Below are 52468 nucleotides of genomic sequence, written 5' to 3'. Positions count from 1 at the left end.
AATTGGAATTTTTGAAATTTTCTTCTTTGTTGACATATTATCTAATTTTTAGTCAACTTTTTTCAGGACAAGACAAAGTACAAAAAAATCCGACAAAAATTGTCGGATTTTATATTTCAAGAAATTTTATTTAGAAAAATTCAAAGGATATTTTACGTTGGCATATCCGTCTAAACTTGCTTTGAGAGAACCTACTAAAAGTTCTGCCCTAATTTCTACGGGAACGTGGTTTTCGTCATTGGTTACCCACATCGTAACGCCTTCTTGAGATTTAAAAATTCTCCCACTCATCACGTATGGCTTGATTTTGAGACAAGAAATATCTCCAAATTTGGTAGTTTTGTTTTCTACAGCCACCACTTTTAGCATAAATGGATAAGATTCATCATCAATCCAAACGTTCATTTTAATATTACTTCCTACTTTAAATTTAGATTTGTCCATACTTCTAAGGTTGTAAAAAGAAGAAAGCATATCTTGAATTCCTCTCATGGTTTTAAAATTTTTAGAAGTTTGGTCTAATTTATTGGTTAGGGTAAGAGATTGATTATCATGGTTAAATTCGGTTTCATAATGTCTTCTGTAACCACCTTCCGAAACGTTTCTTACATAATAACTCGGTAATCCAGTAGCGATATTAATGTAACTTTCGTACACATCATCCACTTTGAAGAAAGCTCTTACTGCACCAGTACTTCTCCCAACTCCTGTCACTCTGTAATGAGGTTTTCCTTTATAAGTAATTTGGTTGGTGGTCAATGTAGCGGTTCCTGCATTTAAGAAACCATAATGTAATCTATAAGAGAGTTTTTCACCACTTTTAATATTGTCAATTTGTGAAAAAACAGTGATTGAAATTAATAAAAATATAAAATTGAATATTTTTTTCATAATCGATTTTTAAATATTTATTTCTTCGCAAATTCTTTGCCAAAATTTTAAAGTGGCAATTTTACGCATAATCAGTATTGACAAATGTCATAAATGTTACATAGGCCAAACCACAAAATTTGCTATATTTGCAAAAAATGAAAAGTTTTTATTCGTAATTCAAATTTACAATAAAAAATATATAAATGGTAAATACAGATTTATTGATTATCGGAGCCGGACCAACCGGTCTTTTTGCTGTTTTTGAGGCAGGTTTACTTAAAATTAAATGTCACATCATAGATGCATTGCCACAACCAGGCGGGCAATTGGCAGAACTTTATCCTAAGAAACCAATTTTTGATATTCCTGGTTATCCATCAGTGTTAGCAGGTGAATTGGTAGATAATTTAATGGAACAAATTAAACAGTTTGAGCCTGGATTTACTTTGGCAGAAACTGCAACTACTCTTAATAAATTAGAAGATGGGACGTTCGAAGTGATTACCAATAAAGGTACAATTCACCGTGCAAAAGCTGTGGCAATTGCTGGTGGTTTAGGAACTTTCGAGCCGAGAAAACCTTTGATTGACAATATTGCAGACTACGAAGAAAAAGGAGTAGAATATTTTGTGAAAAATCCTGAACATTTCAGAGATAAAAATATTGTAATTGCTGGTGGTGGTGATTCTGCACTGGATTGGAGTATTTTCTTATCTAATGTGGCAAAATCTGTTACACTTATTCACCGTAGAAATGAGTTTAGAGGTGCTCTTGACTCCGTAGAAAAGGTACAAGAACTTAAAAATGCGGGCAAGATTAACTTAATTACACCTGCAGAAGTAATTGGTCTAAAAGGTGATGGTCATATAGAAGCTATTACAGTAGATAAAGAAGGTGAAGTTTACGATTTAGCAACCGATTATTTTATTCCACTATTTGGATTAACTCCTAAATTAGGTGATATTGCGAATTGGGGATTAGAAATTGAGAAAAATGCGATTGTGGTGAATAACGCTTTGGATTATCAAACCAATATTGAAGGCGTCTATGCAATTGGCGACGTGAATACTTATCCAGGAAAATTAAAATTAATTTTATGTGGTTTCCACGAAGCAACTTTGATGTGTCAAAGTGTCTACAATAGAATGAATCCTGGCAGAAAATATGTCTTGAAATATACGACTGTAAGTGGAGTAGATGGTTTTGACGGAACCAGAAAAGAAGCCGAAAAAGCAGTAGTGAAGAAGATAGATTAAGAGCCAAGTGAAAAGATTCAAGTAAAAAACTTGAATTTTGAATTTTAAATTTTGAATTAATGGCATTAGACGTAAACATAAAAATTACAGATAGAAACGGAGTTACCCATGAAGTGGCAGCACCTACAGATATGGCGATGAACTTGATGGAAATCGTGAAACTCTATGAATTAGCAGAAGAAGGAACGATTGGTGTTTGTGGAGGAATGGCAATGTGCGCATCTTGTCAATGTTATGTAAAAAGTGACACTCCGCTTCCTGAAAAATCTGATGAAGAAGAAGCAATGCTTTCTGAAGCATACAATGTAAAAGAAAATTCTAGATTAGGTTGTCAAATTCACATCACCGAAGATTTAGAAGGTCTGGAAGTAGAGTTGGCTCCTTACGAGTAAATGTTCTTCTGAAAAAAATAAAAAAAGGCTGTTTCAATTTCCGAAACAGCCTTTTTCTTTATCAAGATTGAATTAATTCACTAAAAATAAAGCATTGCTAAATAACAGAATTCCGTTTTCCCAAAATGCTCTAAAAAGCGGATTGTCTATCATGTAAACCAGTTTACCAGAGCCTTTGCTTTCTACTGAATAACTTACCGTTTCGGGTAGTTTTTTTCCGAAATTGTGGCCAATATAACCATAGCTTTTATAGTTTTTAGGTACATAAACTATATTGTTGCTTCCTTTCAATAAAGAATAGATTTTGTCTCCCGTTTTTAAACTGTAATATTTTTTGCCTAATCCAAAAGATAAAGGATGGGTAATGTCTAAATTATTCTCAATGATTGCACCAGGAATGGAATTGGCCAATAGTCTTCTTTCTTCACTTCCAGAATCTAAGAAACGTTCTTTCAACTCCTTTTCCTTTTTTAATTTTTCCGCAGCTTGTTTTTCTTCATCTGAAGCATAAGGATTTAAGGCGAAACCTTCTTTTCCGTCAAAGATATTCAGTGCGCCATCAATTGCAATTACTTTTCCGCCATTGTTAATCCATTCTGTTAATCTCTTCATTTCAGCATCAGAAAAATTATATTTTCCGTCTGCCAACACCAAAGTATTAAATTCAAAAAGTTTTACATTTTTGAGTTTATTTTGCTCCACAATTGTTACGGGATAATTCAAGACTTCATCAAAATAATACCAAGCAGCACCAAATTCAGTAGAAGTAACGCCTTCACCAGAGAGTAAAAGCACTTTTGGAGCTTTCATCAACGCGAAGTTCTCTCCACCTAAATCTTTAGCATTTTTAGAAAAACCTGTAGAAATAGTAGTGAAATCATTTTTCTTTTTTACGATTTCTCCTACAAGGTTTTCAAAATCAGTAATTTTTGGGTTGTCTCCTTTAGTGATAACAATTCCTCCAGGTTCTATGGTGGTATCGCCAAAAATAGCCTGTTTCATGGCATATCTTACTTTAATGTCTTTTTTGTGAAGTTCGCCTACAATTTCTGCAGAAATTCTGTTATTCCAAGGTACATAAAATGCGTAAACGTTTTTCGGAATTTCTTTAGAAGTAGTTTCAATAGAATTTTTTGTTTTTATTTTTAAAGCATTTTTTACCGCATAACCTTGCACGCCGTAAGCTAAAGGAAGGCTCCAAGCGGTAATGTCATAAGAAAGACTGTCCGTCATTTTATTAGTCGGTTCAAATAAAATCTGTGTGAAAACCGCTTTCGGTTGATCTACTTTTACAATTAAATCATTGGGCTCTACAGAAAAACTTTCATCTTTTTTACTGAAATAATTATAACCGCTTGTGCTCATTTTTTCAGTTGCATAAGCATATTCTATTTTATTAATTTTGAGGAGTTCTGCTAATTGAACGTTTTTAGGATTGTGTTTAACCACATATGTAGCATATTTTCCTTTCATCTTCGTTCTAGGATTATTCATGAAATTTCTAAATCCTTTTATTAATGGTTCCATCTGCGAAGCTGAGGTTTCTACTACTGCTAAAACAGCAGTTTTATGGTGGGTTAATCTTTCTTTGATGGTAAGATTTACACCATTTTCCATCGTAACTTCTCTACCGGCACGAATTCCGCCTTGTTCTATGGTCATTCCTACGGCTCCATTGTACATAGGATAAGTGTCTCCATAGCTAGGATAAAAAAGATCAAATCTTTCACTGGTGTTATATAACCAATTTTTTTTGTCAAATTTTTCGGCAATATTTTTTCCTAATAATTTGTGAAAATCTTTTTGATAGGCTTCAATAAATTCATGTTGAGGTTCTGCTGCAGGCGGAAAAAAATAAGGAGAATCATATCCTTGCTCATGAATATCCGAATGTACATGTGGCATCCATTGGTTATAAATTGCCATTCTCTGCTTAGTTTCTGCTTGCGTTTGCCAAGCCCAATCTCTGTTCATATCAAAAACATAATGATTGTATCTTCCGCCAGGCCATTCTTCTGCATGTTCTCTGTCGAATTTATTAGGATTGGTATTTTTACCCGAAATTTCTCTTAGCCAGTTTCCGTATCTGGAAAATCCATCAGGGTTAAGACATGGGTCTAAGATAACAATCGTGTTTTTCAGCCATTCTTTAGTTGTTTTATTTTCTGGGTTCGCTAATTCGTAAGCTACAGAAAGAGCGCTTTCGGTTCCAGCCCATTCGTTGCCATGTACATTAAAACTTAGCCAAACAATGAGCTTGTCGCCGATTTTGGTTGAGGTTTTAGGAGCCATACCAATAGAAGCTAAATTCTGAAGTCTTATTTCTTCTAGGTTGGCTAAATTTTCAGGAGTTGAGATATAATAAAGATTAAGATTTCTATGTTCTGAAGTTTCACCGTATTTCTGGTGTTTTACATAAGGAGTTTGGGTGGTAAGATGATTGAAATAATCTTCTACTTGATGATAAAGGGTAATTTGTTTTCCATAAGTGGGTATAAATTCATTTGGACTTTTTACCTGTGCAAAACCAATTGCAAAAATATTAATCCATAAAAGAAATAAGAGTTTTTTCATGTCTGATTTAAATTTTATCAAAAATAACGATTATATCATTATTAGAAATAGGTTTTTAATAAAAAATCCAAAACTAAATGTTTTGGATTTTTTATTATTTTGTTTTAAAAGTGATATTAAAGAGAAGGTACTTCATACCAATTTGTTCCATCGCAAATGAATTCCGTTGCACCAATAGTTATTCCATAAGTGTTAGAGGCTTTTATGCCATCAGAAGCAGTGTAAAGTAGTCCAAAAGGCGTTTTGCTTTTTACATTAATTGTTGTATTACTATTATATTGAGTGTATGATATTTTTAATCTTGCGCCATTTCCTACAACAGCTGGAGATGGTAAAGTAATGTTTATATTAACAGTTTCAGAAGTAAAAGCGGAATAATTTAAAAGTAGTACGCCTCCAATACTAGAATTTTGTACAGTGTAATTAAATGTTGTAGAATTTACATCAACAACAGAAAAAGGGATATTGGGAGTTGACAATGTAGCCCAAGTTCCATCACCTCTTAGATAGGTGCTAGAATTAGCTGTTCCTGTTGCCGAAATTTTCGCTGTGGTTATAGAATTATCATCTACGGTTTTAGCATGTAAAGCATAAGGAACACTTAGAAGTTGAGAAGTGCCATTAATGGTATAAGAATTGCCACCAGTTGGGTCTATTTCAGTTTTTATGAAATACAAATCGTCTCCCCAATTAATATTTGTTAGAGAGCCACTTACAAGACTTCCGCTACCTATTTTAGCAGTAAAAAGTCCGTTGTTGTTAGTGGTTGAGTTTTGAGTTTCAGAGTATACTGTAGTTCCATTAATAGAATTTTTTATTATACTGAACTTTATGCCAACTGAATGATTAACCACTAATGCGTTAGAAGCATTTCTTACCACTGCTTGATAACTAATTAGATTAGGTGTCTGCGCAATTAATAAAGTTGCAAATAAAAAGGCAAATAGCGAAAATAGATTTTTTTTCATAGTATTATTTTTTAATTATTTTGAAAGTTTTAATGGTTTGTTTTCCTTTCTTTATATTCAATAAATAGACAGAAGGTAGGCGCTTCACCATATTAATAGAGGAGTCTTTTGAAGTGATTTCATTAGATTCTAATAGACGACCATTAGAGTCTAAAAGTTCAAAACTCAAATTTTTATAATCTTTATTTATACTTATTGTTAAAAAATCTGTAACCGGATTAGGAAATGCGTTGAAAATAAGATTAATGTCTGTTTCGTTAACTCCTAAATACGTGCTCACTTCATAAGCTTGTTGGGTGCCTTGAGAAATACTTCCGTTTCCCGAGCTTGTAGTAGTGTAAATCGTTTCTCCAATAGTAGAGCTTACCATTCCTGCTGAAGAACTAGTGTCAGAACCAGAAGAGACAATAGCCGATTGGGCTTTTATAAGAAAAAAATTGCTTAAGACCAAAGCTAAAATAATGTACTTTTTTTTCTTCATTTTAATAATTGTTATTAATTTAATTGTAATTGGTAAAATATATTTGACAAAGAATAAAATACTATTAGACTTATGCTAATGTATTTTTGTTTTTCAGAGAAATTTCAATTGAAAAATAGATTTTTATTTAATATTTTTCTATAAAGGATTGTTTCATGATTATTATTATTCAAATATATAAAAAAAATCCAAAACTAAATGTTTTGGATTTTTTTTAAAGTTAAAAGACAATTCTTAATTCTTCACAGGAATATTCTTTAAGATTTCTTGTAAATATTTCCAGAATTTTTGAGCAGATGGAATATTCGCTCTTTCGTCTGGAGAATGCGCTCCTCTAATTGTAGGCCCGAAACTTACCATTTCCATTTTTGGATAATTCGCGCCAATAATTCCGCATTCTAAACCAGCATGACAAGCAGCAACGTGAGGTTTTGCTCCGAAGTCCTTTTCATAAATTTCTGTCATAATTTTAATGATTTCTGCACCTGGTTTTGGTTTCCAACCTGGATATGAACCCGAAAAGTCAACTTGCATTCCTGCCAGTTCAAAAACAGATTTCAGTTGTTCGGCAACAGCCATTTTGGTAGATTCTACAGAAGAACGAGTAAGGTTTAAGATTTTTAAACCACCATTTTTCAGTTCTACTCTTGCGATATTATTAGATGCTTCTACTAAATCTGCAACGTCTGGAGACATTCTGTATACACCATTGTGAGCAGATTTTAAAGCTAAAATAATTTTTTTAGAATCTTCTACAGAAAGTCCGTTCTTTGTATTTTCATCGGTAGCGAAATTAATTTCTAAATCTTTTTCAACCGAAGCAAATTCTTCTAAAATATCAGATTTAAGGGTTTCTAATTTTTGTAAATATTCAGAAGCATTGTTTACAGCAACCAAAGCGTGAGCTTCTCTAGGAATAGCGTTTCTCAATCCTCCTCCGTCAATAGAAATCAATTGAATTTCGTTTGAAATGCCTGCATAAAGCAATCTTCCCAAGATTACATTAGAGTTGCCAAAACCTTTATGAATATCCATTCCAGAGTGGCCACCTTGTAAACCTTTGATTTCAATTTTCACGAAATTTGATGAAGTAGAAGTCAGAGTATAGTTGGCAGAAGCCGTTACATCGATTCCACCAGCACAACCTATATCTATTTCGTCATCTTCTTCTGTATCTAGATTTAATAAAATTTCGCCTGTTAATTGACCAGGTTTTAAACCAAGCGCACCTGTCATTCCTGTTTCTTCATCTATGGTAAAAAGCGCTTCTATCGCAGGATGAGCAATGTCTGAACTTTCTAAAATACTCATAATGGCTGCAACGCCAAGTCCATTGTCAGCACCTAAAGTGGTTCCTTTTGCTTTTACCCAATCTCCGTCTACATACATTTCGATTCCTTGCGTGTCAAAATCGAAATCTACATCATTGTTTTTCTGACAAACCATGTCTAGGTGAGATTGTAAAACCACGGTTTGACGGTTTTCCATTCCTGCGGTTGCTGGTTTTTTGATGATGACGTTTCCAACTTCGTCTACAGAAGTGGGTAAACCAAGATTTTCGCCAAAATTTTTAATAAAAGCGATAACTCTTTCTTCCTTTTTAGAAGGACGTGGAACGGCATTAAGCGCCGCAAAGTTTTTCCAAATATTTTGAGGTTCTAAATGGGTAATTGACATATAAAATGATTTCTTACAAAGATAATGAATCGTGAAAATGTAAACATAAAAAAACCTGCAAAATGCAGGCTTTTCTTTTATTTTTTAGCAAGTAAATCTACTTGTTCGTAAATTTTTTTCTTGTATTGTTCTAATTCTTCGCCGTATTTTTCTAAAAATAATCGAGCAGTCATTCCATAAACCGCTTTATTAATGGTGGTAAAGTCTTTTTCGTTTTGCTTCATCAGCGTTTGATAATCTTCTGAAGAAAGTTCTGCTTTCTTTGATTTAATGTATTTTCTGATGTCAAAATAATATTTGCTAATTTCTAAATCTGCTTCATTGTTTTTAAACGAAGCATCATTCATGGTAAAATAGCTTTGATAATTATCGCTATCTCTTTTTACATTGTTAGAAGAATTTTGTTGCGCAAAAGAAAGTACAGAAAAAAGTATTGCGGAAAGTAATATTAGCTTTTTCATAATTTTTTGGATTTTATCAAAGATAATAAATATTTTTTGATTTGATGTTAACCTTTTGCTCTTTCTAATAAAACCATCATCATTAGGCTTAAACCACTAAAGTTTCATCTTCATCTGCAATGTCATTAAGTTGGTCTAACTGAAATTTTCTACCAAAAAATGAAGGCATTTTCCTCAAACGGTAAATTTCTTTCCCGTTATTATCATGAACGATATAAGTAGGATTGAAAAAATAACCTGTAAAAATTCCCAAAATTGGAATTTCGGTAAAGAATCCGTCTATAATTTTTACCCAAGCATTTTCTTCCTGAACTTTATATTTTTGGTTGTCAAAGGCATCCATTACAAAATAAGTAGCCTTCCAAATAGAGCGCATTCCTTTTCTGGCTATTTTTCCTAAATTCTTTCCAGTGTGGTCTGTTATCGCATAACTTGCGTTAAAATCTATCCATTGATTGGCTCTTATTCTGAAATTTTCCTGCGTTCTGCTTTCGTTATTGTAAACAACTACATCTTCTTTGAGTTTGAATAATTTTTGACGAACATAAGCCAAAGAATTGCCGTTTTTGTCAGAAATATTGAAATCACTCGCCAATGTAGAAATTTTAAATTTTAAAAATAGCGGATACTGAAGATTTTGCATAGAAATTTATTTTTGATAAAGATAATTTTAAATTTTCAAATTTTCAGATTTTCAAATTAAAAAGTACATTTGTATAATGAATTTTCCCAGTAAAGTTTTAGAAAAAGCCGTAGAAGAAATTTCTAGTTTGCCTGGTATTGGTAAAAAATCTGCATTGAGACTTGCTTTGCATTTGCTTCGCGTTCCAGAATCTCAAGGAATGGCACTAGGTAAAGCCATCCAAAAATTGGTAACGGACATTAAATATTGTCAGGAGTGTCATAATTTTTCAGATGAAGATATTTGCGAAATTTGCAGTAATCATAAGAGAAATGATGAGGTTTTGTGCATCGTAGAAGATGTAAGAGATGTAATGGCGATAGAAAATACAGCTAAATTTAATGGTAAATATTTGGTTTTGGGTGGTAAAATTTCTCCGATGGAAGGAATTGGGCCGCATCAATTGAATATTTCTTCTATTGAAAGAAAACTGAATGAAGGAAAAGTAAAAGAATTAATTTTTGCGCTTTCTGCAACCATGGAAGGAGATACCACAGCGTATTATTTATACAAAAAATTCAAAGGATTTCCGGTGACTTTTTCTACCATTGCTCGTGGAATTTCGGTAGGTGATGAATTGGAATATGCAGATGAAATCTCTTTGGGAAGAAGTATTGTGAACCGTTTGCCTTACAACGAAAAAATGTAATTTTTATAAAAATTTCACTGCATGATTTCTGTAATTATTCCTCTTTACAACGCCGAAAATACCATTCTAGCTGCACTAGATTCGGTGAAAAATCAAGAAGGGGATTTTGATTTTGAAATTTTGGTAATCAATGACGGTTCTACCGATAAAAGCGCTGAAAAAGTTCAACAATTCATAGATGAAAATCCTCAGTTAAAAATTCAATTAATTCATCAGGAAAACAAAGGCGTTTCTTGGGCTAGAAATGTAGGTTTGAAATTGGCAAAAGGAGAGTGGATTGCATTTTTAGATTCGGATGATGTTTGGTTGTCTCATAAAACCAAAGTAATGATGAAGGTTATAGCAAAAAACCCTGAAATAGATTTTCTAGCTTCGTTCAGAAATAATGAATTTATAGGATTTCCTTATCGATATAACAATCAAAACCTTACAGAAATTACGTTAAGAAAATTTCTTATTAGGTATATTGGTCAAACTTCTACCGCAATTTTCAGAAGAAAAGTATTAGGAAATACAGGCTATTTTGATGAAAATCAAAGGTTTGCAGAAGATGCGAATTATTGGCTTAGAATTTCTGAAAAAAATAAAATGTTCGTTTTAGGAGAAACGTTGGTGATTACGGGTTCAGGAAAGAAATCTTTCGGTGAATCTGGACTTTCGGGAAATCTTCCAGCAATGGAAAAAGGTTTTCAAAAAAATCTTAAAGAAATGCTTCATCAAAAAAGAATTTCGACAATAGAATATTTCTTTTTTTATTTGTTTTTCAAGTTAAAATACATCATCAGAATTATAAGAGCGAGAATATAATGAAACTTTCCATTATCATATTAAATTACAACGTAACGCAATGGTTAAGGAGTTGTCTTTTATCTATTGAAAAACATGTGTATGATATTGATTATGAGGTAATTGTGATTGATAATCAATCACCTGATTCTTCATGGAAAGATTTAATAATGGAGTTTCCTACAGTTAATTTTATAGAGAATTCATCCAATGAAGGTTTTGCTAAAGCCAATAATAAAGCTGTAAAAACTGCAAAAGGCGAATATATTTTATTGCTCAATCCAGATACAGAACTGGAAGGTAATTACATGAAAGAAATTTTGGATTTTGCAGATGCTCAAGAGAATTTAGGATGTCTTGGTGTGAGATTTCACGATTTGCAGGGCACTTTTTTACCAGAATGCAAGCGTTCTGTTCCTGATGTGTTTAATTCTTTTGAAAAATTATTTTCACCATTTCAGTCGAATCAGTCTTCCAAGAAAAATTATTACCGAAACGATATTGCAGAAACAGAAATTGCCCCCGTTGAAGTGATTACAGGTGCTTTTTTATTGATGAAAAGAGAATTGTATTTGGAAATTGGCGGTTTAGATGAATCGTATTTTATGTACGGAGAAGATATAGATTTGTGTTACACCTTGCTGAAAAAAGGTTATAAGAATTGGTATTACGGCAAACATTCTATTTTGCACATCAAAGGCGAAAGCACGGTAAAAGATGAAAAATACCTTTCTAACTTTTACGGAGCCATGCAGATTTTTATTGAGAAATATTACAAGAAACAATCACCGTTGCAATATCAGTTTTTAAAATTTGGACTGAAAGTTCGACACTTTATTGCAAAACTTCAACTCAAATAAAAAAGCGATTCAGAATTTCTGAATCGCTTTTTAAATATCGTAAATAATAAATTATTTCGTAGCAGTTGGTTTTTGAACCGGAGCTTGTGGAGCTGATTGAGCAGGAGCTTTAGCTTCTTTTTTCTCTGGTGCATTTACGTCTTTAATTTGTACGCTTGGCTTTGCAGTAAGCACTACGCTTAAGAAAATCAATGAAACAATGATAATCGCTAATACCCAAGTTGCTTTTTCCATAAAATCATTCGTTCTCTGTACGCCGAATTGTGCAGAAGAACCGCCAAACGTAGCAGATAAACCTCCACCTTTTGGGTTTTGTGCCATTACAATAATAACTAATAAAACACAAGCTATGATGATTAACACCATGAAAAGACTAAATATAGTACTCATCTTATATTAAAATTTTTGAGTTGCAAATGTAGTGATTATTTTTATAAAATTTGTAAAATATTATAAATTAATTTGTTGGTAAAGGTGCGCCAACTGGAATATCACATCTGTGACCAGGCTGTCCGTGTGCAGGATTCATTCCATCTGCTACAGTTGTAGAACCAGCGTTGTTTTCTGGTGCAGCAATAGGAGCAGTGGTAGTGGTTTGAATATCAGTGGTTTTTACAGTTGTAGGTTCTGCTTTTTTAGAATTTAGTGGAGCGCCAACTGGGATGTCACATCTGTGATTCGGTTGTCCGTGTGGAGGATTCATTCCCGGTGCAGTTGGTTGTGGTTGATTGACTGAAACTGTATTACTTTGTGGAGCAACAGGCGCAGAGTTGTTCATTATGATAGGCGCAGAATTCTGTGCATTTGTCACATTTGATGAATCAGAAGCACTTTTTTGCTCATAAGAAGCTAATTCAGGAGAAAGGGTTTCAGGAGTTTCATTTTTTTTCTGACAAGAAACCAAAGCGAGCGTTAGAATGACTAAATATATTTTTTTCATATTTTTATTTAAATCAAGACGTTAATATTAATTGGATAACTTTTAGTGGTAAATCTAAGTAAAATTTAGATTTAAAATTTAGAAATTCTATTGGGAGTAGTGTTAATTGTTTAACTCCGAATTTTACAAAATCTATTTTATCTGTAGTTTTTTATTTTCGATAAAATTCAATAGTTTTTAGTAGTTTGTTTCCAGTAATATTTAATTCTGTAATGTCAATATCAAACAATTTGTTTTTTTTAGTTACAATATTCAAATATTCGCTGTATGTTTTTCCAGAACTCAACCTTTCCATATTAATATCCTTAACTTCATCCCAACTAATGAATTTGCTTTCAAGGTTTATTCCTCTTGAGTTAATCAATATCTTTGTTTCAGTGTCAGAAAGTTTTCGAAGATAATATATTAAGTTTAGTGTGCCAATTATAACCAGAAAAATTGAAATTTTAATATTATTTTTTCCAAAGTATGAATAGAATGCAATTCCGAATATTATGATGACAATAATAAAATCAAAACCAATTGAAAATTTTGAAATTCCAATTTTGACTTCTTTATTTTTATTTAAGTTTTCCACTTTGTTTTGGTAAAATTGCAGTAACACCCAAATATACGTAAGTTATTTATATTTACAAGTTATTCTTAAAATCCACATGTCTCGGATTTCTATTCCATGACCATTACTTTAATCAATTCCTCATTCTATTAAAATAATTTCCAACTCCCATCTTCCAAACTCCATCTTCCAACTCCCAACAAATTTTCATAAATTCGCAGCAGAAAAATTTGCAGTAAAATATGGATTATTTGAAAGGATTAAACGAACCTCAGTATGAAGCAGTTACCACTTTGCACGGACCATTGATGGTTTTGGCAGGAGCTGGTTCTGGTAAAACGAGAGTTCTTACGATGAGAATTGCACATTTAATTACCAACGGAATTGATCCTTTTAATATTTTGGCGCTTACATTTACCAACAAAGCCGCAAAAGAAATGAAACTCCGTATTGCAAAAGTAGTAGGAGAAGGAAATGCCAAATCTCTTTGGATGGGAACTTTCCACTCTGTTTTTGCTAGAATTTTGAGAAGTGAAGCGCATTTTCTTGGTTTTCCTTCTAATTTTACTATTTATGATACACAAGATTCTCTCAATGTTCTCAAAAAAGTCTTGAAAGACCTCAATATTGACCAAGAATTATACAAACCTAAAAAAGTTCAAGCTAGAATTTCTAGCTATAAGAACAATCTTATCACGGTTCGTGCCTATCAGAATAATCCAGAATTAATCGAAGCAGACGAACGTGCCAACATGAAATACATTGGCAAAATCTACGAGAAATATGTAGAGCAGTGTTTCAGAAACGGCGCGATGGATTTTGATGATTTACTCTTGAGAACCAACGAGTTATTGACCAGATTTCCAGAGGTTCTGGCGAAATATCAAGACCGTTTCAGATATATTCTGGTAGATGAGTATCAGGATACTAACCATTCTCAATATTTGATTGTAAAAGCACTTTCGTCAAAATTCGAAAATATTTGTGTGGTAGGAGATGATGCACAGTCCATTTACTCTTTCCGTGGTGCAAATATTTATAATATTTTGAACTTCAAGAAAGATTATCCAGACGCCAAAACCGTTTCTCTGGAGCAGAATTACCGTTCTACGCAGAATATCGTGAACGCTGCGAATGTGGTCATTGCCAGAAACAAAGAACAGTTCAAGAAAAATGTATTCAGTGATAATGAAGTGGGCGATAAAATAAAGGTTTTCAGAGCACTTTCAGATGCAGATGAAGCCAATTTTGTGGCGAATAATATTTGGGAACAGCACAACGCGTACCAAAGAAAATTTACAGATTTTGCGATTCTTTACAGAACTAATTCCCAGACCAGAGCTTTCGAAGATGCACTGAGACGTAAAAATATTCCGTACAGAGTTTATGGCGGTTTAAGTTTTTACCAAAGAAAAGAAATTAAAGATTTGGTGGCGTATTTAAGACTTTTGGTCAATGAAAATGACAGCGAAGCTTTGCTTAGAGTCATCAATTATCCCACTCGTGGAATTGGAGAAACCACTCAGAATAAATTGATAGTTTTTGCAGATTCACAGAATGTGAGTTTGGCAAACGTTTTAGATAATTTAGGAATTTATGCACCACATTTAGGTTTTAACAATGGCGTGATTTCTAAGTTGGCAGATTTTTGGAGCATGATTAAAGCCTTCCAAGTGATGCTAAAAACCGAAAATGTGTACACTGTTGCAATGGAAGTTGCCCAAAGAAGTGGTTTAATCAAGTTTTTGAAAGACGACCAAACTCCTGAAGGAATTTCTAGAGTAGAAAACGTGCAGGAACTCATGAACTCTATGCAAGGTTTCATAGAGGAGCAACAACAGTTAGAAGACGGAGACCCAAGTTTATCTAATTTCCTAGAAAATATCGCACTTTCTACCGACCAAGACAAGAAATCTGAAAACGAAGACCAAGTTTCTTTGATGACGATTCACTTGTCAAAAGGATTGGAGTTTCCAGTAGTTCATTTAGTAGGTTTAGAAGAAAATTTGTTCCCAAGTTTTATGAGTTCTTCCACGCGTGAAGAGTTGGAAGAAGAGCGAAGATTGTTCTACGTAGCTTTAACCAGAGCCGAAAAACAGGTGTTCTTTTCTTATGCCGTTTCCAGATTTCAATGGGGAAAAATTACAGATGCAGAACCTTCCAGATTTTTAAGCGAGGTTGACGAAGAATATATAGAATTCTTAAATCCAGCCGTAGAAAGCAGATTTGTAAATAAATCGGGATTAAGTTCAGATATTTTTGGTGATAATTCTTTTGAGCCGAGAACTTTCAAAAAAATTGAAAAGAAGAAACTTTCTTCTTCTGAACCTGAATCTTTGCCTTTACCTAAAAAATTAAAACCGGTTGCTTCAGCAAAAATCATCAATCCGAGCGGAAATTCTTCTCAAGATATTGAAGTAGGAGACAGAGTTCGTCATGATAGATTTGGAGTTGGTGAAGTAGTTTTCCTTGATGGAACCGACCCAGAAAATATTAAAGCTAAAGTGAAATTTGTAACTGAAGGAGAAAAAAATCTAATCCTGAAATTTGCAAAATTGACGAAACTATAAACGCAAAAACGTGCATATTTGCACGTTTTTTATTTTTAATCAGAATTTCTAATTGTTCTTTGCGAAAAATCTTTGAGTCTTTGCGTGAAATTTATAAACTTTATTTCACCAATTCTTCAAAAAGTCTGTCAAAAGTTTTGTCCAAATCTTTAGATTTCCCAGGATGAGGTCTCGAGGTTTGAATTACGGCACTTCTTACTGCAGTGAGCCAACGAAAACGTTCAGGAATATCTAGCAAAGCTATTGGTCCGCCTTCTTTTTCGCCTTTGGCAACTTTTTGGAAGTTTTCCAGATTTTTAAAAACTTCATCGTAGTCTAATTTGCTGTGCATCAGTTGGAATTTGTCTTTACAGAGATAAAATTCTACTCTTATGTATTTCTCTTTCTTAGAAAACATTACCAATCCTATGTTGAAAAATTCTTCTCTTTCAACTTTCGGAACAAGTCTTATGACTGCGTATTCGTAAATTTTATCCTCTTGCATTTTTGGCTTCGTTTAAAAAGATTTCTGAATGTTCTAATCTGGTTTTCAAGAAATTAAAATAAATTTCTCGTATTTCTTCTGGCGATTCATCGGCGTCATTCCATTGCAACCAATCTTCAGGAATTAAATTCACAATCGTTCTGAAAACGTCATCATTTAAAACCGATTTTGCAAATGCATCTGCTTCGTCTAATTGAATGGCCTGTGGAAGCAAAACGTGGTCTTTTACATATTTGAAAGGCGTTTTCGCAGCTGCATCAAAATTTTGCCATGAATGATGGAAGTAAAAAGAAGCTCCATTATCAATCACCCAAAGTTCTTTGTGCCACCAAAGCAAATTGGTATTCTTGAAAGTACGATCAATATTGGTAATAAACGCATCGAGCCAAACAATTTTTGAAGCTAAAAGTGCATCGATTTTCATGCTTGGATCGTATACAATAGCTCCAGAAAGATAATGCAAACCTAAGTTTAAACCTTCTGAAAATTTCAATAAATCCTGAATTTCTTCATCGGCTTCGGTTCTCCCGAAATCTACATCCAGATTTGCAAAAACCAATTCTGGAATTTTCAAACCTAGAATTTCAGCGATTTTTCCGCCCAAAAGTTCAGAGATCAGCATTTTAACACCGTGACCAGCGCCTCGGAATTTCAAAACGTATTTAAAATCATCATCCGCTTCTGCTAATGCAGGTAAACTTCCGCCTTCGCGCAGCGGAAGAATGTAACGCATTACCGTAACGTTCCTTAAATTCAAATCTTTCATTGAGTCAAAAATACGATTTATTTATAAAAATCGGATGAAAATCCTTCCAACTTTCAGCCCAAAAAACTTTTTACTTGGTTCTTTTTACTTGGCTCTTTTTATTACCTTTGTTTTATGACAAATTCTGACAAAAGACTTTTTCTCATCGATGCTTATGCGATGATTTTCCGCGGTTATTACGCCCTGATTAGAAATCCTAGATTAACATCTAAAGGTTTTGATACGTCTGCTATTTTTGGATTTACCAATTCATTAATTGAGTTGATTAGAAGAGAAAAACCTACACATTTGGCTGTGGTTTTTGATGTAGGAAAAGAAAATGTGAGAACCGCAGATTTTACAGAATACAAAGCCAATAGAAGTGACACTCCAGAAGCGATTAAAAATGCAGTTCCCTATATTCACAGAATTTTAGAAGCCATGCATATTCCAATTTTGGGAGTAGAAGGTTATGAAGCAGATGACGTGATAGGAACCATTGCCAATAAAGCCGAAAAAGAAGGGTACACCACGTTTATGGTAACGCCAGATAAGGATTTTGCGCAGTTGGTTACCGACAAAATTAAAATCTACAAACCGGGTTTAAAAGGTGGCGATGTAGAAATTTTAGGCGTGGAAGAAGTTAAAGCCAAATACGAAATTGAAGACCCGAAACAGGTGATAGATTTCTTGGCGATGATGGGAGATGCCGTGGATAATATTCCAGGATTAGAAGGAGTGGGCGAAAAGACTGCTATGAAATTTTTGAAAGAATTTGGCAGCATAGAAAATCTTTTGGCAAACACCGACCAGCTAAAAGGAAAACTCAAAGAAAAAGTTGAAAACTCTGCAGAAAGAGGGATTTTGTCAAAAAAATTGGCAACGATTATTTGTGATGTTCCCGTTGAATTTCACCAAGAGCAATACGATTTAGATATTCCAGATTTCGAAAAAGTTCGTGAGATTTTTGACGAAATAGAATTCAGAAGGTTGTATGAAAATCTGTACAGAGCGTTTCATAATGAGCAACCAGCAATCAGCAATCAGCAATCAGCGAATGAAAGTGATTCAAAACCAGTCTCGCAGAAAGCGGAAAGCGGAAAGCAGAATGCTCTACAATTAGACCTTTTCGCAGATTTCGAAGCTTTAGAACAATCAACTTCTACTACGCTCAATATCGAAACTACGGATAAAATGTATCAATATATCGATACCGAAAAAGCTCAGAAAATTTTAGTCAAAAATCTTTTGGCGCAAAAAGTAGTTTGTTTTGATACAGAAACCACTTCTCTTAATGAGATGGAAACCGAACTCATCGGGATGAGTTTTTGTTACAGAAAAGGACTGGCTTATTACATTCCGATTTCTGAAAACCAAGAAGAAGCGAAGAAAACGTTAGAAATTTTCCGTCCGTTTTTTGAGAAAAAAGAGATTTTAAAAATTGCTCACAATCTTAAATTCGATTATAAAGTTCTGAAACATTACGGTGTGGAAGTAGAAGGAGCGATTTTTGACACCATGATTGCTCATTATCTTCTGAATCCAGACGGAAGACACGGAATGGATTATCTTTCAGAGATTTACCTCAATTATAAGCCTGTTTCTATTGAAAGTTTAATTGGCAAAAAAGGCAAGAACCAAGGAACTTTGCGTGATGTTTCGCTAGAAGAACAAACGAGTTACGCTGCGGAAGATGCAGATGTAACGTTTCAATTATACGAAATTTTTGCGCCTCAACTGAAAAAAGAAGGAGTAGAAGATTTGTTTTACCACATCGAAATGCCATTAATGCGTGTTTTAGCCAAAATGGAATTTGCGGGAATTTCTTTAGACGAAAATTGGTTGATTCAAGAAAGCAAGGACTTAGAAAACGACCTGAAAAACCTTGAAACCAAAATTTTTGAGCTCTGTGGAGAAGAATTTAACATGAATTCTCCGAAACAACTCGGCGAAATTTTATTCGAAAAGTTAAAACTAGACCCAAAAGCGAAAAAAACCAAAACTGGTCAATACGCTACTTCGGAAGATATTTTGCAGAAATTGGCTTCTAAACATGAGATTATACAATACATTTTAGAATACAGAACCTACCAAAAATTGAAATCAACGTATGTAGACGCATTGCCGAATCAGATTGACAAAGACACGAAAAGAGTACATACCAACTTTTCGCAAACTACAGCTGCTACAGGAAGATTGGCTTCTCTAAACCCGAATTTACAGAACATTCCGATTAGAACTTTGCGTGGTCAACAAATTCGTGGAGCTTTCGTGGCAGATGAAGGAAACAAACTTATTTCTGCCGATTATTCTCAGATAGAATTGCGCTTGATTGCAGAAATTTCTGGCGAAGAAAATATGATTAAAGCTTTCCAAAATGGCGAAGATATTCACGCTTCTACTGCGGCAAAATTATTTAAAATCCCAATCGAAGAAGTGACGAAAACGCAGCGTTCACAGGCCAAAACCGTGAATTTTGGAATTATTTATGGTCAAGGTGCGTTTGCTTTGGCAGAGCAAACTGGACTTTCACGAACGGAAGCAAAACAACTCATCGATTCTTACTACGAAACGTATCCGAAATTGAAAGAATTTATGGCAGAACAAGTTGCGAAAGCCAGAAAATTAGGATATGTAGAAACAATTTTGGGCAGAAAACGTCATTTGCAAGACATCAATTCTAATAATTTTGTGGTAAAAGGTCACGCCGAAAGAAATGCGGTAAACGCACCGATTCAAGGTTCTGCTGCAGATATTATCAAATTGGCGATGATTAAAATTCAGGAAGTTCTAGAACAGGAACATCTGAAAACCAAAATGCTCTTGCAAGTGCATGACGAATTGGTTTTTGAAGCACCAGAAAACGAAGTAGAAACCGCCAAAAAACTGATTAAAGAAAATATGGAAAACGCCTACAAAACCGAAGTTCCTTTATTGGTGGAAGTTGGCGTGGGTGAAAATTGGTTAGAAGCGCATTGATTTTGAGTGGGAGAATGGTAGAGTTAGAGAGTGGTAGAGTTGGAGAGTTTGCTTTTCTAAAAAAATCAAAATTTATTTTTAAAAATTGCTTATTAGAAGCAAAAGGCTTGTAGAAAAAATTTAGATTTTGAAAAGAAATTCGGTAGGAATGATAGATTTTTAAGATTTGAAATTTACTCCAAACATTAGAGTTTAAAATATGTTTTTGCTTATTAGAAGCAAAAGGTTTGTAGAAAAAAATGTAGATTTTGAAAGGAAGTTCCGTAGGAACGACAGATAATTTGAGGTTTTGAATTTATTCCAAACATTAGAGTTTAAAATATGTTTTTGCTTCGTAGAAGCAAAAGGTTTGTAGAAAAAAATGTAGAATTTGAAAGGAAGTTCCGTAGGAACGACAGAAATTTGAGGTTTGGAATTTATTCCAATAACAAGTATTGGTTTCAATAGGAACGGGCTTTAGCCCGTTTTCAAAATAAAAAAAATCAATTCGCTTTAGCCAAAATTTAAAAAATACCAAATACCAAATACCAAATACCAAAATACTAATTACTAATCAAAAAAAAATATGAAAACAGTAGTTCTTTACGAAACCTCTCCAGATACGACTATGGAGAAAATGATGGAAGTTTTTCCTGCGCATCAAGCCAATGAAGAAATCTTTGTAAAAGCTGGGAAAATTCTAGGAATTGGTCCGTTTGCAATTCCGGGAGAAGGAGCGATGGCAATTTTCACCGACAGAGAATCTGCCGAAGAATTTGTAAAAGGCGACCCTTTTGTAACCACAGGTTTGGTATCGAAAGTAATCATCAAAGAATGGCATGACGAATTAATGTAATCCATGAAGTTTCTCATTATAATTCCCGCTCACAACGAAGAAAAAAACATACTTCCGTGTTTAGAATCTCTGAAAAATCAGACGTTTCAGGATTTTAAATGCGTCATTGTAAACGATGGTTCTACCGATAAAACTCAAGAAATTGTAGAAAAATTTTTAGAAAATAATTTAAAATTTAGAATCTATAATCTAAAATTATCAAAGCACGAACCCGGTGCAAAAGTCGTGAGAACCTTCAATAAAGGTTTAGAAACTGAAAATTTAGAAAATTTTGATGTGGTTTGTAAGTTTGATGCAGATATTATTTTCCCTGAAAATTATTTAGAAAAAGTAAACGAAGTTTACGAAAAAAATCCAAAAGCAGGTATGGTTTCTGGTTTGGTTTATATTAAAAAAGGCTTCGACTCCGCTCAGCCTGACAAAAAAGACTTTACAACTTCACAACTTTACGATTTTACCCACCAAAATGAATGGACTTTCGAAAACCTGTCTTCCAAAAATCACGTTCGAGGCCCGATAAAATCCTATCGCAAAGAACTTTTCCAGAAAATGAACGGCTTGAGAGCGGTACTCGGTTGGGATAATATAGATGTGATGCTGTGTAAAATGCACGGATTTGAAACGGTAACACTTCAAGAACTTTGGGTGAAACATCTTCGCCCAACTGCCTATAAATACAAATCTCAAAAAGCCCAGAAATTGGGAGAATATTTCTATAATATTGGGCTTAATTTTCCATTAGCTGCTATTTCTTCGGCAAAATCTTCTTTGAAAAATAAATCGATTTCTGAGTTTTTTATCACCATGAAATCTTTTTTAAATCAAAAAAATGAAAGGATTTTAACCAATGAAGAAATTGCATTTATCAGAAATTTGCGTTGGAGTGAAATGTTTAAAAAAATTATGAAATCATAAAATATGAAAAATCTACAAATACTCTTTTTACTATTCTTCGGATTGTTTTCCGCACAAAAAAAAGCAGATTTAATTGTTTACAATGCAAAAATTTATACGGTAAATCAAAATTTTGATGTTGCAGAAGTCATGGCGATTTCCAAAGGAAAAATTGTAGCTATTGGAGGAAAAGAAATTCTAAAAAATTATACTGCTACTCAAAAAATTGATGCTCAACAAAAGCCAATTTATCCGGGTTTTATAGATGCGCATTGCCATTTTACAGGTTATGCAACAGATCGTTGGAAAAGTGATTTGGTTGGCACTAAATCTTGGGAAGAAATTGTAGAAAAAATCAAAAAATACAGCGAAACAGCTCCTAAATTTTGGTTGTACGGAAGAGGTTGGGATCAGAATGATTGGGCAGTAAAAGAATATCCGACCAAAGAAAAATTAGATGAATTGTTTCCTAATCGTCCGGTTTATTTAAAAAGAGTGGATGGTCACGCTGCAATCGCCAATCAAAAAGCCTTGGATTTGGCTAAAATTACAACCGAAACTAAAGTTTTAGGAGGAGATATTGAACAGAAAAACGGAAAATTAACCGGAATTTTAGTTGATAATGCCATGGATTTGGTAGAAAAAGTGATTCCAGAGATTGAAGATGATTTGGCCATCAAATATTTCGGGGAGTTGCAAAAAGAATGCATTGCTTTCGGTTTAACTTCGCTTCATGATTGCGGAATTTCTGAGCATACTTTGTCGCTTTTAGAAAAATCTCAGAAGCAAAAAGTGTTAAAAATGAATGTTTTTGCGCTTTTAAGTGACAATCCTGATTATTATGAAAAATGGACTAAAAAAGGTCGCTATACGAACGGAAAAATCACAGTTGGCGGTTTTAAAGTTTATGCAGACGGAGCTTTGGGAAGTAGAGGAGCATGTTTGTTAAGCGATTATCACGATAAACCGAAATGGAGAGGTTTTCTATTGAGCGAAAAATCACATTTTGAAAATTTAGCTAAAAAATTGGTTAAGAGTGATTTACAGATGTGTACTCACGCGATTGGTGATTCTGCCAACCGAGAAATTCTGAAAATTTATGGTGATGTTCTAAAAGGTAAAAATGATAAAAGATGGAGAATAGAACACGCGCAAATTGTAAATCCAAATGATTTTCAATATTTTGGAAAATATAATATTGTTCCGTCTGTTCAGCCAACTCATGCTACTTCAGACATGTATTGGGCGGAAGAAAGATTGGGAAGTGAACGCATTAAAACAGCGTATGCTTATCAAGATTTGTTGAAACAAAACGGTTGGGTTGCATTGGGAACTGATTTTCCTGTGGAAGACATCAATCCGTTTAAAACGTTTTTGGCTTCAGTTGCCAGAAAAGATGCACAGAATTATCCTGAAAATGGTTTCCAAAAAGAGAATGCTTTAACCAGAGAACAAACATTGCGTGGAATGACGATTTGGGCAGCAAAATCGGTTTTTCAAGAGAAAGAAAGAGGAAGTTTAGAAGTAGGAAAAAATGCAGATTTTATTATTTTAAGTCAGAATTTAATGACAGTTAACGAAAGAGATATTTTAAAAACACAAGTTTTGCAAACCTTTGTTGATGGTAAAAAAGTTCATCAAGAAAATGAGAGAAAGAGATTTGGTTTAGTTGAAATAATTAATGACACAAAAAAATAAAAGATATTTATTTTGTAGGGACAAGTCGAGACTTGTCCAAAATTCTGAAAAAATTTTAAATAAAGATAGATAGAATTTGAAAAAAATCGCTTACATAGAAATCGATACTCACGCTGAAATTGCGCTGAATTTTATGGAATTAATGAATGATTCCAAAGCATTTTCTGTGGATTATTATTTCAGCGAAAAAATTTTGAGATTCTTAGGCTTCGCTCAGAATGACAAATTACCTGAAAATATCAAAAAAGCAACTCCAGAAAATCTTATCCAACAACTATCAACCGACAACTATGAACTCATTATCATCGGAACAGTCCATCGCTATTTCAATGTTTTTGAGAAAATTGCAGAAAAATTCAACACTTCGATTATTTGTCATAATTTGAATTTTGTGAAAGCTTCAAACTTTGATTTGTTGAGTTCTATTTTCAAAGAAGATTTTCAATATCGTTTGAAATTATTGTTGAAAGAAGGTTTGTTGAGGAAATCAAAAGTCTATCAAAAAGCAAAAAATCTTTTGGTTTTAGACCGAGGCTTCGAGAACTTCGTTCGTAAACCTTTAGTTTATGCTCAGTCTGACAAATATAAATTCTTACCGATTTTTTACACCAAATTTTCTGAAAAACCAAATAATCCAATATTCACAATAGTTATTCCAGGAGCAGTTTCGCAGAAAAGAAGAGATTACGAAAGGGTTTTGAAATCAATTAAAATATTCCATTTTCCTTTAGAAATTATATTCCTTGGAAAAGCGCAAGGAAAAGAGTTAGAAATGCTTCAAAATTTTGAACAATCAAAACCAGAAAATATTTCCATAAAATATTTCAAAGAAAAGGTTCCACAAGATGTTTTTGATGATTATATGCAAAAAGCAGATGTTTTGTGGTGCCCAATTCAGCAGGAAACAGAGTTTTTTAGTCAAAAAGAACTCTATGGAATAACCAAAATGAGCGGAAACATTGGCGATGCTGTTAAATTCGGAAAATCGGCGATTTTTCCAGAAAATTATCCTTCGAATTATTCGTTTATTATTCCAGAAAAAGGAAGTTTAGGAGATTTTCTATTTATCAAAAAAGATGTAGATTTTTCAGAATTTAGCAAAGAAAAAGTCTTACAAGAGCTAGAAAAAACTATTTTTGCACTCTTATAATTCATTCATGAAATTCTATCAACTTCTCACAGAAGCGTCACAATATATCATTCCTCAGTTGTATAAACAGAGGTTTTTTAAGAAACAGAATCAACTTTCTCGCGAAAATATTATTTCCAGAAAAGTAGAACCGGAATTGCTTTGGTTGACCGAATTTCTTCCTAAAGATGCAGTTTTTATAGATGTTGGCGCAAATGTGGGACATTTTATTTATCAATTAGAATATCATCTTTTTCCTCAAAATATTTATGCTTTTGAACCGAATAAATCTTTGAACAGAAGATTGAAAAGGCTATTTCCGAAGGTTAAATTGTTTTCGGTGGCTTTGTCAGACGAAAATACGGTGGCAGAATTTAAAATTCCAGTTTTGAAAGGTGAAAAAGTGAATTCCAGAGGAACTTTGCAGACGGATTTCAGAGAAGAAAACGAAGAAAAAACCATTATTCAAAAGGTAAAAGTGGTAAAACTAGATGATTTTAACCCAATTCAAAAATTAGAAAAAGTAGATTTCATCAAAATAGATGTAGAAGGAAACGAGATGAAAACACTTTTCGGAGCGAAGGAAACAATTTTGAAATTTAAACCAACGGTAATGGTGGAAATGGAACAGCGTCATCACCAAGAACCTGTTTGGAACTTGATTTCGGAAGTGGAAAATTGGGGTTTCGAAGCGCATTATTTAGAAAGAAATACTTTTGAATTGAAAAAACTGACAGAAGAGTTTATCAAATCTCAAAATGCTATCTTTGTAAAAGATTACGAAAATTACATTAACAATATTATATTTATTGTAAAGTCGTAAAATCGTAAAGTTGTAAAATGGTTAAGATGTTTTTCCGACTCAGTTATTTTACAGTTTCACGACTTTACAAATCAACAAATCAACAACTTAAAAAAGAATGAGCGTAGTAGCCAGACAAAGTTTTAAATATTCTATCATAGGATACCTTGGTTTTTTACTGGGAACTGTTTCTGCTATTTTCATATTTCCGTTTGATATGGTTTTCTACGGGAAACTGCGTTTCGTTTTATCGGCTACCTTAATGTTGGTTCCTTTTGTGGTTTTCGGGTTGAGTTATTCTAATGTTTACTTTTTCGGGAAAGCCAAAGAAGAAGGGAAGCATCAAAATCTTTTTAGCCTTTCTTTAATTGGAGTTGGGATTAATTTCTTGATTTTTTTACTCGGATTTTTCGCATTTTTCTATATTTTTTCCTCATTTCAGGAAGATTCTGAATTGTGGGATATGAAGCGATTGATTTTGCCAATGGTTTTGGTGATGTCGCTTTCCGCAGTTTTTAACCGATATATTTCTAATTTCAAAAGAATCGTTGTTCCGAATATTTTTGAAAATATTTTCCCAAAATTAGCCAATCTTGGAGCGTTTTGTCTGTTCTTTTTCTTAGGAACTTCTGAAAAAATCTCATATGCATTTTTCTTAGGCGTTTTTGTGCTCGGATTGATTGGTTATGTTTTGTATACCAATAAATTAGAAAAAATAGAGCCAGATTTCAGTACAGATTTTGTTAAAAAAGACAAACTTTGGAAAGAAATCTTGAATTATAGTTTCTATGGATTTTTAGGAAATTTAGGGAGTTTCTTAGCACTGAATATTTCCAATTATATGATTGGTGAAAAGCTTTCATTCGAAGAAAACGGAATTTACAGCACGGTTTTTTCGGTGGTACAACTCATCAGTATTCCTTCGATGGGATTGTATAATATTTCTGCGCCAATTATTAGTAAGCATTTTGCAGACAACACCATTAAAGAACTCGATGTTTATTATAAAAAAACCTCACTGAGTTTATTTTTTCTAGGTTTGGTGTTATTTTCTTGTATTGCAGTTGGTTACCCTTATCTCACGGATTTTATGCCAAAATCTGGAAAATTATTACTGGAAGCGCAACCGTTGGTTTGGGTAATTGGTTTTGCACTGTTGTTTGAATTGGCAACAGGTTTTAACAGTCACATTATTTCCATGTCAAAATATTATCGATTTAATATTTATGTGATGTTGTTTTTGGCGGTTCTTACCACGAGTCTCAACTTTTATTTCATCAATAAAACCAGTTTAGGAATTCTGGGAATTTCTATTTCTTACGCCGTTTCATTGACGATATTTAACTTAACCAAAATTGCATTCAACTACTATCAATTCAAGGTTTCTCCTTTTACGATAGAAATGTTGTACAGTGTAATTTTAGCAACTTTAGCCATTTCTGTAGCGATTGTTTTACCTAATTTTTCAAATAGTTTTTTGAATTTGGTATACAAACCAGCTTTGGTTTTGATTATTTTCTTTGTAGGTAATCACTTTATGAGAATTTATCCTTTAGATAAATTTTTAACTAAAGATTTTCTAAAGTCACTTTTTAAGTTTTAAAGAATCCCAAATCTAAAATCGTAAATATTCAAGGCAATCTTTTTCTGCCTCTACTTTTGCCAAAGCAAGAAAAAGTCGGGCTATTCGTTACAATCTTTTATTTTTCCATTTGTCAAAGAAAAATAAAAGGATTTTCACTTCTATCCCTATTGCAGAAATATATACCTTTTAACCAAATTTACCCTCCAAAATTCCTAAAATTTCTGTAAATTTGCGACTTACAACAAGTTATGGAAAGCATACAAATTCACGACAAATCTTTCGTGCCTTACCTAAAGCACGACGAACTTCAAGAAATCGTAAAAAATCTTGCAGAAAAAGTTTACGAAGATTATAAAGATGAAACGCCTGTTTTTATCGGGGTTTTGAATGGTGTAATCATGTTTTTTTCTGATTTTCTAAAATATTATCCGGGGAAATGCGAATTGGCATTTATCCAAATGTCTTCTTATTCAGGAACACAATCTACAGGGATTGTTTACAAGAAAATGGACTTGACAAAAGAAGTAGAAGGAAGACACATTATCTTAATGGAAGATATTGTAGATACAGGAAATACCATCGAGAGTTTATATAATTATTTCGAAAATACACAGAGACCAAAATCTCTAAAAGTGGCAACACTTTTACTGAAATCAGAAGTCTATAAAAAAGATTTCAAAATACATTATGTAGCGAAAGAAATTCCTAATAAATTCGTGTTGGGTTATGGATTAGATTATGATGAATTAGGAAGAAATTTACCAGATTTGTACCAATTAGAAGATGGTAGAATAAATCATTAATGTTTTTTGCTTTCTGCAATCAGCAATCAGCAAAAAAACTAATAATCAAAATGCGTGATTATAAAAAATATGATATTTGGAAATTGAGTCATTTATTGACTTTAGAAGTTTATAAAATAACTGAAAGTTTTCCAAAAGAAGAAATATTTGGGCTTACATCACAGATTAGAAGAGCATCAAGTTCTATAGGAATAAATATAGTTGAAGGTTGTGGTAGAGGAAGTGATGAAGATTTTAAAAGATTTTTGAGAAACGCATCTGGTTCTGCATTTGAAGTAGAATATATACTTTTGCTCTCAAAAGATTTGAATTATATATCAGAAGATAAATTTTTAGAATTAAGTCCCAAAGCTGAAGAATTAAAAATGAAGATTTCTAAACTCATTCTGAAAATTGAAGAAGATATCAATAAAAAGAAAGTAGGTAAATAATATTAACCATTAAAAATTGGCATTGCAAAGCTGAAAGCTGAAAGCAGATTGCCGAATGCTAAAAAATGATAAACATCGTTCTATTCGGTCCTCCAGGAAGTGGTAAAGGAACCCAAGCGCAAAACCTAATTGAAAAATTTAACCTTAAACAAATTTCTACAGGTGATTTGTTCCGTTTTAATATGAAAAATGATACGGAATTAGGAAAATTGGCTAAATATTATATTGACAAAGGAGAATTGGTTCCAGACCAAGTAACCATTGATATGTTAGTAGATGAGCTTAAAAAAACTACAGATACTAATGGTTTTATTTTCGATGGTTTCCCAAGAACTTCTTACCAAACTGAAGTTTTAGACCAAATTGTAAAAGAACAATTAAATTCAGAAATTTCTGTATGTCTTTCACTCGTTGTAGAAGACGAAATCTTAGTGCAAAGATTAGTAAAAAGAGGTGAAACTTCTGGAAGAGTAGATGATAGTGAAGAAAGCATCATCAGACACAGAATAGAAGAATATTATACTAAAACTGCTGAAGTAGCAGAACTGTATAAAAAACAAGGCAAATATGTAGAAATTAATGGAGTAGGAGAAATCTCTGAAATTTCTGAAAAACTTTTTGCCGAAGTAGAAAAAATAAAATAATGCAATCTGCGATCAGCAATCCGCTTTCAGCGTAAAATTTTAAAAGCAGATTGCTTAAAGCTGAAAGCCGAAAGCAAAAAAATATGAGCAATTTTGTAGATTACGTAAAAATACATTGTAAATCAGGTCACGGTGGTGCAGGTTCTGCGCATCTTCGTAGAGAAAAATATATTCCCAAAGGTGGACCTGATGGTGGCGATGGAGGAAGAGGAGGACATGTTATTATGAGAGGAAATGCTCAGGAATGGACATTGCTTCCGCTTCGTTATACCCGTCATGTAAAGGCAGAACGCGGCGAAAATGGTGGCAAGAACCAATTGACTGGAGCTTATGGAGCAGATGTTTACATTAATGTTCCTATTGGTACCATTGCCAAAAATGAAGAAGGCGAGATTATTGGAGAAATCATGGAAGATGGACAAGAAATCATCATCATGAAAGGAGGAATGGGTGGTCTTGGAAACGAGCATTTCAAATCTTCTACCAATCAAACTCCGAGATATGCACAACCAGGAATGCCCGGTGAAGAAGGTTACGTAGTTTTTGAACTCAAAATTTTAGCAGATGTAGGATTAGTTGGTTTTCCAAATGCTGGAAAATCTACACTTTTAGCTGCTGTTTCTGCGGCAAAACCAAAGATCGCAGATTACGCCTTTACTACTTTGACTCCCAATTTAGGAATTGTAGAATACAGAAATTTCAAGTCTTTTGTAATGGCAGATATTCCCGGAATTATTGAAGGAGCTGCAGAAGGAAAAGGTCTTGGTCACAGGTTTTTAAGACATATTGAGCGAAATTCTATCTTGCTTTTTATGATTCCTGCCGATTCTGAAGATCATTACAAAGAATATCAAATTCTACTGAATGAACTAGAAGAATATAATCCAGAATTAATTGATAAAGACATCATCGTTTCTATTTCTAAATCTGATTTGCTAGATGATGAATTGAAAAAAGAAATCGCAGCAGAGTTTCCAGAAAAACTCAAACCGCTTTTCTTTTCAGGAGTTACCCAAGAAGGTTTGGTAGAACTGAAAGACGTTATCTGGAAAAAATTACACGGATAAAAAAATAAAGAAAGCGTTCATTTTTGAGCGCTTTTTTCATTTATTTCTAAAAGACTATCTTTGTCCCATTATTCGCGGCATTCTTTAGCCAAAGTAGAAGATACTTTTTCAAATATCTGTAAATATTTCACAGATTTTTTGAGCAAAAAATGTTGAAGTAAAATACTTCGCCCGCACACATTTTTAAAATTTAAACATTTGTTATTTACAGATTTACAATTGATTAAGCCCATCCTTGATGCGCTTACCCAAGAAGGTTATGAAAAACCAACACCTATTCAATCACAAGCGATTCCACATTTATTAGAAGGCAAAGACTTACTAGGAACTGCTCAAACAGGAACTGGAAAAACTGCTGCATTTGCCATTCCTATTTTGCAAAATCTTCATCATAAAAACACCAAAAATCATCAAATTAAAGCATTAATTCTTACGCCAACCAGAGAATTAGCGATTCAAATTGAAGAAAGCTTCAAAGCTTACGGAAGAAATTTACCTTTGAAAACATTGGTGATTTTTGGAGGTGTAAAACAAGGCGCTCAAGAACAAGCTCTGAAAAAAGGGGTTGATATTTTGGTAGCCACTCCAGGAAGATTACTCGATTTTATCAATCAAGGTATTATTTCGCTTAAAAATTTAGAAATTTTTGTTTTGGATGAAGCCGATAGAATGCTCGATATGGGTTTTGTTCACGATGTGAAAAGAGTAGTAAAGTTGCTTCCGCCGAAAAGACAAACTTTGTTTTTCTCAGCGACTTTTCCTAAAGAAATTCAAGAATTGGCGAATTCTATGCTTCATAAGCCTGTAAAAGTAGAGGTTGCGCCTGTTTCTTCAACTGCTGACACGATTAATCAATCGATTTATTTTGTAGAAAAAGACGATAAATTAGATTTGTTGACACATATTCTTCAAGATGATAAATTAGACCAAGTATTGGTTTTTGCCAGAACAAAACACGGTTCTGATAAAATCGCCAGAAAACTTCATAAAAGCAATATTTCAGCCGAAGCTATTCATGGAAATAAATCTCAAAATGCCAGACAAACCGCGCTGAGTAATTTCAAAAATAAGAAAACAAGAGTTTTAGTAGCGACTGATATTGCAGCGAGAGGAATTGACATTGACGACTTAAAATACGTGATTAATTTTGAGCTTTCAGACGTTTCTGAAACTTACGTTCACCGAATTGGTAGAACGGGAAGAGCGGGAGCAGAAGGTACTTCTATTTCGTTTGTAGATGGTCTTGATTTAGTGAACTTGAGAAATACTGAGAAACTGATTGGTAAGAAAATTCCTGTGGTGAAAGATCATCCTTTTCATCCTGAAAAATTAGTTGAGCAAAAAAGAGATTCAAACAATAAACCTTTTGTTCCTAAACCAAAACCTCAGAAAAAAGAAGACATTAACTTTAAAAAACCGAAAAAGAAAGTTTTTTATAGAAAGAAATAGGTTTTCACGCAATGACGCAAATATTTTTCGCAATGTGCGCAAAGATTATTTATAAAAAAGACCGTAATGAAATTCATTGCGGTCTTTGCTTTTCTTCTGCGTCTTTGCGTGAAATTACTTCCCGAAAATACGATGTGCGTTTTCGGTAGTGATTCTATCAATTTCTGCAAAATCTTTATTGTAAATATTGACGAGTTTCCCAACGACCAAATCCAGGTAAGAACTTTCATTTCTTTTTCCACGGTGCGGAACTGGTGCCAAATAAGGCGAATCTGTTTCCAGAACAATTTTTTCTAAAGGAATTTCATGTAAAAATTGGTCGATTTTACCATTTTTAAAAGTAACAACGCCGCCAATTCCGAGAAGGAAATTCAAATCTATCGCTCGTTTTGCTTGTTCTAAATTTCCAGAAAAACAATGGAAAATTCCTCTTAATTTCGGGTGTTTTTTACGTTCTAAAACTTCAAAAGTTTCATCAAAACTTTCTCTGGTATGAATGACAATCGGTAAATCTCTTTCAATTGCCCAATCTATCTGTTTTTCAAAAGCTTTTATTTGAATATCAAGTGTAGTTTTGTCCCAATACAAATCAATTCCGATTTCACCAATGGCTGGGAAACTTCTTTGATTCAAATAATTTTCTACAATTTCTAATTCTTTTTTCCACGTTTCTGGTTTTACATAACAAGGATGCAATCCCATCATTGCGAAAATTTGATTGGGAAATTCAGCTTCCAAATCAAGCATTTTTTCGTGTGATTCTGAATCTATGGCAGGTAAATAAAATTCGGTAACGCCCTTATTAATGGCGCGATGAATCATTTCTGCTCTGTCTTCATCAAATTCTTCTGAATATAAGTGTGTATGTGTGTCAATCATTATTTACAAATTTATTTGTATTTTGTCATTCTGAACGAAATAAAATGGAGTGAAGAATCTCTTGTGAATAGATTCTTCATTTCGCTATGCTCCATTCAGAATGACAAACAGGAAATTTATATTTTCATTTTCATGAGTAAGTCTGTTTGTACATCTTTTCCGAGTACAAAATCATGTTTCCCAAAGATTTCAAAACCAGTTTTTTCGTAAAAACGAATGGCTCTGTGGTTTTCTTCCCAAACGCCAAGCCAAACATATTCTAATTTTTTTTCTCTTCCGATTTCTATAGCTTTGTCAAAGAGAATTTGTCCGATTTTTTGACCTAAAAACGCTTTTAAAACATAAATTCTTTCAATTTCGAAGTGATTTTCTTCTAATTTTTCGGTTTGAGCATCTTTGAAATTCAGTTTCAAGTAACCCAAAATCTCACCATTATTTTCACCGAAATAAAACTCAGAATTTGGATTTTCTAACTCAGATTTTAGCTTTTCAATGCTCAGATTTTCAAGGAGATATTTTTGCATGTCTTCTTCGGTATTCACTTCAGAAAAAGTTTCCTTGAAGGTTTGAATGCTTAGATTTCTAAGCGTTTCTAATTCGTCGATATTGAGTTTTCTGATTTTCATTCTATAAAAATCTTATGTTTTACTTTCTGTTGTTGAAGTGCTATTTTTTCTTTCAATTTTTCTAAAAATTCCAAATATTTTGGGGATTTTTCATCATTAGGACGGTGTTCTAGGGCTGCTTTTATTTTGTAGTTTTCGGTAATGAAATCTTTTACTTCTTCTGAAAAATAAGCATTCCCGAATTTTTCCCAAATATACTGTATCGCTTGATTATTGGGGTGAATTAAGTCTTCTTTGTAAAATCTGTAATCACGCAAATCGTCCATCATGATTTCGTAAATCGGTAAATAATGACAGTTTTCGAAATGGGGAAGTGTTTCATGAAGTGCACAAATCAGCTTAGATTTACTCAATTGATTTTCGGTCATTCCATCTTTGGTATGACGGACTGGCGAAACTGTAAATAGAATTTGAACGTCATTTTCGCAAATATCTTTTAGATTCTCTATGGTTTCTGCAATAAAATTTTTTAATTCCTCATCTGTTAAAAGTCTTTTGCTGAAAAACTTTTGCGGAATTTTATGACAATTCGCCACCAATTGATTTTTAGGCAAAAATTCATAGATAAATGAGGTTCCGTAGGTGATAATCACCCAATTGGTTTTTTGTAGAAATTGGTTTCCCGTTTCTATGTTTTGATTGATTCTTTCTAAGGTTTTATGTGCATAAAAACTGTTGAAAGAAGTGTGGTGATTCAGAGAAATGTACTCTTGATTATAGAGGATTAAATCTTCTTCTTTGTACTTTTTGCAATAGTGTAGATTTTGGATGGCGATATTCAACGAAAATGGGTTAAAAATCGTTCCAAAAGGATTGCAAAGTGTCTGCATTTGTCCGTTTTTGAGGAGTTGAGACATTTCTGCAGCAAAGCAAGAACCGACAGAAAAAATACTGTCGGTTAAAAGGATTTTCTTTTCAGAAATAGGAATATTGACTTCTGTTCTGAATTTCATTTTAAGAGTTTCTTCTCAATAAATAATTGGCCAGTTCCATGAAAGGTTTTTTCTTTTCTTCTGGTGCGTCAATTTGTTTTAAGAAATCGTGACCTATTTCGTTGTGTTTTTGGATAAGTCTTAGCACTTTTTCGTCTACCTTATTTCTTCTGAAAATTTTCTCTACGCTGTAGATTTTATCTACATTTTCAGTTTTTTTAGAATACCAAAAATCCAGTTCTTTTTTCTCTGCTTCATTGGCGTGTTCCATCGCTAGGAGATAAAGCACGGTTTTTTTATTTTCGAAGATGTCTCCAGCGTGTTTTTTACCGAATTGCTCTACATTTCCGAAAACATCTAAATAATCATCCATAATTTGGAACGCAATGCCAATGTGTTTTCCGAAATTATAAAGAAGTTCTGCATCTTCTTTTTTGGCACCAGCAATGAGTGCTCCAATTTGGAATGAAGCGGCACTTAGAACTCCTGTTTTGTTGGTAATCATTTCTATGTAATCATCATAGGTTACGTTTTCCATCGTTTCAAAATTCACATCCATTTGTTGACCTTCACAAAGAACTGCACCTGTTTCAGAGAAAATTTTAATACATTCTTTGAAAAGTTCGGGTTCTAAATCTTCAAAAAATTGGTAAGCTTTTATCAGTAATGCATCCCCGGAAAGTATACCGATATTAATTCCATGTAATGTATGAATGGTAGGTTTTCCTCTTCTGAGTGGTGCTTCATCCATAATATCATCATGAATGAGTGTAAAATTATGGAAAAACTCTATGGCAAGAGCAGGTTTCATTGCTTTTTCTATGTCTCCACCAAAAAGTTCGTTAGCCATAAGAACCATGATAGGTCTTAATCTTTTTCCGCCATGAGAAATGATGTAATTCATGGGTTCGTAAAGTTCGGTTGGCTTATTTTTGAAGGAGTGTTTTTCAATTGCTTTGGCAACTATTTCTTGATATCTGTCTATGAATTCCATACATGTTAATTTTTACAAAAATACAATTCTTAAGGTTTAAAAAAAAGAAAAACTACTTGTAAAGACAAGTAGTTTCAATATTATTTAAAAAATATTATTTTTTATAAAGCAATTACACTAAGATAGCATAATGCTGCAATAACTGCACTGATAGGAATAGTAATTATCCATGCCCAAAGTAAACTGATGGTAACTCCCCATCTTACTGCAGAAACTCTTTTGGTAAGACCTACACCAATAATAGAACCTGTAATAGTGTGTGTAGTAGATACAGGAATACCAAGATGGTCTGTAAGGAATAAGGTAATTGCACCAGCTGTTTCAGCACTTACACCTTCTAATGGAGTCACTTTAGTAATTCTAGTACCCATGGTTTTTACAATTTTCCAACCACCACTCATTGTTCCTAAACCGATGGCTAAGAATGATACGAATGGTACCCAAATGTAATCTGTGGTGAAGTGATTAAAACGATCAGCACTTTCCATAGTGGCATATACATCTGTACCACCAATCATATTTACGTGGTAATAAATAACAGCAGCACCTATGATTCCCATTACTTTTTGAGCGTCATTTAATCCGTGACCTAAACTGAAAAGTGCAGAAGAAAACAACTGCCATTTTTTAAACTGTTGATCAGCTTTGTGTGGATTAGATTTCTTAGAAAAATATACAATAATTAAAGTAATGATTACCGAAACAATCATCCCGATAATTGGTGCTAAGAAGATGAATAAAAAGATAGGAATTACCTTTTCATATTTAACCACATTCTGTGTAAAAAGTTCCGAAAAAGCAAGTTTTAATTTTTCAATGATGGTAAAGTCTGGATGAGCAAGAGCTACTGCATTGTAATCTAAAACTAAAGCATGCATAAGAGCAGCACCTAAGAAACCACCAATAAGTGTGTGTGATGATGATGAAGGAATACCAAACCACCAGGTTAATAAATTCCAAGCGATAGCCGCAATCAATCCTGAAAAAATTACTTCTAAGGTAATATAATTTTCATTTACTGTTTTGGCGATGGTATTACCGATTTTAAATTCTCCGATAACGTATGCTGCAAAGAAAAATGCAACAAAATTCCAAAGTGCAGCCCATAATACTGCCTGAAACGGCGAAAGTACTTTAGTAGAAACTATGGTTGCAATAGAATTCGCGGCATCGTGGAAACCGTTAATAAAATCAAAAATTAATGCAAGTGCAATAATGATGATTAATAGTATGGGAAAATCCATTCTCTATAAATTTTTAAGGTTAATGAAAATAGATTTACGCGTATTTAATAACAATGCTTTCAATGGTATTGGCTACGTCTTCCGCTTTATCAGTTACGATTTCTAGATATTCTAAAACTGATTTTACTTTAATGATTTTGATAGGGTCATTGCTTTCAAAAACATCTACAATTCCTTGGCTTAGTACATCATCTGCAATGTTTTCGAAAGAATTAATTTTGATGCAAGATTCTTTAACTTCTTTAGGATTCGCAAACTCTTTTAAGTTTTTAATCGCGTTTTGAATTTCTACACAAGATTTGTAAATCAATAAAGAAAGCTCTGAATATTGTTTTACTTCTGGGCTCTTGTATAAATAGATGTATTTAGCTGAAGCAAATAAATAATCTGCGATGTCATCTAAACCAGCTGCAAGATAATTAATATCTTCTCTGTCAAAAGGAGTGATGAAGTTTTCACCTAATTGCACAAAAATTTCGTGAGTAAGGTCATCCATTTGATGCTCATAATCACTCATTTTTTTTAACAAAGTATCATCATTGATGTCAAAATCTGTAATTCCTTCGTGAAATTCTTTTGACATGTCTATCAATTTTTCTGCTACTTGTTCAAACAATACAAAGAAAATTTTGTCTTTTGGTTGAAATGCTCTGAAAATGTTTCCAATTCCCATTGTTTTATATTTAATTATAATTTTTTGCAAATTTCTGAAAAAAATGTGTTGCGATGGTTATAGTTTTGTTAAGTTTTATTAACATTAACTTAATCTGCTACGTTATAAGGTTCGTGATGCCCGAGTTTAGCTCTGTCTAAGGTAAAATTAAATGCCAAATACAAGAAATGTAAGCTTCTAAGGTTAGGATTAAGTTCTCTTTGCCACATATAGCCTAGATTGGTAGAAACGCTTGAATTCAATACATATCCTACACCTCCGAAAATTCTATTTCTCTTGAATAAATCTCCATTTGGACCAATGAAAAGCTCGTCAAAAGCATTCACAAAAATGGTTTTTGGAGCCATTTTATCACTGTTAAGAGGCAGCGTTAGAGTAGTTCTGAATCTGTATCTTTCGTCATTGGTATTTACGTCTGTAATTGCGTTATGAAAGAAACGTTTTTCGAGACGTATTCTATTGTCAATCTTTAATTTATCTACATTAATGGAATATGTGTGTTGTAACCAAATTCTGAATTCTTCATTGGCAATTCTGCTTACTTTGTAGGTTGCGTATCTTCCTAAACCTACGAATAATTGGTTGCTTTTATCAAGATTATAACCTATTCCTCCTTTGATTTCATAATAATCGGGTTTGCTAAAATCTTCTATCGAACGTTCTTGTAATTCTAAGTAAGCATTCCATTTTGGATTATGTTTGTAATTGAGTGAAACTACAGCAAAACCAGAAAGATGTTCTGAACTATTGGTTTGAGATTTTGCGAAAATAGCAAAAGTAAAAATGAAGATAATGCAAATTTTGCGTATCATTAGAATGCTTTTTTTGAGTGTTGCGAAGCTAATCATAATAAAGAAAATTAATGTTACGGTAATGTTAAATTAACATATAAAATAGATGTTTACCATAACTTTAAAATTTTATCTCTATACAAATGTACACAAAATAAAAAAACGCTACCGAAAAAGTAGCGTTTTTATATTATGTAAGAAAAAATTAGTTGGCCACTTCGGCGCGCATATCTTTTCCTTTGAATTTCTGTGTTTGTAAACCTTTTAGAACTTCGTCTTTAAAAGATTTTTCAACTTCGAAGAATGAGAATTTTTCTAGAATTTCTATATCACCGATGTCTGCACGTTTTTTAGATTTAGCCGTAGCTTTATTGATGATTTCTAGCATGTCCATTTTCTTTAGATTATCTCTTTTGCCAAGGTTAAAGAAAAATCTGGTCATGTTTTCGTTTCTGCGTTTTGGTTTTCCACCTCTTTCTCTTCCTCCGTCTCTGTCCGAACGTCTTTCGCTTCTATCTCCTCTGTCTCTTCCTCTTCCTCTATCACGGTCACGATCTCTTCTGCTGCCTCTGTCATCTCTGTCATTAGATAATTTTTGGTCTGCCAAATCTTGTTTGTCTTTATAGAAAAGCGCTAAATCTCTTAGCTGAAGTTGAAGCAACTGGTGAACCAATTCTTCTTTAGAGAATGCAGATAAATCAGGGATAAGGCTGTCGTCAAAAGTGAAAAGTTCTTCGTGTTCTGTAAACAGTTTTTCGAAAACACCTTCTACTTGAGCTTTGATGATTTCTTCACCCGTTGGAATTTTCTTCTCTACAATTTCAATTTTTGTAGAAAGTTTGATTTGTTTTAGTTTTCTAGATTCTTCAGGTTTAATTAAAGACATAGAAATACCATCTTTACCAGCTCTACCTGTTCTACCACTTCTATGTACGAAAACTTCTGGATCATCTGGAAGCGAGTAGTGAATTACGTGCGTAAGAGAATTTACATCAAGTCCTCTCGCTGCTACGTCTGTTGCAACCAAAATATCAATGTTTTTCAAACGGAATTTTTTCATTACCGTATCTCTTTGTGCTTGAGATAAATCACCATGAAGTGCATCTGCTGCATAAGCATTTTGCATCAAGAAATCTGCAACTTCCTGAGTTTCCATTCTTGTTCTACAGAAAATAATAGAATACTGATTAGGATTTGCATCCAATAATCTTTTTAGGGCTTCTTTCTTTTGTCTGTAACCTACCACATAATATTCGTGCTTAATGTTTTTCTTAACTTCGTTAATAGAACCTACAGAAATTCTGTGTGGATTGGTCAAATAATTTTTGGTAATACGTTCTACCTCTTTGCTCATCGTAGCAGAGAAAAGTAACGTTTGTTTTTCAGAAGGTGTTTCGTTTAAAATAGTTTCCAAATCATCTTTGAAACCCATAGAAAGCATTTCATCAGCTTCGTCTAAAACGAGCCAATGGATTTCTGAAAAATCTAAAGCTTTTCTACCAATTAAATCAATTACACGTCCTGGAGTTCCTACAATAATCTGTGGTTTCTCACGAAGTGAACGAATTTGGTCTGTAATACTGCTTCCTCCATAAACTGCGGTAGTTTTTAGGTTAGGAAGGTATTTTGTATAGTTTTTAATGTCTTTGGTAATCTGAAGGCAAAGTTCACGAGTAGGGCAAAGCACTAATAACTGGATTTTACGACTTGTGTCGTCTATCATATCCAGAATCGGAAGCGAAAATGCTGCTGTTTTGCCTGTTCCTGTTGCCGCAAGTGCGATGAGATCGCGAGTATCCGAAAGGATAAAAGGAATAGTCTGTTTCTGGATTTCTGTCGGCTGTTCGTAGCCGAGTTCGCCAATTGCCTTCAATAAATCAGGACTTAAATTGGATTCCGTAAATAAATTCATTTAAAGATCGTCTATAATAATTAAGCGGCAAAGATAGTGATTTTATTTTTAATAAAAAATTGCGTAAAAAAATCAATAATTAATAAAATCAAATTTTGCTACTTATAAGTACAAAAGCTAAAGCTAAAATCGCTGGTAACGCTTGTACAAAAAATATTTTTCTAGAAGCAGTAAGCGCACCATAAATTCCCGCTACAATTACACAACCCAAAAAGAAAAACTGAATATTCTTTTGCCATTCTGGATTTTCTATAAAAAAGCTCCAAATTAAACCTGCTGCCAAAAAACCATTATACAAGCCTTGATTGGCGGCTAATTTTTTGGTAGGTTTAAAGAGTTCATTTGGCAAAGAACCTTTGAAAGTTTTCTTGCCCAAAGTTTCCCAAGCAAACATCTCCATATATAAAATGTAAAGATGTTCTAGGGCTACTAATGCGACTAAAATGGTTGAGAGGATTTGCATGATGAATTAAAATTAATTGTAATTGATTTTGATGTAAAGTGATTAAAACTAAATCTTGTTGAATTCAAGTTCTATTTTATTTTTCTCTATTATTACATCTGAATATTTGGTGATGATTTTCTTTTTTTTCCAGAAGGGATAAAACCAAATACTAGATTTACCAATATTAACAGTTTTTCCATTTGAATAAATAATTTCTGTAATTTCTTTATAAATATAATCTCCTTTTATATGTAATGTCGTTTTAATTTGATTAGTCAATAAGTCAAATACTCTAATTATACCATTTTCCAAATTATTGTAATCTTCACTAAAATGGCTGTGGTTTAGTCCAAAACCAACAGTTAATTCATCTTTATTCATGGACAACCAAAAATTTGAATCTTTCAACTCCAAAAATTTTGTTTCATGTCCTTGAGAAAAAATTACTCTTTCGCCAAGTTTTTCTTTCAGCAAGTTATAAATTTCTTCAAATTTTTTTTCGTGAGTTTTCATTTGGCAATAATATTTACGTGTAAATTTAAGCTAAGTAAAAGTTTTATTGAATTATCATTTTCGAGTGTTCTAATTAACAATAGTTTTAATAGTTAAAGTAATTCAACTAAATTACTAAAATAATCAATATTAAAATTGAAAAGTAAAAAATCGCCACATCACTGCAACGATTTTAATTTATTAATTCTTTAATTTTTTAATTTTCTAGCTCGTTCTAATCCATTTCCAAAGTTCTTTAAAAGTCGCTTTGTTGCCGTACATTAGAATTCCTACTCTGTATATTTTGGCAGCCAAATATACCATTCCTAGCGTAGAAATCACCAATAAGAAAATAGAAAGGGCAATTTGCCAAACAGGAACACCAAATGGAATTCTTGCAATCATCGCTACTGGTGAAGTAAGCGGAATAATAGATAACCAAAACGCCATCGGTCCTTCTGGATTATTGATTAAACCAAAACTTCCGTACATTCCCAGCATCAATGGTAAAATACCAATCATCGTAAATTGTTGGGTTTCGGTTTCATTGTCTACGGCAGAACCTATCGCTGCATACATAGAACTGTAAAAAATGTAGCCCAATAAAAAGAAAACGATGAATACAAAAATGATAATTCCGAAATTCATGTCTAACAGAGAATGTGAAATTTCCGTAAAAACGCCTTGTAAATCTAATTTATCCAACGGAATTTCTTCTTGCTGAGGAAGATTTCCAGAAATTTTAGAAAAGCCTTGGTTAAAGAAAATTGCGCCTAAAATGGTCATGGTAATCCAAATGGCAAATTGGGTTAAAGCGACCAATGTAACACCTAGAATTTTGCCCATCATGAGTTCAAAAGGTTTTACAGAAGAGATGATGATTTCTACCACTCTGTTGTTTTTTTCCTCTAAAACACTGCGCATTACACGAACTCCGTAGATGATGATAAACATAAAAGTCACGTACATTAATCCCATACTCAAACCAGATTTTACACCAAAAGCAAGTGTGCTGTCTTGTTTGTTATTGTCCACCACATTTTTGGTGTTGATTTCGAAGTTTTTATCAATATTTTCGATTTGAGCTTCTGTAAGTCCCAGTTTTTTGATTTTTTCTTTCTTAATCACTTCAGACATTGAAAAAGCGATGTTTTGCTTCACATCAAAACCAATATTTTTATTGACCAAAAGTTGGGTTTGTTTTTGTAAATTTTCAAAATTTTGGTCTTGCAATTTGGGAATAATAAGCAGTCCATCTACATTGTCTACCATTTCTGGAAGTGTACTTGTCAAAGCCTGTTCTGTAGATTCTGGCAGATAAATAAACTTCACATCTTTTGGTGTTTTCATGTTTTGTTGAAATACGCCACTTTTATCGATGACATTAAAAGTATATTCGGTTTCATTCGCTTTCAGCATAAAAGCAATTAAAGCACCGAATCCTATCAATAGAATTGGGGCTAAAAGCGTGAGAATGATAAAAGATTTCTTTTTAACCTGTGTTAAAAATTCTCTTTTGGTTATGATGAAGATATTTTTCATTTTGTTGCTTTCGGCTTTCTGCAATACGCATTCTGCCTTATATTTTTTGTGAAAAATTAATAATTATAAACTGCTGATTGCTGATTGCGGAGAGCTTACTGCTGTAATAAATACTTCATTCATGCTCGGAATTTTTTCGTCAAAACTTCTGATTTTTCCAGCTTTCATTAAATCATTGAGCAAAAGATTTTGGTCTTCATTGTAGTTTAAGTCAAATGAAATTAAACCATGTTGGTCATGAATATTGACCAATTGATACTGATTTTTCAGCGTTTCTAAATTTTCAGCATTTACATCAGACAAAACTACTTTGAATAAATTTTGCTTGAATTTTTCTCTTACTTCAAAGACTTTTCCGTCAAGAATTTTTCTAGATTTATTGATGAGAGCCACACTATCGCAGAGTTCTTCTACACTTTCCATCCGGTGAGTAGAGAGAATGATGGTGGTTCCTTGTTCTTTCAATTGAAGAATTTGGTCTTTTACTAAATTTGCATTCACTGGGTCAAATCCAGAAAATGGTTCATCGAGAATCAATAGTTTGGGTTGATGTAAAACCGTTACCACAAACTGAATTTTCTGCGCCATTCCTTTAGAAAGTTCAGAGAGTTTTTTGTTCCACCATTGGTCAATTTCTAAACGGTCAAACCAATATTTCGCTTGGGATAGTGCATCTTGCTTTTTCATTCCTTTGAGCGCTCCGAAATAGAGAATTTGGTCGCCAACATTCATGTTTTTGTACAGCCCTCTTTCTTCCGGCATGTAACCGATGTCTTTAATATGATGAGGATTTAGTTTTTCTCCATTGATGAAAACTTCGCCAGAATCTGCTTGTGTAATTTGGTTGATAATTCTGATGAAAGTGGTTTTTCCAGCTCCATTTGGACCAAGAAGGCCATAAACAGTAGCTTTAGGAACGTGAATGCTGAAATCTTGCAATGCAATTTTTTTTCCAGCACTATATGTTTTGGTAACGTGATTTGCTTGTAGCATTATAGTTTAAATTCTAAAGAATTAGTTGCGAAATTACGGAATTGTTACGAGATAAAAGAAGATTTTAATGATTCTATTGATTCAATATCCAACCTTTCATTTGTATATAATTACTGAACATTAAATTTAGAAAATTAATACTTGATTGCAATTCAATATAAAAAAAATCCAACTGATAATTCAGTTGGATTTTTGTATTTATCCCTAAATTTTTAAGAGAACATGTCTCTTACTTTGTCAAAAAATGATTTTTCTTTTCCAGAAGGTTCTGCTTGCATTTGTCCGGTTCTCATTTGCGTTTCGAAGAATTCTTTTTGTTCTGGAGTGAGTTTTTGAGGAGTCCAAACGTTTACATGAACAAACATATCGCCTTTTCCGTAAGAATCTATGCTAGGTAATCCTTTTCCTGCTAATCTTAAAATTTTGCCAGATTGCGTTCCTGCATCAATTTTAATTTTAACTTTTCCACCGACGGTATTAATTTCTTTAGAAGTTCCCAAAGCTGCTTCGGCAAAAGAAATATAGAGTTCTTGGTGTAGATTATCACCTTCACGTTTTATAGTAGCATCTTGTTCTTCTTCGATAACTACTAATAAATCTCCAGGCATTCCACCAAAAGGAGCGTCATTACCTTTTCCACGAACGTTTAATTGAATTCCGTCTCTAGCTCCCGCTGGAATTTTGATAGAAACTTCTTCTTCTGATTTGATGAGTCCTTCAGAATTAGCTCCTGCAGGAATTTTATCTGCAATTTTACCTAAACCGTTACACGTTCCACAAGTGGTTTGCGTTTGCATTTGACCGAACATGGTGTTCATTATTTTAATCTGAACTCCGCTTCCGTTACAAGTGGTACACGTTTTAGAAGTAGCACCTTCCGCTACTTTCATTCTTTTTACTTTTATGGTTTTAGTGGTGCCATTCACCATTTCGTCGAGATTTAATCTAATTCTAACTCTCAAGTTAGAACCTTTGATTTGATGGCTTCTTCCGCCACCACCAAAACCGCCGCCACCGAAATGTCCACCGAAAATATCTCCAAATTGTGAGAAAATATCTTCCATGTTCATTCCGCCACCGCCGAAACCGCCGCCGTAACCACCACCTGCAGCTCCGCCAACTCCTGCATGACCGAATTGGTCATAACGAGCTTTTTTATCGGCATCGCTTAATACTTCGTAAGCTTCTGCAGCTTCTTTAAATTTTTCTTCTGCAGATTTATCTCCCGGATTTTTGTCTGGGTGATATTTGATGGCCAATTTACGGTAAGCCTTTTTGATTTCGTCTGCGCTGGCTGATTTTGATACGCCTAATATTTCGTAATAATCTCTTTTTGACATCTTATAAGGTGAATTATTTCTTGTGAATTCGCTACGCTATGAATTGGTGAATTTTTTAAATTGACTCACTGAAATTCACTAGCGAGCAAATTTGACTATTTTTAGTTTCCTGTAACTACTTTTGCAAATCTAATTACTCTATCATGCAACTGATAACCCGTTTCTACTACATCTACGATTTTTCCTTTTAGTTCCTCAGATGGAGCAGGAATAGAGGTAATTGCTTCATGGAAATCTACGTTAAACTCATCACCAGCATTTACTTCTACCGTTTTTAGACCTTTGTCTGATAATGTGTTTTTGAATTTTTGATAAATTAATTCTACGCCTTTCAAGTCTGATTCGTTACCGCTTTTTGCAATTTCTTTGATGGCTCTTTCGAAATCATCTAATACAGAAAGCATAGCAATCATCATTTCGGTATTTGCATATTGTGCAAACTCCATTTTTTCTTTTAAGGTTCTTCTTTTATAATTTTCGAACTCTGCATACAAACGAATGTAACGGTCTTTTTCTTCTGCCAAAAGTTCTTCTGGAGTAGGTTGTTCTGTCACACTTTCTGTAGTGTTTTGTTCGTTTTGTAGATTTTCTTGACCTTCTTTATTTAAATTTTCTTCGTGTAGTTCTTTGTTTTCGCTCATTTCATTAGAATTTTCTACTGCAATATTTCAAAGATTTTGCCAAAGAGCAGTTTAGGAAAAATTGGCAGAATTTTGTAAAAGAAGAAATCTTTACTGCTGTAACTTCAAACGATAAGAAAGTCCAAAAGAAAAGAAATATTTAGCGGAAATTTCCGAAAGTCCAATTCCCGAAGAAGTATCAAGCATAAAATTGTCATTAATTAAATATGTGAAGCCACCATTTAATCTTGTATCTGCGGTTTGATTTGGAGAAACAAAACCATAAATTTCTACGAAATAATTCAGTTTAGGCGAAATGCTTTTCCCAAGAGCTAAAGTATAGAGATAGGTTTCGTGTAAATCTTCGTTCCAAAACATTCCCAAATTGTAACCCAAAGAAGTTTTGGGATTTAGATTATTTTGAAAAGTGAAACGAAATGCTGGAGTTATGGTTTTTCTTTGAAGAACTTCACTTTTTTTGACTTCAGCTTTGCCAATAAAAGAAACTTTTGGGAAAATTCCTTTTTCTTCTAAAAGACTGGTTTTGAAACCTAAACTTACGGGTTGTAGCTCATAAACGCTAGATGATGGAGTAGTAGAAAGCGAGAATTCTGTGATTACTCTCAGTTCTACTTTGTCATTGAATCCATATTTCCAAAGAATAGTGGGGAGGTGAAAATGATTGTTTTCTCGATTTGTTTTTTCAAACATGAAGCCCATTTCTGTTTGTAGGTAATTTTTTGGAACTACATATACAGATTCTGTTTGGTCTGGACGATCCAATTGTATGGTTTCTTGAGCGTGTAAAAAATTTGCGAAAAGAACCGTTGTTATTGCTTTTTTCATCATTACGAAGTAAAAGTTTGATACAGTAAGTAAAGATTTAGAACCACGATGATGATGGAAATAATCCAAGCAAGAGTTTTCAAAGCAGGTTTATTCACAAATTCTCCCATTTTTAGTTTATCACTCGTAAACATGACTAAAGGAATTACCGCAAAACTGAGTTGCATTGATAAAATGACTTGACTTAAAACCAATAAATCAGTGGTTCCTTTTTCGCCATAAATAATAGCGATAATAAACGCTGGAACGATTGCTAAAAGTCTGGTAATTAATCTTCTGAGCCAAGGTTTTAATTTAAGATTTAGGAAACCTTCCATCACGATTTGTCCCGCTAATGTTCCTGTAAGTGTAGAGTTTTGTCCAGAAGCTAATAAGGCTACTGCAAATAAAATACTGGCTAAACTGGTTCCCAAAATCGGCGAAAGTAATTTGTAGGCATCATGAATATCTGCTACATCTTTGTAACCAGAATAATGGAAAGTTGCCGCCGAAACAATTAAAATAGCTGCATTGATAAAAAAGGCGAAAAGTAACGAAACAGTACTGTCAATGGTTGCGAATTTTATTGCCATTTTCTTTCCTTCGGAAGTTCTAGGATAAGCTCTGGTTTGTACTAAACTGCTATGTAAATATAAATTATGAGGCATTACTGTAGCGCCTAAAATTCCGATTGCGATGTACAACATAGAAGGATTAAAAACAATTTCTTTTTTCGGAAGTAGGTTGCTTAAAATAGGCATGATTTCTGGTTGGCTTACCAAGATTTCGTATAAGAAACAAGCGAAAATGACGAAAATAAGTCCTGCGACAAAGCTTTCGAGCCATCTGAAACCTTTAGATTGAAGCATCAGAATAAGCAAAACATCAATTCCTGTGATTAAAATCCCAACAGGAAGCGGAATTCCGAAAAGTAAATTTAAAGCAATTGCAGAACCGATAACTTCTGCTAAATCACAAGCAATAATGGCGATTTCGCATAAAACCCATAAAATAAAATTTACCATTGGCGAAAAATGGTCTCTACAAGCTTGTGCTAAGTCTCTTTCGGCTGCAATTCCCAGTTTTAAAGATAAATGTTGAAGGATAATGGCAAAAATATTGGATAAAAGAATGACGGATAGTAAAGTATAACCAAATTGTGAACCACCTGCAATATCGGTTGCCCAATTTCCTGGGTCCATATAACCTACAGCGACCATCAAACCAGGGCCTGCAAATGCAAAAAGTTTCTTCAAGAAACTGCCATCAGTAGGAATGTGAATAGAAGCAAAAGATTCTGATAAGGAGTTTTGGTCATTATTTCTTCTCCAAGGTTTCTTCATAAAAGTTAGATTAGTCTAACAAAATTAGTTAAATATTTCTTATTCTGAAAATAAATATAAAAAAAACGCTTAGAAAATTTTCTAAGCGTCTATTATTGACTAAATTATTTTATAAATTATTTGGCAAATCTTAATGCTATTTTTCTGTCGATGGCTTTTTCTTCATCAGTTGCAGTAGCAGGTAAAGTAGCAAATTTACTTCCGTAACCTTCTGCATTTACAATTTGTTTTTCCAAGCCAACTTTAGTCAATTCGTTTTTAATAAAATCTGCTCTAGCTTGAGAAAGGGTTAAATTTTCAGTTTCTGTTCCAGATTTATCAGTGTAAGCACCGATTTTAATTTTTACTTCGGGATACGCTTTTAAGATTTTAATGAGATTAGCAATTTGTTCTGTTCCAGATGTTAATTGGTCTGATTTCCCAGAAGCAAAAGTTACTTGGTCAAATTCATACCAAGTAGATTTTAACGCATCGTCATCTTTAGCATTTTTATAATTTTCTGCTTTTAAAAATGTAATCATTCTATCTTCTAAACCATCAGAAACCACTTGCAGAGAATTTCCCTTGAACTCAATTTTTTTCTGAGCATCTGATAAAGAATCAGCTGGAATAGGTTCTGGAATTATAGTAACGTTTTCTGTTGCGGTTTTAGTTTTAAGAACTTCTTTTTGAGCTAATTGGTTCCACAAAAACCAAGAAACGATGCCAAGAATAAGTAAAGGAAGAAGCCATCTCCAGAAGGAACTTTTTTCTGAGTTTTCTTGATGTAAGATTTTAACTTCTTCTTTGGTTTTATGAGTAAATGGAGCAGAAGTTTCAACCGGAATTTCTGTATTTTTTTCTAGTAAATTTTCTAAACCTAAATGCTCTAAAGACATTCCAGCTGGTAATAAAGCGGGAATTAAGCATCTGTTTTCTGCTAATTTTGAAAGAATTCCTTGGTCATCTAACCCGTTTTCATGAGCGCATTTTTTTATTCCTTGGAGTGTGGCAGCAGTTGCAACTTTTAAAAGGTTTTCAGCCGAAGATTTATTGATGTTAGCATACTCAGAGACATGAGAAAGGATTTGTTCACTTTTTTCTCCTAAAATTTTAGAAATAATATTCTGAATTTCTGTGCTATTTCCTGCTTTTTCGAGTAAATTATGAGAGAAATCGAGAGATGAGGTTTCAAGAAGTGCGTTAATCACATCATCTTGTTTAGAATTTTGGGCAAAAACTCCTAAAACCGCTGGAAAAAGACTTCCTAAAGCTTTTGAAACATTTGATTCGCTTTCTCCTAACTGAATAGTGGCTTCGGAAATTAATTCTTGATTTAATTGCAGTTTTATGAGGTCAATGAGTGACATGGTGTTGGTATAAAAAATTAACGAAGTTAAAGTTAAAAATTTTTTCCTTTACTTCGTTAATTCTTAAAAAATATGATGAGAAATTAATCTTCTATTTGAAATTTTAATAGGCCTTTGCAAAAAGAACTCTTTTGGTAGAAGGTTTTCCCGTAATCAGAGAAATTCCTTGCTCTTCTTCTGCATCTAGAGGAATACATCTGATGGTAGCTTTGGTTTCTTCTTTGATTTGCTCTTCTTCTTCAGCAGTTCCGTCCCAATGTGCAGCTATGAAACCTCCTTTTTCTTCTAACACTTTTTTGAATTCTTCGTAAGAATCTACTTTCGTAATATGTTCGTTTCTATACGTTTCTGCTTTTTTGTAGATGTCATTTTGAACGGTAACCAATAGTTCTTCAATGTAATCTTCGATGTTTTCTAACGAACGAACTTCTTTGGTTAAGTTATCCCTTCTTGCAATTTCTACTGTTTTATTTTCTAAATCTCTAGCGCCCATTGCAATTCTTAATGGAACTCCTTTTAATTCATATTCTGCAAATTTCCAGCCTGGTTTGTATTCTGTTCTGTCGTCATATTTTACAGAAATTCCTTTTGCTTTTAATTTGTCAAAAATGTCATTAGCTACCACAGAAATTTCAGCCAGTTGATCTTCTCCTTTGAAAATAGGAACAATTACCACCTGAATTGGAGCCAATTTAGGAGGGAGTACCAAACCAAAATCATCTGAATGTGTCATGATTAATGCACCCATTAATCTGGTAGAAACGCCCCAAGAAGTAGCCCAAGCAAATTCTTGTTTTCCTTCTCTATTGGTGAATTTCACATCAAAAGCTTTCGCGAAATTCTGTCCTAAGAAGTGAGAAGTTCCTGCTTGAAGCGCTTTTCCGTCTTGCATCATCGCTTCGATACAATAGGTTTCATCTGCGCCAGCAAATCTTTCAGTAGGTGTTTTAAAACCTTTGATTACAGGAATTGCCATGAAATTTTCTACCACATCAGCATAAACTTCTAGCATTTTTTCAGTCTCTTCGATGGCTTCATCTCTAGTTGCGTGTGCAGTGTGACCTTCTTGCCAAAGAAACTCAGAAGTTCTAAGGAAAAGTCTGGTTCTCATTTCCCAACGAACAACATTTGCCCATTGATTGATAAGAATTGGTAAATCTCTATACGATTGAATCCAAGATTTATAAGTGTTCCAGATAATCGCTTCAGAAGTAGGACGAACAATCAGTTCTTCTTCTAATTTTGCTTCTGGGTCTACGATTAATTTATGTGGATTGTTTGGGTCAGTTTTTAGTCTGTAGTGAGTTACTACAGCGCATTCTTTGGCAAATCCTTCTGCATTTTTTTCTTCAGCTTCGAATAAGCTTTTCGGGACAAAGAGTGGGAAGTAAGCGTTTTGGTGACCAGTTTCTTTGAATTTTTTGTCTAGTTCTGCTTGAATTTTTTCCCAAATTGCATAACCGTAGGGTTTAATCACCATGCTTCCTCTTACACCTGAGTTTTCAGCAAGGTCTGCTTTTACTACAAGTTCGTTATACCATTTGCTATAATCTTCACTCCTTGTTGTTAATTTTGCCATTTTTTATTAAAATTTAACTTTTTAATTTTGAGAATATCTAATGTTATATTGTATTTTTGATGAAAAATATAAATACCGAGTATATTGGTATAATTTTGGTATTAATATTTTGCAAAGATAAATAAACTTAATTACATCTATCATGAAAAATTCTACTTATAAAAACTTATCAGAAATTCTTAGAACAAAAGGTGTTCTAGGGGTTGCAGCTGGTTTGCTTTTGGTTTCATGTGGCTCCCAAATGGGAGGTTACACAGAAACTGATGGGGTGTATTATGACCCTAATAAAGATGTGATACCAGAAGGTATTGTAATGCCAGAACCTAATCAAGTGGATGAAGTATATTCTTATGAGTCTGATTCGGCTAGTATTATAGAGCAAAATCAACAAAACCAAGCGGCTCAAAAAAACAAATATCAAACTTGGAACGGAACAGAATCTGACTGGGGAACTTACGCAGGTACAGAACAAAACATCTATTATAACAATTATAATACTTGGGGTTGGAATCCTTACGGATATTATTCTCCTTATTATGGATGGGGAAATGGCTGGAATATAGGAATTGGTTTCGGTTGGAATAACTGGGGTTGGAACAATTGGGGCTGGAATCCTTATTGGGATCCTTACTTTGGTTATGGTGGTTACGGTTATTATAATCCTTGGTATGGATATTATTCTCCTTATTATGGAGGTTACTATGGATATAATCCTTACTATTATGGAGGTTATTATTATCCAAGAAATAATTATAAGAGAAGTGGAGCCGATGCTATTACCAGAGGAAATGGTTTCCAAAATTCTAATAACAGAAGTTTTAACAATAGAATGAATACCAATAATTCTAATAACTCTGGATTTAGAACTACACCACCTAGAAATACTAATCCAAATATGACTCAACCACCGCAAAATTCTAATCCTTCAAGATTTAGAAGTGTTCCGAGACAAGAACCAAGACAATACGAAGCTCCAAGACAAGAGCCTAGAAGAAATGACTGGGGAGGAAGTTCTAATTCTGGCGGCGGTTTCAGATCTGGAGGTAGTTCTAGTGGAAGCTCAAGTTCTGGAGGAGGTTTCAGATCAGGAGGTTTTAGATAAGAAATAATAAACTATAATTTTTTGAAAAAATGTTTAAAAAATCTTTAACAATATTAAGTATTGCATCTGCATTTTATCTTCAAGCGCAAGATGTTTCGATTATCAGAAATTCTGTAGATGTTTATTCTGCCAATCCATTAAGTGGCTCTGCTAAATTTAATGCAATGGCAGGTTCTATGGGAGCTTTAGGAGGAGATCTTTCTGCAATCAATACCAATCCTGCAAGTGTAGGAGTTTTCATCACAGGAAATATCAGTGGAACTTTAGCGGTTAATAATTCTAAAACCACATCTTCTTTTTCGAATGCTGCAAACTCATATAAATTAAACAATTCAGACTTAGGTCAATTAGGTGGAGTAGTCGTTTTTGAAACCAGTGGAAACACACCGTGGAAATTTGTAAATTTTGGAGTGAATTACACCAATCAAAATTTAGAAGAATACATAGAAACACCAGCGAATTCTAGCTATAAATTTCAAGATAGCAATTTGGTAGATACCAACGGAAATCCTGTTACAGGAACTTTTACTTCTCTAGGTCATGCTTATGACAGAACCGGAAATCTTACCAATATGAACATCGCTTTTGGTGGGAATTATGATAATAAATTCTATGTGGGAGGTTCCCTTAATTTCAAAGGAGCTACGATTGAGCAATACGATTCATCTAGACTCTCACTAGATGTAGACAATAATAACAGCTATGTTTTAAATAAACAAGGAACGCCTTATACTGAAGATTCTAATGGATTCTCGGTTTCTGCGGGTATTATTGGAAAAATTAATAATAATATACGATTAGGAGCGTCTATTGAATCGCCAACTTGGTGGACTCAATACAGAACTTACAGCGAAGTAAACGAAGATAATTTAGGGTATTACTTCGATTATTATGATGAAGACAGAAAATTCACTTCACCTATGAAAGCGACTTTGAGTGGAGCTTTTGTAATGAATAAGAGTTTCGCGCTCAACGTAGACTATTCATTAGGTTTAACCAAGCCGAAATATAAAGTTCAAGGTCCTGCAGAAACTCAACTGAATGATTTCTTCCAATCTGAATACAAAAACTTATCAGAACTTAGAGTAGGAGGTGAATACCGTTATAACAACTTTAGATTAAGAGGTGGTTACGGAATTTCTAATTCACCATTCGAGAAGAGAGCAAATTTTGATGATTTGTACGTAGGAAAAAGAGAAACTTTAGGGGTAGGATTCGGATTTGATTTTAAATCATTCTATATTGATGCAGCTTACAATAAAATTACCACCAATTCTACCAATGTTTACGGAGATGGTAATTATTACAGTTTAGCGAATAACGGAGATGTAGAATTCTTCACGAATAATCCAAATACATTTACTTCTAAATTAGAAGATGTTAAGAACAATGTAACGCTTACATTAGGCTGGAAATTCTAAAAAATTTTCCTTTTAAAACATTGAGTTGTCCTAAAAAAGGTTGACTCGTTAATAATTCAAATATAGTTAAATCGTAGCAGAATTAATTCTGTTACG

At 33.4% G+C, this 52468-nt stretch carries 50 protein-coding genes; 20 read left to right on the top strand and 30 right to left on the bottom strand.

Annotated features, from left to right (window positions below):
• Window positions 1-126: 126 nt before the first annotated feature.
• The gene (locus tag QO190_RS12195) at window positions 127-891 is read right to left on the bottom strand and encodes a DUF3108 domain-containing protein (protein ID WP_371463757.1); all 765 of its coding nucleotides are present in this window, start codon (window positions 889-891) and stop codon (window positions 127-129) included.
• Window positions 892-1076: 185 nt separating this feature from the next.
• Here QO190_RS12195 and QO190_RS12190 point away from each other — a divergent pair, with 185 nt between their 5' ends.
• Together QO190_RS12190 and QO190_RS12185 are read left to right on the top strand one after the other, a co-directional pair.
• Complete coding sequence (locus tag QO190_RS12190) at window positions 1077-2129, top strand: NAD(P)/FAD-dependent oxidoreductase (RefSeq protein WP_371463755.1); 1053 nt, start codon at window positions 1077-1079, stop codon at window positions 2127-2129.
• Between the two features lie 59 nt (window positions 2130-2188).
• Window positions 2189-2521, top strand: coding sequence for a 2Fe-2S iron-sulfur cluster-binding protein (locus tag QO190_RS12185; RefSeq protein ID WP_213196457.1), 333 nt, complete (start codon window positions 2189-2191; stop codon window positions 2519-2521).
• A 72-nt stretch (window positions 2522-2593) separates the two neighbouring features.
• Here QO190_RS12185 and QO190_RS12180 read toward each other — a convergent pair whose 3' ends face one another.
• The 6 genes from QO190_RS12180 to QO190_RS12155 form a co-directional block, all read right to left on the bottom strand.
• The gene (locus QO190_RS12180) at window positions 2594-5095 is read right to left on the bottom strand and encodes a M14 family zinc carboxypeptidase (protein ID WP_371463753.1); all 2502 of its coding nucleotides are present in this window, start codon (window positions 5093-5095) and stop codon (window positions 2594-2596) included.
• 116 nt (window positions 5096-5211) lie between these two features.
• Window positions 5212-6063, bottom strand: a complete 852-nt coding sequence (locus QO190_RS12175) for a hypothetical protein (RefSeq protein WP_371463751.1) — start codon at window positions 6061-6063, stop codon at window positions 5212-5214.
• Window positions 6064-6067: 4 nt separating this feature from the next.
• Window positions 6068-6544: a T9SS type A sorting domain-containing protein gene (locus QO190_RS12170; protein ID WP_371463749.1), complete on the bottom strand. Its 477-nt coding sequence runs from the start codon at window positions 6542-6544 to the stop codon at window positions 6068-6070.
• Window positions 6545-6778: 234 nt separating this feature from the next.
• On the bottom strand, window positions 6779-8221 hold the full coding sequence (locus QO190_RS12165) for an aminoacyl-histidine dipeptidase (protein ID WP_371463747.1): 1443 nt from the start codon (window positions 8219-8221) through the stop codon (window positions 6779-6781).
• A 77-nt stretch (window positions 8222-8298) separates the two neighbouring features.
• Window positions 8299-8682 (bottom strand): hypothetical protein, encoded by a 384-nt coding sequence (locus QO190_RS12160; protein ID WP_371463746.1) that lies wholly within the window; start codon window positions 8680-8682, stop codon window positions 8299-8301.
• An 88-nt stretch (window positions 8683-8770) separates the two neighbouring features.
• On the bottom strand, window positions 8771-9325 hold the full coding sequence (locus QO190_RS12155; RefSeq protein ID WP_371463744.1) for a hypothetical protein: 555 nt from the start codon (window positions 9323-9325) through the stop codon (window positions 8771-8773).
• Between the two features lie 76 nt (window positions 9326-9401).
• On the opposite strand from QO190_RS12155, the gene recR reads away from it, so the two are divergent.
• The 3 genes from recR to QO190_RS12140 are packed head-to-tail and all read left to right on the top strand — an operon-like array spanning window position 9402 to window position 11659.
• On the top strand, window positions 9402-10013 hold the full coding sequence (gene recR, locus QO190_RS12150) for a recombination mediator RecR (RefSeq protein ID WP_104792366.1): 612 nt from the start codon (window positions 9402-9404) through the stop codon (window positions 10011-10013).
• Between the two features lie 21 nt (window positions 10014-10034).
• Window positions 10035-10820, top strand: a complete 786-nt coding sequence (locus QO190_RS12145) for a glycosyltransferase family 2 protein (RefSeq protein ID WP_371463742.1) — start codon at window positions 10035-10037, stop codon at window positions 10818-10820.
• Window positions 10820-11659, top strand: coding sequence for a glycosyltransferase family 2 protein (locus QO190_RS12140; protein ID WP_371463740.1), 840 nt, complete (start codon window positions 10820-10822; stop codon window positions 11657-11659). Before QO190_RS12145 ends, QO190_RS12140 begins: the two co-directional genes overlap by 1 nt.
• Before the next feature lie 51 nt (window positions 11660-11710).
• Here the strand turns inward: QO190_RS12140 and secG are convergent, their stop codons facing one another.
• The 3 genes from secG to QO190_RS12125 form a co-directional block, all read right to left on the bottom strand.
• Window positions 11711-12049: a preprotein translocase subunit SecG gene (gene secG / locus QO190_RS12135; protein ID WP_069799356.1), complete on the bottom strand. Its 339-nt coding sequence runs from the start codon at window positions 12047-12049 to the stop codon at window positions 11711-11713.
• Between the two features lie 67 nt (window positions 12050-12116).
• On the bottom strand, window positions 12117-12599 hold the full coding sequence (locus QO190_RS12130; RefSeq protein WP_371463738.1) for a hypothetical protein: 483 nt from the start codon (window positions 12597-12599) through the stop codon (window positions 12117-12119).
• Window positions 12600-12750: 151 nt separating this feature from the next.
• Window positions 12751-13176, bottom strand: a complete 426-nt coding sequence (locus tag QO190_RS12125; protein WP_371463736.1) for a hypothetical protein — start codon at window positions 13174-13176, stop codon at window positions 12751-12753.
• A gap of 221 nt (window positions 13177-13397) precedes the next feature.
• Between QO190_RS12125 and QO190_RS12120 the strand changes: the two genes are divergently transcribed.
• Entirely contained in the window at window positions 13398-15725 is a 2328-nt protein-coding gene (locus QO190_RS12120; protein WP_371463237.1) for an ATP-dependent helicase, read from the top strand.
• Between the two features lie 100 nt (window positions 15726-15825).
• Here QO190_RS12120 and QO190_RS12115 read toward each other — a convergent pair whose 3' ends face one another.
• A complete protein-coding gene (locus tag QO190_RS12115; protein WP_371463236.1) occupies window positions 15826-16209 on the bottom strand; it encodes a DUF3037 domain-containing protein in 384 nt (127 codons plus the stop codon).
• A complete protein-coding gene (locus QO190_RS12110; RefSeq protein WP_371463235.1) occupies window positions 16196-16975 on the bottom strand; it encodes a HipA family kinase in 780 nt (259 codons plus the stop codon). Before QO190_RS12110 ends, QO190_RS12115 begins: the two co-directional genes overlap by 14 nt.
• A gap of 114 nt (window positions 16976-17089) precedes the next feature.
• On the opposite strand from QO190_RS12110, the gene polA reads away from it, so the two are divergent.
• The 12 genes from polA (at window position 17090) to QO190_RS12050 (ending at window position 31270) form a co-directional block, all read left to right on the top strand.
• The gene (polA, locus tag QO190_RS12105; protein WP_371463233.1) at window positions 17090-19933 is read left to right on the top strand and encodes a DNA polymerase I; all 2844 of its coding nucleotides are present in this window, start codon (window positions 17090-17092) and stop codon (window positions 19931-19933) included.
• A 565-nt stretch (window positions 19934-20498) separates the two neighbouring features.
• Window positions 20499-20768: a YciI family protein gene (locus QO190_RS12100; RefSeq protein WP_371463231.1), complete on the top strand. Its 270-nt coding sequence runs from the start codon at window positions 20499-20501 to the stop codon at window positions 20766-20768.
• A gap of 3 nt (window positions 20769-20771) precedes the next feature.
• Window positions 20772-21683: a glycosyltransferase family 2 protein gene (locus tag QO190_RS12095; protein ID WP_371463229.1), complete on the top strand. Its 912-nt coding sequence runs from the start codon at window positions 20772-20774 to the stop codon at window positions 21681-21683.
• Between the two features lie 3 nt (window positions 21684-21686).
• Entirely contained in the window at window positions 21687-23360 is a 1674-nt protein-coding gene (locus QO190_RS12090) for an amidohydrolase (RefSeq protein ID WP_371463228.1), read from the top strand.
• 76 nt (window positions 23361-23436) lie between these two features.
• On the top strand, window positions 23437-24510 hold the full coding sequence (locus tag QO190_RS12085) for a hypothetical protein (protein WP_371463227.1): 1074 nt from the start codon (window positions 23437-23439) through the stop codon (window positions 24508-24510).
• Window positions 24511-24517: 7 nt separating this feature from the next.
• On the top strand, window positions 24518-25312 hold the full coding sequence (locus QO190_RS12080; RefSeq protein ID WP_371463225.1) for an FkbM family methyltransferase: 795 nt from the start codon (window positions 24518-24520) through the stop codon (window positions 25310-25312).
• 97 nt (window positions 25313-25409) lie between these two features.
• Window positions 25410-26894, top strand: a complete 1485-nt coding sequence (locus tag QO190_RS12075) for a lipopolysaccharide biosynthesis protein (RefSeq protein ID WP_371463223.1) — start codon at window positions 25410-25412, stop codon at window positions 26892-26894.
• A gap of 230 nt (window positions 26895-27124) precedes the next feature.
• Entirely contained in the window at window positions 27125-27679 is a 555-nt protein-coding gene (locus QO190_RS12070; RefSeq protein ID WP_371463221.1) for a phosphoribosyltransferase, read from the top strand.
• Between the two features lie 50 nt (window positions 27680-27729).
• The gene (locus QO190_RS12065; protein WP_371463219.1) at window positions 27730-28110 is read left to right on the top strand and encodes a four helix bundle protein; all 381 of its coding nucleotides are present in this window, start codon (window positions 27730-27732) and stop codon (window positions 28108-28110) included.
• 65 nt (window positions 28111-28175) lie between these two features.
• Window positions 28176-28754 carry an adenylate kinase gene (locus tag QO190_RS12060; protein ID WP_371463218.1) on the top strand — a complete coding sequence of 193 codons (579 nt, stop codon included), beginning with the start codon at window positions 28176-28178 and terminating at the stop codon, window positions 28752-28754.
• Between the two features lie 83 nt (window positions 28755-28837).
• Complete coding sequence (gene obgE, locus QO190_RS12055; RefSeq protein ID WP_069797613.1) at window positions 28838-29821, top strand: GTPase ObgE; 984 nt, start codon at window positions 28838-28840, stop codon at window positions 29819-29821.
• A gap of 198 nt (window positions 29822-30019) precedes the next feature.
• Window positions 30020-31270 carry a DEAD/DEAH box helicase gene (locus QO190_RS12050; protein ID WP_371463217.1) on the top strand — a complete coding sequence of 417 codons (1251 nt, stop codon included), beginning with the start codon at window positions 30020-30022 and terminating at the stop codon, window positions 31268-31270.
• Window positions 31271-31384: 114 nt separating this feature from the next.
• On the opposite strand, the gene QO190_RS12045 is transcribed toward QO190_RS12050, so the two are convergent.
• The 18 genes from QO190_RS12045 to proS form a co-directional block, all read right to left on the bottom strand.
• A complete protein-coding gene (locus QO190_RS12045) occupies window positions 31385-32149 on the bottom strand; it encodes a TatD family hydrolase (protein ID WP_371463215.1) in 765 nt (254 codons plus the stop codon).
• Window positions 32150-32265: 116 nt separating this feature from the next.
• Window positions 32266-32775 (bottom strand): GNAT family N-acetyltransferase, encoded by a 510-nt coding sequence (locus QO190_RS12040; RefSeq protein WP_371463213.1) that lies wholly within the window; start codon window positions 32773-32775, stop codon window positions 32266-32268.
• On the bottom strand, window positions 32772-33728 hold the full coding sequence (locus tag QO190_RS12035; protein WP_371463211.1) for a GSCFA domain-containing protein: 957 nt from the start codon (window positions 33726-33728) through the stop codon (window positions 32772-32774). Before QO190_RS12035 ends, QO190_RS12040 begins: the two co-directional genes overlap by 4 nt.
• 1 nt (window position 33729) lies before the next feature.
• The gene (locus QO190_RS12030; protein ID WP_371463209.1) at window positions 33730-34701 is read right to left on the bottom strand and encodes a polyprenyl synthetase family protein; all 972 of its coding nucleotides are present in this window, start codon (window positions 34699-34701) and stop codon (window positions 33730-33732) included.
• 101 nt (window positions 34702-34802) lie between these two features.
• Window positions 34803-35945 (bottom strand): anion permease, encoded by a 1143-nt coding sequence (locus QO190_RS12025; protein WP_371463207.1) that lies wholly within the window; start codon window positions 35943-35945, stop codon window positions 34803-34805.
• A 34-nt stretch (window positions 35946-35979) separates the two neighbouring features.
• A complete protein-coding gene (locus QO190_RS12020) occupies window positions 35980-36618 on the bottom strand; it encodes a DUF47 domain-containing protein (protein ID WP_104792395.1) in 639 nt (212 codons plus the stop codon).
• An 89-nt stretch (window positions 36619-36707) separates the two neighbouring features.
• Window positions 36708-37430 carry a DUF2490 domain-containing protein gene (locus QO190_RS12015; RefSeq protein ID WP_371463205.1) on the bottom strand — a complete coding sequence of 241 codons (723 nt, stop codon included), beginning with the start codon at window positions 37428-37430 and terminating at the stop codon, window positions 36708-36710.
• A 184-nt stretch (window positions 37431-37614) separates the two neighbouring features.
• Entirely contained in the window at window positions 37615-39321 is a 1707-nt protein-coding gene (locus QO190_RS12010; protein ID WP_371463203.1) for a DEAD/DEAH box helicase, read from the bottom strand.
• An 88-nt stretch (window positions 39322-39409) separates the two neighbouring features.
• Complete coding sequence (locus QO190_RS12005; RefSeq protein WP_371463201.1) at window positions 39410-39784, bottom strand: DUF1304 domain-containing protein; 375 nt, start codon at window positions 39782-39784, stop codon at window positions 39410-39412.
• A gap of 48 nt (window positions 39785-39832) precedes the next feature.
• Window positions 39833-40279, bottom strand: coding sequence for a hypothetical protein (locus QO190_RS12000; protein ID WP_371463199.1), 447 nt, complete (start codon window positions 40277-40279; stop codon window positions 39833-39835).
• A gap of 204 nt (window positions 40280-40483) precedes the next feature.
• A complete protein-coding gene (locus tag QO190_RS11995; protein WP_371463197.1) occupies window positions 40484-41800 on the bottom strand; it encodes an ABC transporter permease in 1317 nt (438 codons plus the stop codon).
• Window positions 41801-41863: 63 nt separating this feature from the next.
• Window positions 41864-42793, bottom strand: a complete 930-nt coding sequence (locus QO190_RS11990; protein ID WP_371463195.1) for an ABC transporter ATP-binding protein — start codon at window positions 42791-42793, stop codon at window positions 41864-41866.
• Window positions 42794-43005: 212 nt separating this feature from the next.
• Complete coding sequence (dnaJ, locus tag QO190_RS11985; protein ID WP_371463193.1) at window positions 43006-44133, bottom strand: molecular chaperone DnaJ; 1128 nt, start codon at window positions 44131-44133, stop codon at window positions 43006-43008.
• A gap of 101 nt (window positions 44134-44234) precedes the next feature.
• Window positions 44235-44774, bottom strand: a complete 540-nt coding sequence (locus QO190_RS11980) for a nucleotide exchange factor GrpE (protein WP_371463191.1) — start codon at window positions 44772-44774, stop codon at window positions 44235-44237.
• 90 nt (window positions 44775-44864) lie between these two features.
• On the bottom strand, window positions 44865-45602 hold the full coding sequence (locus tag QO190_RS11975) for a transporter (RefSeq protein ID WP_371481341.1): 738 nt from the start codon (window positions 45600-45602) through the stop codon (window positions 44865-44867).
• Window positions 45602-46921, bottom strand: coding sequence for an Nramp family divalent metal transporter (locus tag QO190_RS11970; RefSeq protein ID WP_371463187.1), 1320 nt, complete (start codon window positions 46919-46921; stop codon window positions 45602-45604). The genes QO190_RS11975 and QO190_RS11970 overlap by 1 nt, the downstream gene beginning before the upstream one ends.
• A gap of 116 nt (window positions 46922-47037) precedes the next feature.
• A complete protein-coding gene (locus QO190_RS11965; protein WP_371463185.1) occupies window positions 47038-48270 on the bottom strand; it encodes a DUF937 domain-containing protein in 1233 nt (410 codons plus the stop codon).
• 103 nt (window positions 48271-48373) lie between these two features.
• Window positions 48374-49849, bottom strand: coding sequence for a proline--tRNA ligase (gene proS / locus QO190_RS11960; protein ID WP_371463184.1), 1476 nt, complete (start codon window positions 49847-49849; stop codon window positions 48374-48376).
• Between the two features lie 142 nt (window positions 49850-49991).
• Between proS and QO190_RS11955 the strand changes: the two genes are divergently transcribed.
• Both QO190_RS11955 and QO190_RS11950 read left to right on the top strand, forming a co-directional pair.
• On the top strand, window positions 49992-50951 hold the full coding sequence (locus QO190_RS11955) for a hypothetical protein (RefSeq protein WP_371463182.1): 960 nt from the start codon (window positions 49992-49994) through the stop codon (window positions 50949-50951).
• Between the two features lie 29 nt (window positions 50952-50980).
• Window positions 50981-52372, top strand: coding sequence for an OmpP1/FadL family transporter (locus QO190_RS11950; RefSeq protein ID WP_371463181.1), 1392 nt, complete (start codon window positions 50981-50983; stop codon window positions 52370-52372).
• The last annotated feature ends 96 nt before the right edge of the window (window positions 52373-52468 follow it).

The organism is Cloacibacterium sp. Arc13 (genome assembly GCF_041431305.1).
Classification (GTDB): domain Bacteria; phylum Bacteroidota; class Bacteroidia; order Flavobacteriales; family Weeksellaceae; genus Cloacibacterium; species Cloacibacterium caeni_B.
The sequence above is the reverse complement of the archived record's forward strand: the minus strand, read 5'-3'. Positions and strand labels throughout refer to the sequence as shown.

Excerpts from the sequence above, each read along its gene's own strand:
- QO190_RS12040 (WP_371463213.1), bottom strand. The coding sequence starts at position 32,775 with ATGAAAATCAGAAAACTCAATATCGACGAATTAGAAACGCTTAGAAAT.
- QO190_RS12155 (WP_371463744.1), bottom strand. The coding sequence starts at position 9,325 with ATGCAAAATCTTCAGTATCCGCTATTTTTAAAATTTAAAATTTCTACA.
- QO190_RS12060 (WP_371463218.1), top strand. The coding sequence starts at position 28,176 with ATGATAAACATCGTTCTATTCGGTCCTCCAGGAAGTGGTAAAGGAACC.
- QO190_RS12120 (WP_371463237.1), top strand. The coding sequence starts at position 13,398 with ATGGATTATTTGAAAGGATTAAACGAACCTCAGTATGAAGCAGTTACC.
- QO190_RS12030 (WP_371463209.1), bottom strand. The coding sequence starts at position 34,701 with ATGGAATTCATAGACAGATATCAAGAAATAGTTGCCAAAGCAATTGAA.
- obgE (WP_069797613.1), top strand. The coding sequence starts at position 28,838 with ATGAGCAATTTTGTAGATTACGTAAAAATACATTGTAAATCAGGTCAC.
- QO190_RS12025 (WP_371463207.1), bottom strand. The coding sequence starts at position 35,945 with ATGGATTTTCCCATACTATTAATCATCATTATTGCACTTGCATTAATT.
- QO190_RS12190 (WP_371463755.1), top strand. The coding sequence starts at position 1,077 with ATGGTAAATACAGATTTATTGATTATCGGAGCCGGACCAACCGGTCTT.
- QO190_RS12075 (WP_371463223.1), top strand. The coding sequence starts at position 25,410 with ATGAGCGTAGTAGCCAGACAAAGTTTTAAATATTCTATCATAGGATAC.
- QO190_RS12145 (WP_371463742.1), top strand. The coding sequence starts at position 10,035 with ATGATTTCTGTAATTATTCCTCTTTACAACGCCGAAAATACCATTCTA.
- QO190_RS12080 (WP_371463225.1), top strand. The coding sequence starts at position 24,518 with ATGAAATTCTATCAACTTCTCACAGAAGCGTCACAATATATCATTCCT.
- QO190_RS12100 (WP_371463231.1), top strand. The coding sequence starts at position 20,499 with ATGAAAACAGTAGTTCTTTACGAAACCTCTCCAGATACGACTATGGAG.
- proS (WP_371463184.1), bottom strand. The coding sequence starts at position 49,849 with ATGGCAAAATTAACAACAAGGAGTGAAGATTATAGCAAATGGTATAAC.
- QO190_RS12015 (WP_371463205.1), bottom strand. The coding sequence starts at position 37,430 with ATGATACGCAAAATTTGCATTATCTTCATTTTTACTTTTGCTATTTTC.
- QO190_RS12115 (WP_371463236.1), bottom strand. The coding sequence starts at position 16,209 with ATGCAAGAGGATAAAATTTACGAATACGCAGTCATAAGACTTGTTCCG.
- QO190_RS12020 (WP_104792395.1), bottom strand. The coding sequence starts at position 36,618 with ATGGGAATTGGAAACATTTTCAGAGCATTTCAACCAAAAGACAAAATT.
- QO190_RS12185 (WP_213196457.1), top strand. The coding sequence starts at position 2,189 with ATGGCATTAGACGTAAACATAAAAATTACAGATAGAAACGGAGTTACC.
- QO190_RS12195 (WP_371463757.1), bottom strand. The coding sequence starts at position 891 with ATGAAAAAAATATTCAATTTTATATTTTTATTAATTTCAATCACTGTT.
- QO190_RS12165 (WP_371463747.1), bottom strand. The coding sequence starts at position 8,221 with ATGTCAATTACCCATTTAGAACCTCAAAATATTTGGAAAAACTTTGCG.
- QO190_RS12130 (WP_371463738.1), bottom strand. The coding sequence starts at position 12,599 with ATGAAAAAAATATATTTAGTCATTCTAACGCTCGCTTTGGTTTCTTGT.
- QO190_RS12010 (WP_371463203.1), bottom strand. The coding sequence starts at position 39,321 with ATGAATTTATTTACGGAATCCAATTTAAGTCCTGATTTATTGAAGGCA.
- dnaJ (WP_371463193.1), bottom strand. The coding sequence starts at position 44,133 with ATGTCAAAAAGAGATTATTACGAAATATTAGGCGTATCAAAATCAGCC.
- QO190_RS11975 (WP_371481341.1), bottom strand. The coding sequence starts at position 45,602 with ATGATGAAAAAAGCAATAACAACGGTTCTTTTCGCAAATTTTTTACAC.
- QO190_RS12000 (WP_371463199.1), bottom strand. The coding sequence starts at position 40,279 with ATGAAAACTCACGAAAAAAAATTTGAAGAAATTTATAACTTGCTGAAA.
- QO190_RS12005 (WP_371463201.1), bottom strand. The coding sequence starts at position 39,784 with ATGCAAATCCTCTCAACCATTTTAGTCGCATTAGTAGCCCTAGAACAT.
- QO190_RS12160 (WP_371463746.1), bottom strand. The coding sequence starts at position 8,682 with ATGAAAAAGCTAATATTACTTTCCGCAATACTTTTTTCTGTACTTTCT.
- QO190_RS12175 (WP_371463751.1), bottom strand. The coding sequence starts at position 6,063 with ATGAAAAAAAATCTATTTTCGCTATTTGCCTTTTTATTTGCAACTTTA.
- QO190_RS12090 (WP_371463228.1), top strand. The coding sequence starts at position 21,687 with ATGAAAAATCTACAAATACTCTTTTTACTATTCTTCGGATTGTTTTCC.
- QO190_RS11995 (WP_371463197.1), bottom strand. The coding sequence starts at position 41,800 with ATGAAAAATATCTTCATCATAACCAAAAGAGAATTTTTAACACAGGTT.
- secG (WP_069799356.1), bottom strand. The coding sequence starts at position 12,049 with ATGAGTACTATATTTAGTCTTTTCATGGTGTTAATCATCATAGCTTGT.
- QO190_RS11990 (WP_371463195.1), bottom strand. The coding sequence starts at position 42,793 with ATGCTACAAGCAAATCACGTTACCAAAACATATAGTGCTGGAAAAAAA.
- QO190_RS12140 (WP_371463740.1), top strand. The coding sequence starts at position 10,820 with ATGAAACTTTCCATTATCATATTAAATTACAACGTAACGCAATGGTTA.
- QO190_RS12035 (WP_371463211.1), bottom strand. The coding sequence starts at position 33,728 with ATGAAATTCAGAACAGAAGTCAATATTCCTATTTCTGAAAAGAAAATC.
- recR (WP_104792366.1), top strand. The coding sequence starts at position 9,402 with ATGAATTTTCCCAGTAAAGTTTTAGAAAAAGCCGTAGAAGAAATTTCT.
- QO190_RS12045 (WP_371463215.1), bottom strand. The coding sequence starts at position 32,149 with ATGATTGACACACATACACACTTATATTCAGAAGAATTTGATGAAGAC.
- polA (WP_371463233.1), top strand. The coding sequence starts at position 17,090 with ATGACAAATTCTGACAAAAGACTTTTTCTCATCGATGCTTATGCGATG.
- QO190_RS12170 (WP_371463749.1), bottom strand. The coding sequence starts at position 6,544 with ATGAAGAAAAAAAAGTACATTATTTTAGCTTTGGTCTTAAGCAATTTT.
- QO190_RS11950 (WP_371463181.1), top strand. The coding sequence starts at position 50,981 with ATGTTTAAAAAATCTTTAACAATATTAAGTATTGCATCTGCATTTTAT.
- QO190_RS12110 (WP_371463235.1), bottom strand. The coding sequence starts at position 16,975 with ATGAAAGATTTGAATTTAAGGAACGTTACGGTAATGCGTTACATTCTT.
- QO190_RS12070 (WP_371463221.1), top strand. The coding sequence starts at position 27,125 with ATGGAAAGCATACAAATTCACGACAAATCTTTCGTGCCTTACCTAAAG.
- QO190_RS12095 (WP_371463229.1), top strand. The coding sequence starts at position 20,772 with ATGAAGTTTCTCATTATAATTCCCGCTCACAACGAAGAAAAAAACATA.
- QO190_RS11955 (WP_371463182.1), top strand. The coding sequence starts at position 49,992 with ATGAAAAATTCTACTTATAAAAACTTATCAGAAATTCTTAGAACAAAA.
- QO190_RS11965 (WP_371463185.1), bottom strand. The coding sequence starts at position 48,270 with ATGTCACTCATTGACCTCATAAAACTGCAATTAAATCAAGAATTAATT.
- QO190_RS12065 (WP_371463219.1), top strand. The coding sequence starts at position 27,730 with ATGCGTGATTATAAAAAATATGATATTTGGAAATTGAGTCATTTATTG.
- QO190_RS11970 (WP_371463187.1), bottom strand. The coding sequence starts at position 46,921 with ATGAAGAAACCTTGGAGAAGAAATAATGACCAAAACTCCTTATCAGAA.
- QO190_RS11980 (WP_371463191.1), bottom strand. The coding sequence starts at position 44,774 with ATGAGCGAAAACAAAGAACTACACGAAGAAAATTTAAATAAAGAAGGT.
- QO190_RS12180 (WP_371463753.1), bottom strand. The coding sequence starts at position 5,095 with ATGAAAAAACTCTTATTTCTTTTATGGATTAATATTTTTGCAATTGGT.